Below are 57,671 nucleotides of genomic sequence, written 5' to 3'. Positions count from 1 at the left end.
ATTCCGGGTTGGGGCGGTATTCGTATCGAAGATGACGTAGTCTTAACTGAAAACGGCCTTGAAATAATCACCCAAGCACCAAAAGCCTTACAAGAACTTTAGCTTCACATTTTGAAAGAGACTCACATGAAAATCATTAATAACGAACAAGTACAAAGTAGCTTAACATTTACTGAATTAATCCCCTTACTCAAACAGAGTTTTAGTAAACCGTTTCACATGCCACAGCGACAAGTACATTTACTTGCCCCTGAAGATCACAGTAAGCATGATGCTTTTGCGTTACTACCTTCATGGAATGACGAAGTTATTGGCAATAAAATGTTTACCTATTTTCCTGACAACAGTTCTAAACACGACTTGCCCGGTTTATTCTCTAAAATCATGTTGTTTCGCCGTGAAACAGGCGAGCCTTTGGCCCTAGTTGATGGAACCAGTGTTACCTACTGGCGCACCGCTGCTATTTCTGCATTAGCGAGTCAGTTGTTGTCACGAGAAGACTCTCAACATTTAATGCTGTTTGGAACGGGTAATTTAGCCGCCTATTTATTACATGCGCATATTAGTGTTCGTCCACTAAAAAAAGTCACTATCTGGGGCAGAAGTGCAGAAAAAGTGCAAAAGCTAATTAATGAATTTAGCCCTTTATATCCACAAATAAGCTTTTACACTAGCCTAGACGTAGCACAAGCAATTCCACATGTTGATATTATCTGTTGTGCCACCGGCTCAAAAACACCATTATTTGATGGTGAATTAGTGAGTAACGGCTGCCATATCGATTGTTTAGGAAATCATATGGCTGATGCTAGAGAATGTGACAGTGCTATTATCACCAAAGCGCGTGTGTATGTTGATAGCCTAGCCAACACCTTAAATGAAGCAGGTGAGCTATTGATTCCAATTTCCGAAGGAATTTTTAATGCTGAAGCTATTGTTGGCGAATTGGCTGATATGTGTAAACAGCCTGAAATTTTAAGACAATCTGCGGATGAAATAACCTTGTTTAAATCAGTAGGTACTGCGGTGAGTGACTTGGTGGCTGCTTATTTGGTGTATCAGAAAATATGTACTAGAAAGTAACTTGACTTGGTCAAAAATGCTGTTATTACTTGTTACCTACAAGTAGGCACTTGTATAATTTGAAGCCTGAACAATTATTATATAGGTGTCACGAGTGAGGGGTTTACTTTTATTACTAGTATTTATTTTATCTAGTTATTCATTTTATGTTATTGCAGACAAGCCAAAAGCACGAGATATAAGTCATTTAATCCCTAAAAAAGAGTTTATGATTTACAAAGATGTTGCTGACTTTATTGATAAATCCCCCAAAGTTACTATTACTGTGTCACCTTCCAAGGATGACGTTAATGAATACGGGCAACAAGTAGTAAAAACATTGACGGGCTCTGACTGTGATAGAGATGGTGAAATGGATGACAACACGACCTGTAATGCAGTTTTTTATAAACTTTGGTTAAAATATTCACTATAAATTAAAGGACGGAAACGGGAAGACTCCCTTTCCGTTTCCGTCCTTTAATTTATAGTCGTTTTACATTGCTGTTTTACTTGCTTTAAACATTACAAAGCTACGTGATAAGAAAACACCACTAAAGGCACCGTAAAGGATATTTATTGTTGCCATAAACATAAATTCATTAACGATAGCTAACTCTCTAGCAACAGCATAACCAACAATATATTTAGTAAAGAAAATTGCCATCATAAAAATAAGTGGCGCCCAACTACCGGGAATAGTTAATCTTTTATTTTGCGCTGAAAAGCTCACTAATTTTGGATAGGCTAATTTAATCCCCCAAATTAATGCAACAATTAAACCTGTTATCCAAAAGCCCATTGCTGATATTGTAATACCAAAAACTGACAACACTCCAAATAAAGAAAAAACGACCATTGATATAGGTAAAATAAAAACGCTATTAACTTTAACAATACGCTCTTTGCTTTGAATAAAACCTAAAACTAACAAAGTGAAAAAAATTGCAAAAACCCATGTGGGTGTATGACTTATTAACTCTGACACTGGTCGGATCCTTTTGGAAAAACACCGTATTAAACGGCAAATAATACTTGTTAAACCGAGTTTTGGTTAAGTATTCGGTTGTTATATTCTGGGTCAAATGCAGTAATTTTCAATGAACGTTGCAGTATACTGGCTATGCCTTCAATATCGTTATTGTCAATAATTACAATAGTTGCGTCCACTAGCATAACCTGCAACCTTCGATTGCTATTTTCTTTAAGCCAATCCATGAATATTAAAACAAGGTTATCAATCAAACTTTCATTATTATCACTACTAATAATTTTAATAGTTTCATCCATGGCAACCACAAACTTACGGGTAACAGGCACCTTGGTAAATTCTATATTTTGCTTTTCTAACCTTGAAATAAGCGTATTTTCTGGATCAAAAAGGGTTAATTCAAATAACGTATTTTCATTCATTGATGTAGCTCAACAACAAAATAACTCCGCACCAATATAACTTAAAACATATCACCTTACCTAGCAGAAAAACAAAATGAAATAAAATTAATATTTTTGCTTCACAATCTCTTCTTTATTAATCAACGCATTAGCATGCCAGTATTGCCAATGCATATGGCGAGGGGTTTCTATTAGCGATGTTGGCTGCAAATAATCTTTATAAGTATAACGATAGAACTGTCTTGGTTTATACGGATCTTTTTCTTCACTTACATCGACAAAGTTGGCATTGTGCTCGCTTAACCAAGCTGTAAATTCATCTTGGTATTGCTGACCACTTTTATCCAATAACTTTTTATAGCCATCAAAGAAATCTGTTTTCAAAAAGTGTGCTAATTGTCGGTATTCATCGATGTGCTTTTCATACATAAAACGTACCGCTAAATACCCCCATTGATATACCTGCTCTGTACCATCACGGTATTTAGTATCAAACACTTGCTGCAGGGTTAACCATTTATCTTGCTCGGTTTCATTCACTAATTTAAATGCTTTGGGATTTTCATCGCCTTGCGAGATATATTCAGCTAATCCTTCCGACCACCATACTAAGTTACTTGGAAAATGATTAAACGTATCGTATTTAAGAAAACGCCCATCAAGATAATGCACATATTCATGGTTTAAATTCCACACTTGAAATTTAGGGCGTACCCAGAAATGTTCATAAGAATAAAACGTAGCAAGGTTATCTGGATCCTGCGTTTTGCCCTCAATGTACATTCCACCATTATTCGTATGAATATCAAACGTTAATTGACCATACTTGTTATATTCGGCAGCATTATTGAACACCACCACTCGTAACTTATCATTAAAATCATTAGCAACAGGCACACGTTTCGTCGCTAGTTTTTCATGAAAAACGTCCTCTTGTGAAATCAAATTTTTACAAGTATCTTCTAATTGCGCTGTCGTCATTTTTTGTGTGCGAATAAATAAACTATCAGAGCAAACATGCTTTATTGGAGTTGCCTCTTCAATTGTCGGTTCAATGCAACGACCTTTTAAACTTCCCTCTTTACATTCTGATTTTCCACGATAAGTACTCACCACATAAGGGACGCTAAAAAGAGTTTTGAGTGCTTTATTTTGTAGGTCAGAATCTTCAGTCTTTTCAGCCCCCTTATTAGGCATTGAGTCCGCGAGAGCTTGCCAAGTGGCGTTATCAAGATCTATCATTTGTTTTTGCACAGGCAAGGTGATTTCTTCATCATCTAATTGTTTTTGCTCAGCTTCACTCTTTTCATAATACGCATTAAAATATTGCTTATTATAAACATTGTAATACTGTGCTAACGCCCACATAGCATGCTGTTTTGGCCAATTATCCCCTTTTATTTCGGCATTTTTACTACCAATAAAAGCTAATAACGCTTGAGACAATGATGTATTCTCTGCAAAAATATCAAGGTGTTCAGGTTTGTTTTTTCGTGATGCTTCATAAGGTAAAATCGCACTTGCTCGAAGAACTTCCCATAGCGCATAGTGAATCGCGTTATCATCATTACCACCACTTTCTTGTACTAATTCGCTCGTAGCATATAAATTAATTAGTTTTGTTAACGGCTCAAAATGATCAGCGGTTGAGAGCTGTAATGGTTCGAGAAAGTATAGCCGATATAAAGCAACCGCATAGTTTTCATGTAAGCGCGCGGTGATAGGGGTTATTTGATAAAAACCTGGCATATTTTGCAAGGCTAATAATGCCTTATTTAGTGTTGGTGCGGTTTGAGCTGACCAGTTTTTATCGGGACCGAAACTTGAGAATATGCGTAAATAAAAGCTGAGTTTGTCTAATTCTTCATTTGCTAAACTGTTACTAGTTAGGCTGTTTTTTTTAGCGAGTACCGAAATGGCCTGACTCACCTTTAGCAACAAATCATTTTGATGATGATCAAAACCTTGACTCCACATGATATTGAGATCTGTCGTCAGAATAGATTGGATAGCCGCAGACTGTAACACTGATGGATTAGCCACAGCAGAATGTTCTGCTGATACATCATTGCTAACAGTGAACGAATGACTACAAGCACTCAACATAAAACTAGTGCTTAACGCCAATAAAAAGGTATTTTTGTTTTTCATACGATGAATAAAATAATTGAATTTCATCAATCGTATACAATATACTTTTTATTTTCAAGCAAATTACTTAATCAAATTACTTGAGTTCATTGATCTCAAATCAAGTAAAAAATCTACTGTATTCTCTACATCTAATTTACACTTGATTTAGGCATGCTTCATCACCGGCTAAAAACGCTGAATCTGCTAAGGGAGGGGTATGGCAACGCATCACATTATCTAACTTGGCAAGCTGCTGAAAATTTTCAGTTAAATAAACAATCACACTACAATGTAATCCTTGGGATTCGTGTCGATAAATAGCAAGTAAATTTTCTGTTTTATTGTTCATGTCATACACATTTGATAAATGTATTTGAATGGTCGAAAGCGCTATGCTAGCAAGCATTGCATCACCTAGATTAAGTTTGAACCAATGTTCCATAAATCCCCTACTAACGCCATAACTGATTTATTGAAAGATACCTTACCTGCACTGATTTGCATCAGAAAACATAAGACTTATACATTGCTTTGAATCATAGCCTTTATCGTACTTGCTTTCACAAAATGATCTAATTTATGTGTTTGGATCCACCAAGTAGCCATTTCCATCAATAAGGCCGGGTTATCGTTTTTATTCTTGAAAAAGGCATAAAAAGAAACACCGACATTGTCGCCTTTACTCTCAATTTTTTTATCGCAAATTTCAATAATTTTCGCTCTAAATACACTATTCATCATTAATTTCCCTATTCATTAATTGATTAACCGCGGCTATTTTTAATAGGAATTCGTACTTGGCTAACATACGAATATATGTTAACTGCTTTTTATGTCGCCGTCTTGATGCTTTGTGTTGTTGATAGAGATATAGCCGCAAATAAAAAACAAAGCAAACGCTATCAATATTCCCCATGACATTTGTTTTTGCGTGAGAAAATCAAAGTAAAACAAACTATTTTCTATCAAGCCAACACACAAACCAAAAGCGTATAAGGTCAAATTGCCTGCTTTACCATTTGCTTTAAATACTTTAGCTAACCAATATCCAATCACAGGAATAAATGACCAAATAAGTACAACAATTGTCGAAAAAATGATGGCTGAAAATGGAATACTTGATTCTAATAATTTAGTCATTAATGCATAGAGTTGAACCGATAAATAACCTAGATATAAATACAAAATCAGACCCTTTTAATTATCTTGAGAGTTCAATGCTATCTTTTGTTTACAGCGAATAACTATCGCTATTTTTTCATCTTCAGTTTTGTTTATCCAATCAGAAATTTCCTGAGATGATCTATAGCACCCCATACAATTATCATTATCATCTAAGTCACATTGACCTATACACGGGGTGATAATATTTCTATTATTGCCAATAAACATACTTTCTATACCTTACCGTTTATTTTAAACGAGAGTTTACACCAATTTTCTAAATAAACGGGGATATCAGTAGTGCTAACTTAATAGGTTATTGCGTTAAGTCTACCGCTAACTGTTTATACTAAGTTGTTCTTTACCATATTACGATGAACTTTCTGAGCAATACGAGCTAAATCATTCAACTCACCCAAGGTGGGTATTTCACCATTATCAAGTTGGCATTGATAATGATCTAGTTCACTTCCCATGTATTCCAACATTTTTTTTGCACACCCAACACATTTACCTGCACATATTTCATGTTCAGGTTTTTCAAAAGGTAAAGCGGTTCGAATTTGCTCAATAAGCATTTTCATTGCCGTTGATGTATTGGGTTTTCTCATTTGTAAACGTTACAGTGGTAAAATTCAAGGGATATAAGTTACTGGTTAGCTTCTAATTCTATCGGATTTTCATCTCTATCATAAATCACATAACGACCTACGTTATTACCTGTTTGTACATCGTTTGCCATTTTATTCAAGAAAGGTTCTGCATCATCTGCGCTAGGCGTCATACCATTTTCACCACTTAAACTGGCGATAAAAACAAAATTCCAATTTTTTTCTATTGAATCAGCTTCGGCTTTTAATGCGGCAAATGTTGATAATTCTTCTGGCAGTTTATCAACACACATAACCGGCTCAATTGTACCTTGTTGATGTTTTTTGCTTTTTTTGGGGTTTTTAGATTCAGCATTTGCGAATAAAAACATCAAACGCTGCGGTTGCTCTTGTTCGTGTGTTAGGGCAAGTAATTCTTTAAAGGTTTTCATAATAAATGTGTGTCAAATTGCGTAAACAGTAAAATTATTTTATCACAAAATAAAAAAAGCACATTGATCTGAGTTAATAAATCAATGCACTTATTTTTATTAATCTTAACGAGTAAGGCTATTGAGCTTTAGCGTTCACTTCTGCTTTGTCATTATCAAGGGCTAATTTATAACCAAAAGACACATGATGATAACGAGCACTCGTGTAATCATCGTGAATGGCAAAACCAAAGTTATAAATTTTACCCGCTTCAATGCTAACATCGCCTGCATTATCAGACTTCAGCTTACGTTGAACAACAACAGACCAGATACCATTTTTCAAAACGGCTTCTACCGTTGCACCCATGCCTTTATGCATATCACGTGACGCTAAAATTTGACCGTCTTCAACTTCACCAGAACCTGATTTATAGCGTACTAAATCCATAAATTGGTTAGCCGCCTGCGCTGTTTGAATGTCGGCTTCACCTTTAAGCTTATCCCGACCTCCTAATGCTTTTCCGCGACGACCTTTAAGCTCCGGCTCGGTACGAGATTCAGTTAAGTATTTAGTAACGCCTAAGCCCGAGTTTAAGTTTAAACGTTCTGCCAAATCAGAGCCTTTTAATATTGCTTGTTCGGGTGCAAAAGGCATAGAGTTAGCGTCAGCATGACATGTACCCCAAAGAACCTGCTCTGTCTGCATATTCAACATCATCCGTGGCAATCATAAAGGCTAATTTCATTGGGTTTTCAGGATCCATTTTACCCCCCTCAACAAAAGGTACTGGCGCATGATCTCCATTCGCCCAAGAAAACCTTAAATAAAGGTTTTCTTCATCATGAGTTGCATCAATAGTGACGGCAATATGGCCCCGTTTTCCAGGAATAACATTTGGCTCAAGCTCTTTCTCACTTTCGCCACTAACAATGTTATTACCTATATCCGCAATTTCTTTTCCATGACAATCAATACAACGATCACCCTTAGTAAAAGCACGTTTACCACCGTGATTACGTCCTAAAATCCATTCCAATGAGGCTGTTCCTGGGTAAAATACACCAATATCAGTTGAATTAGCTTTACTCCAATCAACCTTTATATTGCTTATCGATTCACCAGTTGAAATATCATCAGTTGACGCTACTTTCTTAGCACCACTAACATTAGCGACAGCAGCGGCTACAGCAGCAGCAACTTGCTCTTCAACCTTTACTTTTTCAGCAATAATTTTCGCTTTTTCTAATGCTGCAGCTTCTTCCTCTCTCGCTTCAACCCGAGCCAAACCATCTTTATATTCTTGAGGGATCTCACGAATATAATCGGGGTTCGGCGCTTCAAGTTCTTCTAACGCCTCATCAGACAGCTTGTCTCTTACGTTGTGATGTGCAATACCTTTATGGCAATCAATACACGTTTGTCCTGTTTCAAAAGCATTTAAATGTTGTTTACGAGCACGGGGTTTTTGAAACTCTGGATTCATTGATTCAAAGTTATGACAGTTACGACATTCTCTTGAGTCAGTGCTTTTCATAGCTTTCCAGACACTTTGTGCTAGTTCAAAACGGTGCTCATTAAATTTCTCTTTTGTATCAATTTTACCTGTTAACCAAAAATACACTTCTCTTGATGCTTTAATTTTACGAACAACTTTATGTATCCAAGGTCTTGGTACGTGACAATCAGGACAGCCTGCACGAACCCCAGTACGGTTAGTGAAGTGAATAGTCGGTTTATACTCTTGATATACATTATCCTCCATTTCATGACAGCCAATACAAAATTCAGTGGTGTTGGTTGCTTCCATTGCCGTGTTAAAGCCCCCCCAAAAGATAATACCCACGATAAAGAAGATAGCTGCGCTAGAGATAGTAGTGCCAAGTATTAGTTTTCGTGACCAAAAACTCGGTTTTTTATTTATGTTATTTGTCATGCTGATTCCTACGAACGAATGACTCGTGATGGTTTAATCAAATATCCTGTTATTTCCATAACAGTGTCTGGGTCTATATAACCAAGCAATTTTGCCTTTGCTTCAAAAACGTTTACGTAAAGTAACTTGCCTATATATCCTTAATCGTTAAAAAATAGGACATGACATTCGTCATGCCCTTTATTAATAATTAAGTAACTGTTTGCTTTAAGCTGTATGGTTCAATTTAAAGGAAAAGCACGGAGTTGACGTTAGTCATTACTCCGTACATCCCTGTACTCCACCCTACGGGCCAATATCCTGTTGTTCAAATTCTTTCCCGAAGAATTTGTGAGTACTTTTGACACCTAAATTGGGCTATACAGCGACAAGATGAATAGTTACCTTAAGTTTTGTGGTGAGAACGGTTATAAACATTAAACTTACCTGTTGGTGTAGTTAAGCCTTTAATACGTGCTTTCTCTTTCAGGGTTTTGGCATCATAAACTACGATTTCACCTGTTGGGTTTTTCGCATCTTTACGGTTCCATACAGACACCCAAACTTCACTACCATCATCGTTAAATTCCATGTGAAGTGCCGCTTTACCTGGTTCGGTTGTTACACGGATAGTTTTCACAATTTCATGAGTTTTCTTATCAAAAACTTGTACTGACTGTTGTACTTCTGGTTCTGGGTGTTTCAATTGATCAGCCCAAACGTACGGTGAAGTTTCATGGGTACGAATGAATACACCTGCGCCATCTGTTTCTACTTCATAACATAGCTTCCATGCATCATCGGGATGTCCCATGGGATCATTTCCCCAAACAGACACTAAACCGATGCCTAAATGCGTTGTCCCCGCAACCGGACCACATTTTTCATCTATCCAGTTAGCTCCAGGGCCAGGATGAGGCAATGAATCAACATCAATCATTGCTTCTAATTTACGTTCTTTGGTATCGACAACAACCATTTTATTTGATGCATTGGCTGCGATTTGGAAGTAACGACCAGTTGGATCAAAGAAACCATCGTGTAAAAATTCTGCTGAAGCAATACTGGTGATAGTTAAATTGTCTAAATCTTTATAATCCACTTGTAGCATTTGACCTGTTTCTTTAACAGCAACAATAAATGATGAAGTATTTGGCGAAGTATAAATAGCCGCTACACGAGCTTCATTAATGAATTCACCTTTGGTGTTATAACCACGTGTTGAAACAACTTTAAGCGGGTTTAAAGTTTCGGCATCCATAATTACAAAATGCGCCGGCCAGTAACCACCGGAATAACATATTTCCCGTCACCTGATACAGCAATATCACGGGCGTCATATGCCATTTTAGTTTCAGCAACTAGCATTTTTTCAGGTTTTTGCCATAAATCAATTTTGTTTACTTTGCCATCACGACCAATGGTGTACCAAAAGCGACCAACATCTTTTGCATGTTCAACTTTATGGTGTTCGGTGCCTTTAATTACATGAACCGCGTAACCTGTATCAATATGCGTTACAATTTTTTTAGTGTCACCATCAACAATTGCTGCGGTACCTGCATCACGCTCGATAACAACAAAAAAGTTTTCCCAGTTCAAACCATGCATTGGCTTGGTTGGGTAATCTTTTGGGGCTACGTATTCTTTAGTATAAGAACGCATTTGCTCTAAAGACATTTCTGGTGGTACTGGTGGTTCCATTTGAATGAAGGTTGCCATGTTGGCAATTTCTTTTTTAGTGAACAGATCATCAAAGTTATTCATGCCGCCTTCAGTACCTAGCGCAATAATTTTTTCTAAACGTTGTTGACCTTTTTTTAACGTGTTTTCAGGTTCAAGGTTTTTGCCTGTTGCACCTTTACGTAATGTGCCATGACATCCGGCAAGACAACGCTGAAAGTATTGTAGTTTTGCTTGCTCATAATCAGCTTCAGACAACGTAGGCTCTGCTGCCGATAGTGATAAGCTCATTCCACCGACCGCCATACCAATAGCTAAACCAAGTGCTGAAAGGCTATGTTTAATATGTTTCATCAGTTACTCTCCCGAATTTATTTTGTTTACGTGTTGTAATTGTGTATTCATAGATGTGCTATCGATAAACCAAGCACTAAATGTTTCTAAATGTAACTATCTGCTTATTTTCGATCTAATTATGTGATTTAGATCAAATTTTAAAATTAATATGGATTATTAGTTAGACATGTTGATCAAGGTCAATAAAATATTAGTACTAAATTTTATCAATACAAAAAAGCCAACTGATCATGTTTATCAATTGGCTTTTAGCTGTGTTTATTTATTAATGTAGAAAGGCGCTATACCTGTTTCATTAATTAAATGATCTATTTTATACGTAGAAAAAATTAAGGTGAGTAATCATCATTAAAGCTCAGATAGTAATCTATTTGACTTACAAAAAAGCGAACAATTCAATTGTTGACAATATATTTATTTGCATATGAATGGCTATACAATAAAAAATATTACCTGTTTTGTAACGAACATAACCAAGTAGAAAGGCAAACAAGGACAATATAATTAAAACGGTAAAGTCATATTGAGTATGAATAACGGTAAAAACTAAACTGGTGATAATTATTGCTCCGGTAACACCCGCCCTGCTTTTTACCAATCGAGCATACGCAAGTCCACGAAAAATCACTTCTTCAACGATAGGAGCTACAATACAAACACCAAGTACTAACATCAGCATATCGAAAACCGAAAGGGTTTGCGATTTTACATCTAGCATAAATTGTGGAGTGTCAATCGATAATATGTAACTTGCAAGCGACTCAAAGATATAATAACCAAAGCCTACCATTAGAACTTTCGCAAGTGTTGCTCTATTAACGCTTTGGAACGCTAAAAATTCATATGGAAATGACTTACCTGGCTGATGAGAGGCTTTTTTTATCAATGGATAAGACAACACCGCAGCTATTACCCCAAGGATTGCTATAGCGTCAGGCCGCATAAAGGCAAGCTCAATCTCCTTACTTGTCCCTTTTAAAACTTCCATACTAATAGCAGTAATAAAAACAAGTATTCCTTGAATGCCAAGTGTTAGAAATAACATCCAAACAATAGTGCCAAAAACTGAGAATTCAGGAAACTTTTCATGATTGCTTACTAATATATTCATATAACCTCTTTTTGGGGGCAATTCCCAAAGCGCTAAAAAAATGCTTAACAACAAAACTTAAATTTTTCTAAAACAGCAGTGAATGATTAAATTTATATTCATCTACTATTACTTTCACTTTTTTTTAAATGAGTAAAATCTATATGGAAAAGTAAAAAAACAAAAAACGCCAATAAAGTTGCAATCACATCATAAAAGTCAAACACTCCTGAGAACCAATATTGTTCTATTTCATAGGATAAGGCACCTAACATTAATAATAATGAACCTTTTAGATCAGATTTAGGTTTTGATTGCTCTGTTATTATTGTGCACAGCGAACTTAGCCCCAATAAATATAAAAAACTTGGCGAGGAGCCTAACAATATATCTATTGATAAATCAATACCATACAGTTTTTCTCTATTAACCTTAACCAAGATAGAAAATATTGAACACGTTATAAAACAACAAATATAAAATTTTTTTGATTTCATTCCAGACTCATAAATCGCGTGTGATAATATGGCTAAGATCAAGCTAAGCCATATTATTCACAGAGAGTATTTTTTAAAACAAATCGTTGTAAAACAAGCGATAAACCAATCAGCTTGAACAGACCCGTTTAAGCCTGACATTGAACTCCACAACTGAGTGAACTTCATTTGAGGTTGCTCTTCTTTTACTTCAAATTTACTGGTAGGAGTCAACTCTAAACAAATACCTGTAAAGTCTTGGCCAAACTCCTCCATAGATAAGACGCGTTTTCCAACGGCAGGATCGTTAATAGAAAACTTAATCGCCTTTCCTTTGCCCGCAACTTTTGTTAATACAACAAAGTGATTTAAATCCCAGTGTAAAATGCAAGGAGTAGCGAGTTTATGACTGTAAAAACTGGCGCTCATTGCCATAGAAGTTAAGCCACATTCAGCCATTTCAGATTGTAGAATAACAGGTGGTGATTTAATCAATTTAAACTCAATTTGTTGTTCGGGCAATTTTAGATTCATTGTTAGGTGCTCATAGTGAAATAATATCCAGAACCAATGCTTGGTAATTTAATAGAATTGATAGTAAATAGAGAGAAAATATCAAACATTTCATAGATTTTTGATATCTGTGATATAAACGAAAACTAATAGAACTCAAAAAATTTTCATGCAGTGCAATGTTAATATTTACCAGTTGGTAAGAGGAATAAAATAAAAAAGAAATAATAAAGAAAAATAAAGCCAAATAATACTGCAATACATTAACTTCCATCAATTTAAACTGTAAAGTTGTAGATAGAATTAATGTAATAACCAAAAGTGAAGCTCTAACTTTGACTCCGCTGTTAAAGGAAAGGTTGATCAACTTTACTAAAAGAAATAGATTAGATTTTTTAATTTTAGGACCTACAAATTTGGTTTTAATCTTATAAGAAATCATGAAAACAGAAATTAATATTGAATAGCATGTTAGAACATACGCTATAGAGCTTAGAGAAATAGAAACTCTAAAGTAGGCGGAGAACACGAAGATAAAATAGAATATACAATAAGGCATAAAACTCATAATATGCTTAGGGAGCATATTATATTTCCCATGTATATAATCTAGATAAAGTAATTCTTTTCTAGACCAAAGATTCCAATACACAAAAGACTCTATAAAAGCCAAGAAAATAAAAAATGAAGTAGCAAACAGCTTTCCGCTTAAGTGTTCACCGTCACCTAACAAGTACCCCGGCAAAGGGGTAAAAATTAGTAAAACGGGTGCTAAAAAGAATGCTATTATCGATAATAAACGGTATAAAGATGCATTATTTTTTTGAATAATTGCTTTTTTCTTCTTATTGCTAAAGAAATCATTTTTATTCGCAAATCACAATGAAACTAAATGGTTAAATGGTAATACATTTTGGTGTTCAACAATAATTTTATCTCTCTTATCATTTAGGATGACTTCCTTCAATACCTCTATAGAGTGATTATCTACCCCATTAAATGGCTCATCTAACATAAGCAGGTTAGAGTTTTTAATTAATGCACATACAACTGAAAATTTTTTTTTCGTTCCCGTAGAAACATTACCAATTTTACAATCCAAAAATCGATCTAAATTTGTTTCAAAAACCAGACTTTCAAACAATTTATCATTTGTTTCATTAAAAGCTTTTTGCAACTTAAATAATTCATTTAGTGTAAAAACATCTGGTGGAACAATAGAGTCAGTTGAAATGGAGCTATTGATTTTATTTCTCTTTTCTTGGGCTGAAAAAATTATTGCTCCAGAATCCGGCGACTCTATACCTGCAATAAGTAACAATAATGTTGACTTTCCGGAGCCATTAGCACCGCTAACAAGAGTGCTTCCTACAGGGAAGTCTACTGAAAGATTACTTATCACTTCATTTTTGCCAAAAGATTTGGAAATATTTTTACATTTAATCATGATACATCTCGTAAAAAGGGCTTTTAAAAAAGTCCTTAAAGAAGAAAAGTTATTACTAATATGGAGCCATTAAGGTAAAAAGTTGCAACACTAACGACAAGCCAATCAGCTTAACAAGTCCTGCTTTTAAGCCTGACACTGAACTCCACAATAAATGTGTCTTATGCGGCTTGACCAGAACAAAAAGTGGTTAATTGACCGACTTTAGTTTATCTCGCTAAAGTTTGACTAAAGTCAGTCGCTCTATTTTCTAAAAAAGGTATTAATAAATACTATTACCTTCTATGAAAAGTCTTGTTTTCAGCAGAAAATACCACTGAAATTATGTTTACCTTGTTGTCGGAATAAATTCCAACCTACCTAGTTAACTTACTCTACCTTTTAAGCTGTAAATAGGTTCGAGTAGCCATTCAATTAATGTGCGCTGTTCTAACAGAATATCTGCCTCAAACAGCATACCGCTTTTCAAATCAACACCTTCACTATTGCTTTGCTGCACTAATAGTGTTGCTAATGACTGTCCTTTTATGACTTTGTCACCTTCTTTAACCCAAAGTTTTTCAATGGTGTCGCCTTGGTTAGCAAAGCTTTTGATAACACCTTTATTTGGCATTAAAAAACCACGAACGGTTTCTTTTCGTGAGTATTCAGCATTAAAAAGAAAAGCGATAATAGCAACGGCAACTGATACTAAAAGTAATACCGTTACTTTGATAGATAATGGTTGAGCTAAGGTTATAGCGCCGGTTAAACGCTCACTTTGATGGGAAACAGCTTCCTTTCTAAATAATGACATATCAAATCCTTTGATTACGAATTGGCAAGAAATATATTTTAAAAGATTATACTGGTCAACCTGTATTATTAAAAAAATTCTTACATTAAAAACCTACCCAACCAAAAACAATACATTTCAATAAATTAAATAAAAACAAATAAAATAGAACAACTCAATATAAATTATACCTAAATGAAATTTATAATTATTACGTTGTTTTAGACATATCGGATAGGGTGAGGCTTTTCCGTCATCCCTCTCACGGAATCGTAAGTACGAACCTCGTATACGGCTCTTGCATTCCCCTATTTTATTAGCGTGCTTTCCTAAACGCGGAGAAAGCAAGCCATCCTGTATTAACTCCTTCTATTGAATATAAACCAAGCACTTCAAACCATTGATTAGGCATCGCGCTACTAGTTCACCTTGATGAACTTAAACGATGGCTTCTTTCAGTCTATCGGGTTTGCCGGCTTCGATGGGCAAACAAAAAAGCCAACTGTTCATGTTTATCAATTGGCTTTTAACTGTGTTTATTTATTAATGTATAAAGGCGCTATACCTGTTTCATTTATCAAGTGATCTATTTCATACGTAGAAAAAATTGCCAAATACAAGGCATTTATTTCAATAACGAGTTGTTCTAATGATTAAATAAATAACGAGATAGTTGGTGATTTAGCAAGTAGAAATGATCACATAGTTACTGAGATTGCTATTACCAAGCATATTTTATTTGTATAGAACCGTTAATCCCTGGTGCTGCCATTGTTGCGAGTAAAGGATCACTTGCTGCGAATCCATTAACATCAGACCAATGCCAATATTGCTTATCAGTTAAATTGTTAATAGCGCCGGCCAGTGTTAACTGATTATTTATATGGTAGTTAGCTATAATATCGAAAGTTGCATAGCCTGCTGTACTTGCTAATTTCTGCTCTGGATCATCGGCATTTTCATCATCAATATCTGACTTTCCCGCCACTAAGTTTGCATGAAACGCAACCGATAGAGACTCGTCATTATTTAACCATTCAACACCTAATAACGCGTGATTAGGCTCTATTTCGTTAATAGGCTGATTGGTATCACGATTTTCGCCTTTACTCCAAAAAGCGGAAATATAAGCGCTGTAACTATCATTACTGCTGAGCAAGCCTTGGTTATTGTATTTATAATTAACTTCAGCGCCATAAATTTTAGCGTTAGCGATATTTTGAGATTGAAAAATAATACGTCCAATAACGGGATCAAAACCTAAATTCACTTTGGTTTGTATAAAATCATCATAATCATTATAAAAACCAACCATGTCCACTTTATGGTGTTCACTATCAAAATTATACCCTACCTCATAACCATCGGATGTTTCCGATTTTAAGTCCGGATTTGGAATAGCGCGCATTTTAAATAAGGGGATGTCTAAACCGATATTAGCATCTTCAAATGGTGGCGCCCTAAAACCTTTAACATATTGAACATAGAACTTAGCACTATCATCAAGCTGATAAACCATACCCACTTGGGCGATATACTATCTTCGCTAATAGAAACTACAGTTTGATCGGGATTGTCTGCCAAATAAATGCTATCAACCTTTGGAGATAGATCATATTTGTCATAACGAATAGCAGGAATAATAGTTAAATTGGTACCCGAAATTGTTATTTCATCATTCAGATAAATACCTAATTCTTTCACTTCTGTATTAGGAAAATCTCGAACAGGAAAGACTTCGCTTAAAATAATATTGGTTGCAACACCGCTATCAAGATTAGTTTGCACACCATCTCTTAACTCTTTTGTCTTTGTATTGCTGTATTCCAAACCATAGCCAATATGATGCATTGACGAGGATGAACTTGCATTGGTATATAAATTTAACCGTACACCTTGAATATCTTGCTGATAAAAGAAATCACGATCATAACTAAAATCATTGGTTATACCTGTTCTTGTACTAGTTTCTGTTCTTTTTTCATCTGTAAGTTGTTCTGTATCTGTGCTTTGGTCATAAAAGCGAATAACGCCACCTTCAAGCCAATCTGCATCAAGTACAAAATCGTAGTTAACCACAAAATTTTCACGGCTAGTTTCATCATCACCAAACAAAGCGGTGGTAGAGCTAAAACGTCCCAAGCCTACTATTGATTGAACATCAGTTTGTGATTCACGTTGAAAGTAATCATAGGTAAAACTTAGCTCTTGATTATCAGAAATAGCATAAAAATATTTAGCTAATATCGACTTAGCCTCATTGTTTTGCATATCGCTTGCGATGACTGAATCTGAATTACTATCTAATTCATGTCCTTTACGGTATGAAGCAGAAATAAGTGCACTTGAAGTGTCATTCCCAAAAGCCGTATTTAGCGAAATAAGCTTACTATTATCAATTGAGTAATAACCTGTTTTTAAACCAACATACACATCGTTAGTGGTTTGACTCAATAAGTCATTAGGTTTTTTAGTAACAAAACTGATGACACCGCCAATAGCATCACTACCGTAAGTGCTTGACGCTGACCACGTAAGATTTCAACTTGTTTAATTAACTCTGGGTCGACGTAATTACGCCCTGAATTTGAATAACTGCCCACATTAAACTGCTCTGCAACCGGTACACCATCAATTTCTGTTGCGATTCTGTTACCCGATATGCCGCGAATAGCAATACTCGAACTCCCAAAGCGACTACCAGAGCTAAGCATACTGATACCGACTTCATAGCGAAGTAAATCAGCAACATCATGCACTAACTTTTGGTCAATATCTTGGCTGTTTATTACGGACACAGCTCCAACAACATCTTGTACTTTACGTGGTGTTTTACCAATAACGACCAAAGTTTCTATGTTTTCATCAATACCTTGGTGAACAACATCATCTTCAGCGATACTGTATGTACTCGGCAATAATGCACTGGCGAGTGCGATACCTAATAACGATTTATTGAACATTTTGTGACCCCGTTCGTCTAAAGTTTTTATAAATAATTGCTGCTATTTATAAAGCAATAGAAAAACAAGTTTGTGATCTAAGTCAAAAGAGCCACTTACTTTGCTTGATAGATGGTCTTATGTTTACAAAAATAGATCTACATCATAATTTTCAGTTAAATCAAAAAAGAATTTTTGGTAATAAGAGAGAAAATACCCCTATGTTCAAAGTCATTGCATTCAATATTGTAAAAAATATTGGACTGAGCTTTATATTTGCAAACCAAATCCGTTAAGTATTCAGCGCTTCAGGATCTGCATGTGAACTATCGTTTCCATAAAATGTTTATTAAGGCGCCAAACAGAATTAAACCACCACCAATAATAGTTGTTATGATAGGTGCTTCATTAAAATACGCCCAACCAATAATCACTGAAAATACGACTTGCACATATGCATAAGCGGTAGCTTTGTTTGCATCAGCACAATGCAATGCTTTTGTTAACCCTACTTGCCCTACTTGGGTAAAAATACCCACAAAGATTAATAAAACAAACGCAGCTAAACTTGGTACCACAAAATCACTGCCTAACATGAGCATTGAAAGTGGAAAAGCAACAATAGGGAAATAAAAAATAATAACCGCACTGTCATCGGTTTTCGTTAATTTTTTGATAATTACATAGGCAACTGCGCTACCCAAAGCACCTAAAACGCCAAGACCAATGCTTAACCATGGATATTGAATAGCACTGTCTAAATATAAATTTGGTTTTTCTAAATTGAGCAAAGCTAAATTGGGTTGAATCATCACTAACAAGCCACATAAGCTAATAACGATACACGCAATGGTTGATCGCTGTATGGTTTCTTTTAAAAAGAATATTGCCAAAACAGCCGTAAAAACAGGGTGTAAATATTGCAATAAAGTGGCTTCTGCCAATGGTAGCGTAGTTACCGCATAGTAAACAAACATCAACGCAAATGAACCAACCGTACCGCGAGCAATTAGCAACTTTTTATTATGCCCCCACACAGGAATTTTTTTACGTTTAATATCAGCATAACTCATGATGGCAGAAACAATAGCTCTGGCGGCAACAATTTCTAATACAGGAATACCTAATCCACTGACCTCTTTTACACAAGCGGCCATTAAAGAAAAGCCTAAAGCTGAGATCAACATATACCAAACACTGACAGGTACTGCGTTTTTTATCGTTAGAAGCATTTACTGTAACTCTCGTTCAGTAGAATAATCATTAGATTGCATGATCATTTAAAATTAAGTGGGTTATTCAGAATCTGACTTTTAAAAGCCAAGCTGTGATAATTTATCTCTAATTGCTTGATATCGTTGCTGCTCACAGGACGCAAAACCAGAGAGCTGTCTAACTTTATTGCGACCAAACAATGGCATGGTCAAGCCGAAAAAAATCGACAATAAGCTTCGAGCGTTAATCGTTTATTTATTTTGCCTTCTAAATGACGAGTTAATGCTGCGGCATTTGCAATGAGCATGTCATCACTTGGCCAAGGTATTTGTTGTGAGTATTCGAGTTGTGCAATAGCACCTCGACAAACGCTACAATGACCACACTGTATTGGCGCTTGTTTATCATCAAAATAGCGGCTTAAGTTGTAACTTAAACATGAATCAAGTTGAAAAAAGCGTACTAGTGCGGCAATACGTTTAATTTCTTTCTCTTCTTTATCAAGAAAATAATTCGCTAAATTTTTAGTTAATCCAGGATCGTTCAGTTCATGATTATTCACCTTGAACACTTCCGTCATACCTGAAGTTTCGAAAGACAATCATTTGTTGCTCATGTAAGTACTCTAAAGCAGAAATGACACGACTCCTTTCAATTGACTTATCTTGCAATAAGGTATCAAAGTGCAAACTTCCCCAGACTTTTTTAAATGCCGTTGCTTTGAAGATAGTCGATAAAAATGCCTTTCTTTGATCATTAAAGCCAGAAAGTATTTGTTCTATAGGGTGTAAGAGTTTTATTTTAAAATCAGCAAAATAAGCATATTGAGGTTCAATAACACCAGATAATTCTAGCTGTACTAATAAGGTTTTAAGCGGTAATTGTTTAATATTGCTAGTGTTAGAAAGCTGTATTAACTGCAATTCCCATTTGCTTTCAGCTCGGGTTATTTGAGTTTCAGCTTTAATATTATCAATAACATACTCTATTGAGCTAAATTCCGGTGTATCACCATAGACAAAGTTCTCAACTGTATTGAGACCATCTAAATTCGCTAATGTTATACAATGAGAATGTTTGCCATCTCGCCCTGCTCTACCTATTTCTTGGGAGTAATTTTCAATAGATTTAGGTAAATCGTAATGGAACACGAAGCGAATATCACTTTTATCAATACCCATACCAAACGCAATCGTCGCAACAATAACCTGTATATTACCTGTCATAAAATCGCTTTGAATTTGACTGCGTGTATCACTGTCAAAACCCGCATGATATGCACAAGCATTAATACCCGCTTGTTGCAAATATATTGCTACTTGCTCGGCACTGTGTTGTAACGTGACATAAACAATGCCACAACCTGGTAGTTGTTTTATTTGCTCAACTAAACAAACATTTTTATTGGCGCTACTCACTGGCAATACGGTTAAATCTAGGTTTTGTCGATAGAAACCCGTTTGCACAATATGATGATCAGAGATGGCAAATTTTTCTGCCATGTCTAATTTTACTTTCTTCGTCGCAGTTGCTGTTAATAATAAAATTAACGGAATATTCAACTCATTACGGTAACTCGGGAGTTTCAAATAATCTGGCCTAAAATTATGACCCCATTCTGAAATACAATGCGCCTCATCAACCACTAACATGGAAACAGGCACAGATTGAATAAATTGTCTGAAACGTTCATTTTTAAAACGCTCAACCGACACCATCAATATGCTAATTTCCCCCTGTCGAACAGCAGTCATCACTTCTTGTGCTTGACTCCCTTTTAAGGTGGAATCAATACTTGCTGCACCGATACCTTTACTTGCCAGAAAAGCTAATTGATCTTTAATCAAGGCGAGTAACGGTGAGACAACCAGAGTTAAGTGCGGTAAATGTAAAGCCGTTAATTGATAACATAGCGACTTACCTGAGCCCGTTGGGAATATTGATAAAGTTGAATGTCCACCAGTAATTGCTCAACTGTTTGTTGCTGCCCATTCCTAAACGCGTCAAAACCAAACGTTGTTTTAAGCGATTGCTGTACTACATTAGAGACGGGCTTATGGATTTGCAACTCAACTGTCCTTTATTCAACCACCAAATCTACCTTATTGAGTAGAACATAAGGTGTTGAAAGGTTTGTAAATCTTAAATTTCAGCCGCTACTACAGAAATTTCGACCAATAAGGCTTCTCGTGCCATTTTAGCGGCAACACACGCTCTTGCCGGTGCATAACCTTCTGGCACCCAAGCATCCCAAACAGCATTCATGTCTGCAAAGTAACTCATGTCTTTTATATATATAGTCGCCGATAAAATATTTTTTCTGTCGCTGCCTGCCTGCGATAATAACTCATCTACTTTAGCCAACATTGTTTCCGTTTGTTCAGTGATATCTTTTGTGGCATCTGCAGCCACTTGTCCACACAAGTAAATTGTGCCGTTATGTTTAACGATACGACTCATGCGCTGTTTAGTTTCTAACCTTTCAATTGACACAGATTATTTCTCCAGTAAATCAATAAATTTTTGTGATTGTTCAATCGCTGCATTCATGTCTTTTATCAACACACCAACATCCTTTTTGATAGACAACATTTCACCTTGCATAGCACCAACCGCTTTAGCATTTAAATTGTGTTTTAAAAAAAGGCTATTATCTTTTAACGCGGATAAAACAGGCGCCATTTTGCTTTCAGCTTTGTGCATCGACTTAATCAATGACTGGTAACGACGTTGCGTTTCTTTCAATTTACTTGCACTTTGTCTTTTAAGGTTAGCACTAGTAATCTGCTCAATTTCCTCTTGCCATTCTTCAAATAAAGCTTCTGAAACATCTTCTATCTTTTCAATACGTGAGCTAACAAGATCTGCCGCTTTTTTAGAATCTTCATATTGTTCTTGAATAACATTGTATTGTTCTTCAAGTTCGCCACCATCAAAATTGATTAAGGCAGTCATTTCTTCTAATGCAGACTTAAACTGTTCTTGCGCTTCTTGTTGCGATTCTTTGGCTTCAACAACACGGTCAACCATAATATCTCGTTTGTGAATGCCAACTTTTTCCATTGCGGAATAATAAGCAGTCGAGCAAGACGCCAAGATCAGAATACTTATAGCAATACAAACTTTTTGACTAAATTTAATCATACATTTCCCTCAGGTGATATTGTCAATTTTTGTGGAACAAGTTAATCATAGTGTTCATGGTATATTGATTAAGCGAACCGAGCAAAATTATTATCTCACTTATACAAGCCAATAAAATCCCCAATGCTTTGCAACATTGGGGTCAATAAGTAAAATAACGCTTATTTTATTCCCATTCAATTGTGGCCGGTGGCTTCCCTGATATATCGTATACCACACGTGAAATACCATCAATTTCATTGATAATTCTATTAGATACAAGTCCTAAGAAATCATAAGGCAAATGTGACCAACGTGCAGTCATAAAGTCTATTGTTTCAACGCAGCGTAAGCTAACGACCCAATCATACTTACGCGCATCCCCCATAACCCCTACAGAACGTACAGGTAAGAATACGGTAAACGCTTGACTTACTTTAGTATATAAATCATGTTTGTGTAGTTCTTCAATAAAAATAGCATCAGCGCGACGTAATAAATCCGCATATTCTTTTTTCACTTCACCTAAAATACGTACGCCTAGCCCAGGACCAGGAAACGGATGACGGTAAAGCATGTCATACGGCAAACCTAACTCTAAACCTATTTTACGCACTTCATCTTTAAATAATTCGCGTAGTGGCTCAACTAAGCCTAATTTCATATAATCAGGTAAGCCGCCCACATTATGATGTGACTTAATTACATGTGCCTTACCTGTTGCTGAAGCGGCAGATTCGATGACATCAGGATAAATGGTGCCTTGTGCTAACCATTTAGCATTCTCAAGCTTGTTTGATTCCTCTTCAAAAACATCAATAAAAACATTACCAATTATTTTACGTTTTTTCTCAGGATCATCTTCTCCGGCTAAGCGATCTAAAAATCTATCTTCTGCATCAATCTTAATAATATTTAAGCCAAAGTGATCGCCAAACATGTCCATGACTTGTTGACCTTCGTTTAACCTAAGTAATCCGTTATCTACAAAAACACAGGTGAGTTGCTTACCAATAGCTCGATGTAAAAGCATGGCAACAACGGATGAATCAACTCCGCCTGAAAGACCTAAAATAACTTCGTCATCACCCACTTGTTCTTTCATCTTGGCAATGGCATCTTCAATAATTGAAGCTGATGTCCACAATTTTTCACACTGACAAATATCAACAACAAAGTGCTCTAATATACGCAGACCTTGTTTGGTATGAGTGACTTCAGGATGAAATTGTACACCATAGAATTGCTTATCTTCATTTGCCATGGCAGCAAATGCACAACTTTCTGTTTTCGCAATGGTTACGAAACCTTCTGGAATAGCTGATACTTTATCACCATGGCTCATCCAAACATCTAACAATGCATTACCATTAGTACTGACACTGTCTTCAATCGCATTAAATAAAGGTGATTTAGATATGACTTCAACTGCAGCATAACCAAACTCTTTATGTTCACTACTTTGTACGCCGCCGCCGAGTTGTTCTGCCATCGTCTGCATACCATAACAAATACCTAAAACAGGTACATTTGCCGTAAAGACATATTCAGGTGCACGAGGTGAATTTTCTTCGGTTACTGACTCTGGGCCACCGGCTAGAATTATTCCTGTTGGATTAAACGCTTTAATTTGTGCTTCTGTCACATCCCATGACCAAAGTTCACAGTAAACGCCAATTTCACGTACACGACGAGCAATAAGGGGTGTATTGTGAGCCAAAATCTAAAATCAGTATGCGGTGATCATGAATGTCTGTACTCATGTTTTTGTTCCTGCTTTTTACCATTAAAGGTATTGTTTATAAATAACAACACCCTGAACTTTTCTCTAACAAGAGTGCAGTTCAGGGTGTTTGAATTCTGTCTATTTTCACAATGTAATGCGTTGTAAAAATTGAATGTTTATAGCTACATTAGGTTGAGAGTATTTTAGTTCTCGTTCAAGGCGCTAGCGTGAAGTTGACGATAGTCAATGAGCACTTGCAACGCCGAAATTGAGCTAAAATAACTCAACCGATCTATCCCATACGATAATTAGGGGCTTCTTTTGTGATGGTGACATCATGTACGTGCGACTCGCCCATGCCCGCAGACGTTATTTTCATAAACTCTGGTTTAGTACGCATCACTTCAATCGTAGCACTACCAGTTAATCCCATAGATGAGCGTAACCCCCCCATTTGCTGATGAATAATGGCAGCAACAGGTCCTTTATAAGCTACACGTCCTTCTATGCCTTCAGGTACTAATTTATCAGCCTCACCGTCTGACTTTTGGAAGTAACGATCACTTGACCCTTCTTTTTGATCCATCGCTCCTAAAGAGCCCATGCCACGATACGATTTGTAATAACGGCCTTGATACAATTCCACTTCACCTGGTGCTTCTTCTGTGCCCGCCAAGATACTACCAACCATGACACAATGCGCGCCGGCAACAAGCGCTTTTGCAATATCCCCTGAAAAACGAATACCACCATCAGCAATAACAGGAATATCAGTACCTTTTAACGCTTCTACAGCATTTGAAATAGCCGTTAATTGTGGTACACCAACACCTGTAACAATACGTGTTGTACAAATTGAACCAGGACCGATACCGACTTTAACAGCGTCAACACCTGCATCGGCTAATGCTTTGGCTCCGGCCCCAGTGGCAACATTACCGGCAACTATTTGTAAATCAGGGTATTTTTCTCGCGTTTCTTTAACGCGATCTAACACCCCTTGAGAATGACCATGCGAGGTATCAATTAGTAATACATCAACGCCGGCCGCCACTAAGGCATCAATACGCTCATCAGTACCGGCTCCCACACCTACTGCAGCACCAACACGTAAACGACCAAGTTCATCTTTACAAGCATTAGGCTTACTTTCCGCTTTTTGATAATCTTTTGCAGTGATTAAACCAACCAGTTTAAAAGCATCATCTACTACCAGTATTTTTTCAATACGGTTTTCATGCATTAAACCGAGAATTTCTGCTCGAGCAGCACCTGATTTTACCGTAATGAGATTTTCTTTTGTTGTCATCAAAATAGAAGCGGGTTTTGTTAAGTCAGTTTCAAAGCGTAAATCTCGGCCTGTAATAATACCAACTAAGTTATTATTATCATCAACAACTGGAAAACCTGAAAAGCCAAGCTTATCTGCTTTGCGCATAATAGTTTCAATTGTGTCAGATGCTTTTACAGTTTTAGGATTCGATACAATACCGCTTTCATACTTTTTAACTTGCTTAACGTTGAAAGCTTGCTCAGAGATAGTCATATTTTTATGAATAAACCCTAGACCACCTTCTTGCGCTAACGTAATGGCTAAACGTGCCTCGGTTACTGTATCCATCGATGCAGAAACAATGGGTACATTTAAATTAATCTTTCGGGTTAAACGGGTTTGTAAATTAGCAGTGTGAGGTAGTACTTTAGAGTGAGCCGGTACTAATAGAACATCATCAAAAGTTAATGCTTCTTGGGCAATTCGTAACATCGCAATATCACCAGAGTTAAGGAGGAAAGTGGATACCAAACATTTAAAAGTTGGTATCGAATATTGCGGCAGAATTTTAACTGTTTTCTTTAGTTAGGTAAACATAAATTTTCTTTTCAACCACTATTATTTCAAGTTTGGTTTGGAAAATAAATCATGAAATAAATGTCCTAATTTTTTTTCATCGCGATATACTGTTGTTTACTTATCTTTTTTCTCATCAATAAATACCGTTATTATGCCCGCACAACATATATTACAAGTTAGTGAACTCACTAGAAAGGTTCGTTTTATTATAGAAAGCGAGCTAAATACTGTGTGGTTAACAGGTGAAATATCAAATTTTGTTCCGGCAAGTTCTGGTCATTGGTATTTATCCTTAAAAGACAGTAAATCACAAATACGTTGTGCGATGTTCAAAGGTAACAATCAAAAAACCAATATTACTCCGCGAAATGGTCAGCAAGTTTTAGTCAGGGCCAAAGTCTCATTATATGAACCCCGTGGTGATTTTCAGCTTATTATTGAGCAGATGGATGACGCGGGAGAAGGTTTATTACGTCAACAATACGAGCAATTGAAAAATAAACTTAACGCGCTCGGTATCTTTTCCTCAGTCCATAAAAAATCCATTCCAACACATATACAAAGATTAGGCATTATCACTTCCCCCACAGGGGCTGCAGTAAAAGATATCTTAACGGTTTTAAATCGCCGAAATCCAAATATTAACGTAATAATTTACCCTGCGTTAGTACAAGGTAAATATGCAAGTAACGATATATGTCATGCCATTGCCCAAGCGAACGACCGAAACGAATGTGATGTACTCATTGTGGGTCGTGGCGGCGGCTCTTTAGAAGATCTCTGGTCGTTTAATGAAGAAAGTGTTGTGCACGCTATTTACGATTCGATTATCCCTATCATCAGTGCTGTTGGTCATGAGATTGACACAACATTAAGCGATTATGTTGCCGATTTGCGCGCAGCAACGCCCTCTGCTGCAGCTGAATTAGTATCGAGTGATAGTGATGAATTATTGAAAAAGATCACATTATTTACACAACGTTTAACCGATGCAATAGGCAGAAAATACGCAATACTTAACCAACAGCTTGGTTATTATCAGCACAGATTAGCGCAAGTACATCCTGAACAGCAGTTACGTATTCACCAACAAAAATCAGATGAACTTAATGTTAGATTAAAGCAAGTAATAAGCCGCATTATTAGCCAGGCACATTACCACCCCGAAAGAACTTGAACAACGACTCAGCAGAGTTTCGCCCAATAAGCAAATTACAACACAACAAGCAAATGTTACTCAATTAGCACAACGATTAGTTAACGCACAACAAAATAATTTGCTGCATAAAAGTGAATTATTTGTGCATTTAATTGAGCAATTACAGTTAGTAAGTCCGTTAGCTACTATTGCAAGAGGTTATGGTATTATTCGTGGTTCAAACACAAAGGTGGTAAATTCCGTTACACAAGTATCTATTAATGATGAGATAAACATTCAAGTGACTGATGGTACAATTAAAGCCGCTGTTATTGAGTGATGCCGATAAACAAACTATCCTTTTGCTGTAATAGTGCTTAATAGTAGTTGACTGACTTGCTCATTACTTTCTGAATCAAACATCACACCAAAAGACAGCCCATCATTTTGCTGTTTCAAATTGCAGACCGCGCCTGTTAATTTAAAATTACTAGCACCTTGTTCATCTTCCACAACAATTTCAAGAGATTTTTTTTCTGATAATACTAATTTTTCACCATTAACAATGTTTAACTGACAGCCATTAATTGAGAGATTAGTGATAGTGGTTTGCCAATAATTGTCATCCACTTTTACTTTAGCATCGATATCCGTTTCAATACGAATTGAGGAACGCAAATTTTGTAGGCCAACGGTGCGAGGAAAATCCAAAACCATAATACGCGAAGGCATTTGTAATGTTTGCTTGATCGTACTAACAAAAGCCACTACAGCACCTTCATGGCCCTCAATTAATCCCCGCACAGTGATAGTGGCCCCTTGCACTAAATCTTTGGGAAAATTTACCTAACTTACCTGAATCAGGAAATTGAATTAATACGTATTTCTTCGGAAGATAACCAATGAATGTTGTTCTAAATTTACCACGTTGACCTCTTGGTGTCGCGATATCGATAGTGACTAATGACCCCGCATGAAGTAATGCTAAGTTCCGGTCTAAGCGTGTTGCTGTGTCAATATCCGTGGGTTTTACAGACATAAGTTTACATCCCTTTATGTATATTAAATAACACTAGCCAAATGAGGGGGTAAAAGCAATAATTTTCAATGATGAATCAAATGAATCAAGAACGAATAGTAAGAAAAATACTGAGTCGCAAAAAAACGCCTAAAACTTATCTGCAACTCTTCTCTAACTAACAACTCGTACTGTGATTACTTATTATCTTTATTATAACCTTGTGTAGCTCTGGCCATTTTCTTTTGTTCTGTGAAAGTAAGCTTTTTCTTGCCTGCAAAGGGATTAGATGTTTCTCTGAATTCAATACGAATTGGTGTTCCCATAATTTTTAACGACTTTCGGTAGTAGTTCATTAAATATCGTTTATATGAGCTAGGTAACTTCTTAGCTAAATTTCCATGAATCACAATAATAGGAGGATTATACCCGCCTGCATGTGCATATTTAAGCTTAACACGACGTCCTTGATGCATAGGTGGTTGATGGTCAAATACCGCCATATCTAAAATTTTCGTAACCATCGCAGTAGAAATCCGTTTAGTTGCACTAACAAAAGCTTCCTCAACAGATTCATACAAATGCCCAACACCCGTACCATGTAACGCTGAAATAAAATGAATTTTAGCAAAATCAATAAAACCTAAGCGTCTGTCTAATTCCGTTTTAATTCGATCTTTAACATGGTCATCCAACCCGTCCCATTTGTTCACTGCTAGCACTAATGAGCGACCAGACTCGAGGATAAAGCCTAATAGGCTTAAATCTTGATCTGTAATTCCTTCACGGGCATCAATAATCAGTAAACAAACGTTTGAATCTTCAATCGCTCGTAGCGTTTTAATGACTGAAAATTTTTCCACAATATCAGTAACATTCTTACGACGACGAATACCCGCTGTATCAATTAAAGTGTAAGAACGCCCATTATGTTCCATTGGAATATAAACACTATCACGTGTTGTACCTGGCATATCAAATACAACAACACGTTCTTCACCTAATATACGGTTAGTAAGTGTTGACTTACCAACATTAGGTTTACCAATGATAGCAAGCTTTATTGTATCATTTTCACTTGGAGCTTCTTCGACTTGTTTCGCCAACTCAGCTTCAGTTAGCTCATAATCAAGTTCATCATCAGTAAAATTATCAAACTCTTCATTAAGTGTGTCTGGGTTATCACCTGCTACTTTAGGTTGCCTTAATGCCTCAATGTGTGGCGTTAAGGCAAGCGTTAATAATTGAGTTACCCCACGACCATGAGCCGCAGCAATTTGGTGAACTTCTTCACCCAAACTTAATGCGTAGAATTCTGCCACAGCAGAGTCGGCATCTATACCATCAACTTTATTTGCGACTAAGAATATTTTTTTGTCTTGCTTTCGCAAGTAATCAGCAATACCAAAATCAGCTGAGGTCAGTCCATCTCGAGCATCCACTAGGAAAAGTACCGCATCGGCTTCTTCTACGGCCATCAATGACTGCTCGGCCATCAACGCATCAATGCCTTCTTCATCACCATGGATCCCCCCCGTATCAATGACAATAAAGGGATGTTCTTCAACTTCCGCTTTGCCATATTGACGATCTCGAGTTAAGCCAGGGTAATCAGCAACTAAAGCATTTCTTGAGCGTGTTAAGCGGTTAAATAATGTTGATTTACCAACATTTGGGCGGCCAACAAGGGCAACAACAGGAAGCATGAAAACCTCAAAATTCAATAAAACTCTTGAATTATTTAAATAAAAAACAAAAGTACAAAAACAAGTAACGGCTCCACATGCTATTGCATTGGAGCCGTATATAATTCTAGTATAAAAACTAGCTAGCCGGGAGCTTATTGCCCACTTTTATCATTTTAGGTGTTGCAATTGCTTGCAAATCACCATCACGTGACTGACTATATAAAATATTATCAAGCACCGTTGGAGTGGTATGAATGCCACTACTGTCCACTTCATGACGGGCTACAATTTCGCCCGTTTCTTGGTCTAACCAATGCAAATAACCTTCAAAATCGCCAACCACTACATAATTATCTATAACGGCAGGGCCGGTAACGCCTCGATTAGTCAAAGCTAAATTACTCCATCGCTCGATACCATTCAGACGATCTATAGCATAAACATGACCACGAACATTCGTCAGGAAAATAGTATTACGGTAAATGGAGATCTGACGATAAGAAGAATATTGTCGCTTCCAAAGAATTCGACCGCTTTTAAGTTCAATAGCAACTAGGTTACCTCGAGACGAAACAGCATAGACTTTATCACCAAAGACAACCGGTGCTGAATCAACATCAATCACGCGTTCAAGTTCAGTTGAGCCTGTTGGCTCACCTACTTCAGCTGACCAACCTTGTTGTCCACTCTCTAACAAATAAACATTAACGCCACCTTTACCTGTACCGACCAGTACTCCGCCTGAAGCTAACACAGGTGCACTAATTCCACGTAATGTTAATGCAGGTACGTCTTGTTCTATTTTCCATAATTCTTCGCCGTCGTTAGCATTCATCGCCTTCATAACACCAGAGGCAGAGTTAACAATAACAATACCGGCATCTATCGCCGGCGTGTTAATCACTTCACCTTTAATATTGGTTTGCCATGAAAGTTGGCCATTTTCGGCATCTAACGCAAAAACTTTTCCGTTTTCACTACCAATAAACACTTTATTTAACCCTACAGCAGGCCCACCCGAAAGTAAGGTGGTATACGATTATCCCAAAAGCTACGTTCATTATTAATATCGCTTAAATCGGCTTTCCAAAGTGATTTACCCGTTTTTACATCAAAAGCAATAACGTCACCATCACGGTTAGCGCTATACACTTTATTATAGGCAACAATCGGTTTTAAGCGTGAAAAATAATCATCAATGCCATCGCCAACGCTTTGTTCCCATAAAACTTTTGGAGTAAACTTTTGCTCAAGCTCAGTTAACTCTGCTTTGGCTCTTCACTTTTGTCTTCATCATCAGTTGATGAACAGGCAAATAATGTGCTTGAAAGTAAAAGAATAGAAAAGACTTTCGCGTATTTACCAAGCAAACCTTTACTTGTTTGTTTTTTAAAAAAAACCATTAAACAACCTTATGTTACTTAGCAACAGGAATAGCAGTCGTTATATTAACGGCTGTGGCCAAATCATCTAGCTTCATTTGTAAATTTGGGCTAGTGGCTAAACCATCCGCGTCAATAGCCGCTTGATAAGCATTACGTGCTAATTCTTTTTTGTTTTGTAACAGGTAAGTGTCACCTTTTATTTCTTCGATTGACGCCTTAAAAGATTCAGGTAAAGGTTGAGCCAATGTTGATAAGGCTTGTTCGTATTGCTCTTGCTGAACCTGTACTCGCGCTAGACGTAAACTAGCAATACCTTTAATACCGTCACTTGGTGCGCTTTTAATTGCCAACTTCAATTGAGTTTGCACTTTTTCCCAATCTTTAGTGCTTGCATACTCTTTTGCTAAAGCTAAGGCAGTTAACGATTCATAACTAGTGCCTGAATTTTCACTAATAAATTTTTCAGCATTTTGAGTAAATGTTGTTTCATCATCATTAACACTTGCTTCAATTAATGTTTGATAGCTATCTGAAACCGCAATTTCATCTTCAAGCTTATTGTCTTTATAGACATTAAAACCAATGAAACCGGCAAAACCTAACGCAATACCCGCAATAATCATATTGCCATTTTCTGCCCAATAGCCTTTAATCGCTTCTACTTGCTGCTCTTCTGTTTGATAAATTTCCACTACATCACCTTGACTAAAAACTTTTAAATTAATTCACTTAACAAACTTGGAACTTTCTCAAATGCCAAGCTTTGTTGTTCTTGTTGTTCGCGTAAATATTTAACCATAACACTTTGTTGGGCAATTTCATCATCACCTAAGATTAACGCGATTTTGGCGCCTGATTTATCAGCACGCTTTAATTGTTTTTTCATGTTGCCACCACCACAATGGCATTGTAAACGAATATTCGGTACTTGATCACGCCATTGCTCAGCTAATTCATTCGCTTTAACTTGGGCTTCATCACCTAAGATCACTACATAGGCATCAACTTGAGGACGAACATCAGCAACAGCTTCACTGTTAGTTAACATCAGTACTAATCGCTCAATCCCTAAAGCAAATCCAAAACCTGGCGTGGCTTTACCGCCAAGTTGTTCGACTAAACCGTCATAACGACCGCCTGCACAAATAGTACCTTGCGCACCAAGGCTACTGGTAACCCATTCGAATACGGTGCGATTATAATAATCTAACCCGCGAACTAAGCGATCATTCAATACATATTTAACACCTGCGGCATCTAAACGTGCACACAAACTATCAAAATGTTGCTGTGTTTCCTCACCAAAATAATCTGACAATTTAGGTGCACCCGCTAATGCGTCTTGTACTTGTGGATTTTTGCTATCCAATACTCTTAACGGGTTAGTATGCATACGGCGTTTTGAATCTTCATCCAATAAGGCTTCACGTTCAGTTAAATAACTGACGAGTGCTTCTCTGTAATTAGCTCGCTCGTCATTGCTACCTAAAGAATTCAACTCTAGTGTGACAAATTCATTGATACCAAGTTCCCGCCATAAACGAGAAGTTAACAAAATAATTTCGGCATCAATATCCGGTGTCGCAATACCAAAGGCTTCTAGACCAAATTGATGAAATTGACGATAACGACCTTTTTGTGGCCTTTCATGACGGAACATTGGCCCCATATACCAGAAACGTTGTTCTTGATTATATAAAAGTCCATGTTGAATACCTGCACGTACACAGCTTGCCGTACCTTCAGGACGTAATGTCAAACTATCGCCATTTAAATCATCAAAGGTATACATTTCTTTTTCAACAATATCGGTTACTTCACCAATAGAACGCTTAAACAACGCTGTTGACTCAACAATTGGCATACGAATTTCTGCAAAACCGTAGTTGCTAGCCACTCGAGACAATACGGACTCTACCATTTGCCAGATATTCGTTTCGCTTGGCAAGCAATCATTCATACCACGAATTGCTTGTAGCGCTTTATTTTTAGCCACTTTTTGTATCTCTCTTTTATTTATCAATGCTATCAAAATTTATTCAATTTATGCAGCGCGCATTATACCCAATATAGAGTAATTCTCAAATGAGATAATTAGTCTAGCGCTTTGAAATTAATTTGATTATTTTGTGCTGAACGCGTTTCTATTGCGTGCGCTTTTGCACGAATTCGTTGTTCTAATTGATCAACTAGATCGCTATTATCAAAGCGTTCTTTTTGACGAATACCATCTAAATAATAACCACTTTTTTTGTTGCTACCCGTTAGGCCTAGATCAGATACCATGGCTTCTCCAGGTCCATTCACGATGCAACCAATAATAGATACATCCATAGGTGTCATAATATCTTCGATGCGTTGTTCTAAGGCATTAACAGTTGCAACTACATCAAACTCTTGACGAGAACAACTTGGACAAGCAATTAAATTAATGCCACGACTACGTAATTTAAGTGATTTTAAAATATCAAAACCGACTTTGATTTCTTCTATAGGATCTGCTGCCAGTGATATACGTAACGTATCTCCAATCCCTTGAGCCAAGAGTAAACCTAATCCTACAGAAGACTTTACCGACCCTGAACGTAATCCACCTGCTTCGGTTATGCCAAGGTGTAATGGGTTATCAATTTGTTTCGCTAATAATTTATAAGATTCTACCGCAAGAAAAACATCCGAAGCTTTAACGCTAACTTTAAATTGATTAAAATTAAGCCTATCAAGAATATCAACATGGCGCATAGCAGATTCAAGTAATGCTTCAGGAGTAGGCTCTGTATATTTCTCTTGAATATCTTTTTCTAATGAGCCGCCATTCACGCCAATACGTATTGGAATATTATTATCACGTGCACATTCAACAACACTACGGACGCGGTCTTCACGCCCAATGTTCCCAGGATTTATGCGTAAACAATCTACACCATATTCCGCAACTTTTAACGCGATACGATAGTCAAAATGAATATCTGCTACAAGCGGTACATTCACTTGCTTTTTGATTTCTCGAAATGCCTCGGCTGCATCCATCGTTGGTACACTAACACGCACGATATCGGCACCAACCGCTTCTAGTGACTTAATTTGCGCTACTGTTGCAACAACGTCAGTGGTAAGTGTATTAGTCATAGATTGCACAGTAATGGGTGCATCACCTCCGACAGGAACATTACCCACCATAATTTGGCGAGACTTTCTACGAATAATAGGAGATTCTTTAAACATAATTTTTATTACAGCGTTCTTTTACGAATAATTTATAAATTTAGTGGCAAGGTAAACTTTGCTATATTACCTTTACTAAAAGTGGACATATCAATAGGTTGTTCATCAAACATTATGGTGGCTAGTTCGGGCCTTCCTAGTGTGACTTTTAATGGCGCCTGACCATTAACAGTCATAACATAACCTGATTTTTTTACTCCCCAAGCAATACGCTCACCGGTGGCATCAAAGATATTAACCCAACAATCACCTGAAAAAGTGAACACTGCAGTACTGATAACGACATCAGGCTGTTTATCGTCTTTTGAGATCGTATTAATGCTTTGATCTTCAGTTAAATCATCAAGTGCTTCATTGGTAGTGTTAGGAATATTTTCTTGGTCACTATCGGCTGAATCTATGACTAATTCAACAGGATCTACTTCATCATTTGGTGTTTGGGTACTTGATGTTTGTTTACTCGGCACAAGTACTTCAGCTTCTGTATTCAGAACAGCAGCAGGTGTTGAGGAAGCCTGTAAATCAGCGGAAATTTTTTCATCAACCGAGAGCTTAGGCTCTTGTTGCCACCACAGTATCATCAAGCCACATAATATGGCGACTATAAAATAACTAAACCACATTAATCGACTATGTTCTGCTTGTTTTTCAGTTAAATTAGAGAAGCTTTGCATTTCGCTGCGTTGAACTTCAGCCACACCAAGCATGTCATAAGCACTTAATACATCAATAACATCAACATTGACCAATTTTGCGTAACTACGCAGGTAGCCACGGTTATAGGTTCTTGGTAATTTTTGGTCGAAAAGATCTTGTTCTATGTTTTCAACTAAACGTGTTTTAAAGTTTAATTTTTTGGCAACATCTTCAGTAGTAAGAGATAAGCTCTGCCGCGCTTCGCTCAGCATTTGCCCTGGGCCAACAACCTCTATGTGCTCGCTCAGCTCATTAGTTTCCGTATCATCGTTAGACAATGTCATTGTTTTCTTACTCATTTACTGATTTACCAATTTAGGATTTTCTAAAAAAATTATATCTTTTATATGAAGCTTTTTATTCTTATCAATTTTATTCCATCGGCGTAATGCATTAATTTTGACATTATATTTTACCGAAATACTATACAAAGTATCTCCGGCCTCACCACATGAAAGTCTGGGAAATTTTTAGGTTCTACTAGTTCTACTAAGGGTTCATCTGCTTGCTCTTGTACAAATTGTTCTTCATTCTTTTCTTTAGCAACGTTCACACTTTCATCGAGTATTGTTTCCTCTTGTTCAGGTTGAACGGTAGTAGAATCCTCAACAGAATTGTCTGCGTCTTGAACTGTATTTGCTAATTTTACTATTGTCGGTTTACTATCAACGTGATTCGTATCAGTAACCTCTTTTATTTGTGTGGAATCCACAAGAGTCTCAGCCTCTTTAGGTAGATTATCCAAACCTTTGTCATTCATATCATTCACTACGCTGACGTTTTCATCCGCGCCGGTGTATGATGTTATTGGTGACTGAATTGAGGATGTTGAATCTTGAGCATCCTTTACTAGCTTTACGATTGTTTGTTTTTCTTGCGTTATAACTGTTTGAGCTGTTTCTACTTGAGAAGTTTCATCTGATATTTGATTGGTTTCATTTTCAGTGACATTCACTTGTACTGATGATGTTTCCTCAAGCGTTTTTTTAGTCTGTTTTTTCGGAGATAATTTGACGATACGTTTTTTAGGCTGTGACTGTGTGGTTGTCTCTTGTGAATTTTGGTATCTTTTAGCTAAGTTATCCGCTTCTATTAACTCAAGCTCATTAAGTAAATATTGCTGACTCTCCCACGATTGTGGATACATTTTGACTAACATTGTTCCGTAGTTCTTAGCAACACCACGTTGTCCAAGCTTCTTATGCACTTTATAAGACAAAGCGAGAGATTTAGGAGTAAAACGGCGTGTCACTTTTGCAAAGCGTTGCTCAAATAGTTTGGCCTGTTTGTAATTCCCAATAGCATATTGTAATTGCACCATTTGAAATAAAGTAGAGGCACTACTAGGGCTGTGCATAATCGCTTTATTTAAATAGGTTTCTGCTTTGCTGAAGTTATCTACTTGTAAAAAACATGAGGCTAGGTTTTCATAGCTTTTTGAAACTAAGCTATAAGTTGGTACCGCAATCGCTTTTAAAAATTGCTTTTCTGCCTCCTCTATTTTATCTTTTCGACATAAATACACCCCATAATTGTTTAGGGTATCTGGATCCTCACTTTTTATTGAGAGTGCTTTCTCGTAAGACTCAACTGTCAGTTCATCTTCACCTACCGTTTCATAATAATGAGCGAAGGCGGTATACACTTGCACCATATCAGGGGCAAAATTTTTCGCTTTTTCTAAATTTTGTTTAGCTTGGGACATATTACCCATTTTTAAATAGCCTAAACCTAACGAAACACGTGTTGCAGCCATATCATTTCTATTCGACTGGTTTTGAACAACAGGCGTATTATCATTTTCATAATTTTGCGTAACACAACCAGATAAAAATAGTGGCGAAATGGCAAAAGCGGTAATAATAGCTCGTTTTGTAATAAAGTATTTATCCATAATTGGCTGAACTTGCTTCATTAATTTTATATTTATAAATAAGATTGATTGATAATAGCGCGATCAGAGTATCTTTACCGATATTTCGTCAGCTTTCACCTGTTTTTTTTGTGTTAAAGCATTTTGTTGTAGTTGAGTACGTTTAGTGCGATCCAAAACATCACCCGCTAACTGCCCACATGCCGCATCAATATCTTCACCACGTGTTCTCCGTGTTATCACTGTTAAGCCATAGCTTTGCAATACTTTATCAAATCGATCAATTCGAGAGTTACTCGGACGTTTATAAGGAGAGCCGGGGTAATAATTAAAAGGAATCAGGTTAATTTTACTCGGTAAATCTTTTAGTACATGCGCCAAAGCATGCGCTTGTTCCGTAGAATCATTCACATGATCAAGCATAACATATTCAATTGTTGCTTGTTTGTTTGCCTTTGAACCATCGATATAGCGTGCTGCAGCGGTTATAAACTCTTCTAATGGATATTTTTTATTAATTGGCACTAATACGTCACGCAAAGCATTGTCTGGCGCATGAATTGAAATAGCCAAAGCACAATCAATTTTTTCTTTTAGCATGTCTAATGCGGGTACAACCCCAGAAGTACTTACGGTAACACGTCGTTTTGAAAGTCCATACCCTAAATCATTCAGCATGGTATCAAGTGCAGGAATAAGGTTTTTCATATTGAGCAATGGCTCACCCATGCCCATCATAACGATATTCGTAATCGGTCGTTTACCTGTAATACGAGTTGCGCCAATATCATTAGCTACACGCCATACTTGACCAATAATTTCAGCCATAGATAAGTTACGATTAAAGCCCTGCTGAGCGGTAGAGCAGAAGGTACACTCAAGAGCACAACCAACTTGAGAGGAAACACACAATGTTGCGCGATCATTTTCAGGAATCCATACGGTTTCTACTTCTTGCCCACCCTCTAAAACAAGTGCATATTTAATTGTGCCATCAGTAGAGACTTGTTTTTTCGAAATTTCAGGCGATTTAATTTCACAATTTCGTTGTAACTTTTCCCTCAATTTTTTATTTAAATTTGTCATTTGTTCAAAATCAGAATATCCAAAGTGGTATATCCATTTCATGATTTGGTCTGCTCTAAAGGGTTTTTCACCTATAGAAGCAAAATAGTCACGTAACCCTTGATGGTCAAGATTCAATAAATTTACTTTAGCGCTTTCTTTGACACTTTCTCTATCGATAGGGTCGCTCATACAACAAACTCTCACAATTTATACTAAAAAAACAAGGTAAATACGGATACGAATTGTACGCTTTTCATGCGAAATTCGCAATTTTACTATTAAGCTCAAAATGCAAAAAGGATTCTACTGATTGCTCAGCAAAATCCTTTCTTACGCAATAATCAACTAAGCAGTTAAACTAAACAACTTTTATTTAGTTTAAAGGTTTATTAACGAGTACGTGGACAAATTTCATCATCTGAGAAGAAATAAGCAATCTCACGTGCTGCAGATTCTAAAGCATCAGAGCCGTGACAGGCATTTTCATCGATTGAATCAGCATAATCAGCACGTAGAGTACCGGCTAATGCATCACTTGGATTAGTAGCACCCATGATTTCACGATTTTTAAGTACTGCATTCTCGCCTTCTAACACTTGCACCATGACAGGACCAGAGGTCATAAATTCAACTAGTGCACCAAAGAAAGGACGTTCGCTGTGTTCAGCATAAAAGCCTTCTGCTTTTTCTTTGCTTAGGTGTAACATTTTAGAAGCAACAATTTTAAGACCCGCAGTTTCAAAACGATTGTAGATTTGTCCAATAACATTTTTTGCTACAGCATCAGGTTTTACGATAGAAAAAGTACGTTCGATAGCCATGATAAGCCCTCAATAATATATAAGATAAGTGGTTTTTAAAATTAGATATTCATGCCTTAATCAATTTAAACTCATTATTAAGGCATGAATTTTGGGCGCGATTATAGACCAATCAAAAGCAAAAGACTAATACTATCCATTGCTTTGATTCTCACAACAACGGATTTTTTATAATCCATTGAAATTATTGAGCTTCTTTTTTTAATTTGATAATCAAGTCAATGTGAGGGATCAAGGCTTCTATTTCTCCAAGTTGACCTCGTAATGATTGCCACTGAGCAAGCTCTAGCTTACCTGAATTTAAAATGGCCTGCTTTAACTCCTCAATTAACGAGCTTTTATCATCAGTTTCAATAAATTCATTAATACGAAATAAATTATCTATTTCGGCTTGGCTAATAATTTCTTCATTTCTATTGGCTTTAGCCATCATGCTACTCACTGTCTGTTAATATGCTTTCAAGTTATATAATTACAAACTAATGCGTTTATATTGTCGATATTCAGGTTGCCAGAAATTTCGCTCTATTTTAGCCAATAATTCATCGTCAGGTAATTCAAGTGCTAAGCCTTGTTCATAGGCGACTTTGGCAACGGCAAAAGCCATATCTTTACTCAGCTGTTCTATTTCGGTGAAAGGCGGCAATAACGAGCCTTCACCGGTATTTGCTAGTGGCGAGGCTGCGGCTAATGTTTCGCTAGCCACTTGTAGCATTCTGTCAGTTATTCGTTTGATATTCGCTGAAATAACACCTAAACCAATACCTGGGAAAATATAGCTGTTATTACATTGTGCGATGGTGAATGTTTCACCTTGATATTCAACTGGATCAAATGGGCTACCCGTCGCAATAATCACGTTTCCATTTGTCCAGTTAATAACTTGCTCTGGGGTCGCCTCAACTTGCCTAGAAGGATTACTCAACGGAAATATAATTGGCTTATCACAATGTTGTTTCATTGCCTTGATAACTTCTTCACTAAATAAGCCGGCTTGCCCTGAAACACCAATCAAAATATCAGGTTTTGCTCCATGCATAACTTCTAAAAGCGATGCATATTCTCCACTGATACCCCATGAGGATAATGCAAGATGAGTTTGTACTAACTTTTGTTGAAAATCTCTTAAATTATCCATTCCTTGAGTTAACAAACCGAATCGATCAACCATAAAAATTTGGCTGCGAGCAACAATGGGTGAAATACCTTCACTGACCATCTGCGTTATGATTTGCTCTGCAATACCACAACCGGCAGAGCCAAGACCAACAAAGGCGACTTTCAGTTGCGATAATTTCACACCTTTGCTTCGACAAGCAGCGAGTAATGTTCCAACCGTTACAGAAGCGGTACCTTGTATATCATCATTAAAACAACATATTTGGTCACGATAACGGTTTAAAAGTGGCATTGCATTCGGTTGGGCAAAATCTTCAAATTGCAACATCACATGCGGCCACCGGCGCTTAACCGCGGTAATAAATAATTCTAAAAATTCATCATACTCGGTCTGACCAATACGCTTATGTCGAGCGCCCATGTACATAGGATCGTCTAATAGTTTTTGGTTGTTTGTACCTACATCTAACATTACAGGAAGCGTATAAGCTGGACTAATACCACCACAAGCTGTATAAAGAGATAACTTACCAATGGGGATGCCCATCCCACCAATGCCTTGATCACCTAAACCTAATATGCGTTCACCATCAGTAACCACAATAACTTTCACTTTATTTTTAGTGGCGTTTCTTAAAATATCATCAATTTGATATCTATCTTCATAGGAAATAAACAAACCACGTGAACTACGATAAATATCTGAAAACTGTTCACAAGCATCGCCAACCGTTGGAGTATAAATAATGGGCAACATTTCAACTAAGTGACGTTGTACTAATTTAAAAAACAATGTTTCGTTGTTATCGTGAATAGCACGCAAATAAATATGTTTATTAATATCATTATGAAAAGAACAATATTGCATATAAGCTCTGTCAACTTGTTCATCTATGGTTTCAAATCTAGGCGGTAATAATCCCGCTAAATTAAAATTGATACGTTCTTGGTGATCGAAAGCGCTACCTTTGTTTAATAATGGGGTTTCTAATAATGTTGGGCCGAAAAGGGATATATAATGGACGGTTACTTTTAGTCATTAGTGTTGGTTACTTCTATTCTATTTATTGTTTCGGTGAATATCAGGAATACATTGAATCAATGTTAGGTGGAAGTATAAAGGATTTTTACAATGGTGAATAGCCTAGCCTAATCAACTTCATCAATCCAAGCCAACTGTATTGCTTCTAATACGCGTTCACCACAATGTTCAGGATCATCATCAAAGCGCTCAAGATCAAGAACCCATTGTCGAAGATCGGTGAAATGTAATTTTAATGGATCAACCGTTGGATATTGTTCAATGAGATCAAGTGCTATTTCTAGTGAATCAACCCACTTTAATCCTGATGAAATACGCATAATAATATTACCCTATACAGAAAGCGTGAAAACTATTTTATAAAATAGTTTTTGGAATGATTACAACAATAGATGAAACCAAAAATAGTCTGCTATTAGCATTAGTACAAACCACAACAATAGCAATCTTGCTCGTTTACAAAACGGGCAATCGGTATGCCACCACTGTTTAACCTGGACAAGTAATGTTGCTTTTATCATTTAACTAAATAACCTTTTTAGCATGGAATTATTTTCCTTTGAGGCCGCTAAAACTGAAGTATTATCATCACAATGTAATGGATTAAAACCATTTATGCCAATATAAACTTCGGGTTTGTCATTAGGATAGATTTTTCTTTCAAAATCGCCTATTGCAGGGTTAAAACGATACTCCCGAGACCATTGTGTAATATGGGCTGTTAATGTATTAATAGCTTCAACAAAAAAATTAATTTCTGCATTAGTAGTTGTTGGATGAAAAGAAGCGCGAATCCAAACCTGGTTTTTCACAATAATCGCCATCATCAATTTGTTGTGTTATTTGCTGTGATTTATCATGGTCAACATTCAGTAATATGTGTCCATATGTACCCGCACAGGAACAACCACCGCGAGTTTGAATACCAAACTTGTCATTTAGTAATCGCACAACTAAATTATAATGCACGTTTGTGATATAAAAGGACACTATGGCCAAACGGTCTGTGATTGCGGGTTCAAGCATATTCACGTGTTCATTTTTTTTAAGCTCTGCCATTACGAAATCAATTAATTCTTGTTCACGCGCTGCAATATTGGCAGTGCCCATTGCCTCTTTAACCTTAATAGCCAATGCCGTACGAATACATTGTAAAAAACCAGGGGTTCCGCCATCTTCACGTATTTCTATATTATGAAAAAAACTATGTGCTCCCCAGGGGTTTGTCCATGTAACTGTGCCTCCTCCAGGATGATCTGGTACTTTGTTTTTGTATAACATTTTGTTAAAAATAAGAACGCCAGAACTGCCAGGTCCACCAAGAAACTTATGCGGTGAAAAGAAAATGGCATCTAAAGCTTGCGATTTATTTACTGGATGCATATCTATATCCACATAAGGTGCTGAACAAGCAAAATCGACAAAACACAAGCCACCATGTTCGTGCATTATTTCAGCTAATTGATGATAAGGCGTTTTTATTCCTGTAACATTTGAACAGGCAGTAAAAGTACCAATTTTTACTTTCCTATTTTTATATTGTTCTAACAATGTCACCAAATTTTCTAGTGAAGGTAATCCATTATTATCACTGGCAACTATTTCTAAGGTCACATCACATTCGTACCAAGTTGTTTGATTTGAGTGATGTTCCATATGTGTAATAAATACAACGGGTTTATCTTCTTCACTAAATATAACCTGATCAGCCATGCGTTCAGGAATGCGCAAACCTAAAATCCGTTGGAATTTATTCACTACATCCGTCATCCCCGCTCCAGAGGTGATTAAAATATCATTATCACAAGCATTTACATGTCTTTTAATTACTTTTTGAGCATCATGATACGCCGATGTCATCGTACTACCGGTTAAATTAGTTTCTGTATGAGTATTAGCAACGTAGGGGCCGAGGATACGAGTGATATAAGTCTCTATTGGCTGATATAACCGACCACTTGCCGTCCAATCAGCATAGAATATCTTTTGCGGTTTTCCGTTAATTTCATGTACTAGGTCTTGACCTATTATATGTTGGCGGAATTGCTGAAAGTGTTGCTCTAATGACATAATAACATCCTCGTAAAACCACATAAAACTCTTATATGTAGTTAATTATAAATGAGAAAGAGTATGTTCAACTTTGTTATTTAAACCTATTTTCAGGGATAACTAATGGCAACTCAGTAGAACGTTTAATCTCTTCCATAGCAAAACTAGAGGTTACATCTGTCAAGCTTGTCGCTTGAATAAAACGTTGGTAAAAAGCATCATAACTAGCAATATCTTTGACCACTACTCGTAGCAAATAATCATACTCTCCACTCATACGATAAAAATCTACTACTTCAGGAAATGCAGAAACTGTTTTAGAAAACTGCGCTAACCAATCACTGTCATGCTTACTCGTTTTCACTTGTACAAATACCGAAACACTTAGATCTAATAATGTCGCATCAAGTAAAGCCACTTTTCGTTTGATAATACCGCTTTTTTCTAGTTTTTGTAGACGACGCCAAGAGGGTGTTTTTGTTAAGCCAACCCGCTTAGCTAACTCATCTATAGCAATACTAACATCTCTTTGCAATATAGCAATAAGCCGCAAATCTATCTCATTTAAGTGCATTTTGTTCCTAAAATTACCAAATAATTAAAACAAAATACTTTAAGCGTTATGCTTTTTCAAGATTATTGAAAAGTTATTTTATAAAATAGGTAGGTCTGAGAATTATATTTTAGATAAAAGCCCAAAAAAATTCATAAATATGTGATTAAATAGATAAAGTGAACGTTACCGGCCCGTCGTTCAATAACTGGACCTTCATATCTGCGGCAAACTCTCCAGTAGGTACACCAAAACCCCTTTCACGTAATTGTTGGCAAAAGTAGAGATACAAATCATTGCTAAACTCGGGTTTAGCCGCTGAAGTAAAACTAGGACGCATCCCACTGTTGGTATCTGCGGCTAAAGTAAACTGTGATACAACCAAAATTTCACCATTTATTTGGCTAACATTAAGGTTCATTTTTCCATTTTCATCATTGAATACACGATAGCCCGCAACGCGTTCTGAAAGACGCTTTGCTTTTGCGTGTGTATCATCAGGTTGAACCGCGAGAAATACCAGTAAGCCTTGATCTATCTCGCCAATAACTTTCTGGTTCACTGTAACACTTGCCCAACTAACTCTTTGGATTAAGGCAATCATTCAAGGCTACCTTCTGATTCGCTTTCTAGCGAATATTCTTGTAAGGACACAGTAATAACAGCCCCTCCTAAAACAATTAACCAAGATAGGTATACCCATAAAAACAAAATAGGTACTATTGAGAGTGCTCCATAAATTGCTTGGTATGAGGGAAACGCAGTAAGGTATTCTGCAAATATTTTTTTTGCTAACTCAAATAAAACGGCCGCAATTAATGCCCCGAAAAAAGCAAATTTAAAAGGTACTGGTTTATTTGGCACCAAAGATATAAAGTAAGATAAAAGCCGCCATAGAAGACATTAATGGTAATAAACGGAAAAGCGTATTAGTAATGCCAAAACTATCTTCCACCCCTGTTGTTACCAAAGATACTATATAAGAGGTTATGGCGATACTTGCCCCAACTAAAATGGGTCCTAAAGTCAAAATCATCCAGTACATAGAAAAAGACGTAATCACACGACGCTTTTGAGTTACTTGCCAAATATTATTAAATGTTTTATCGATTGACGATATAAGCAATAAAGCGGCAAAAAACAAGAATGAAATAGCAACAGCGGACATTTTTGAAGCATTATCAACAAAAGAAGATAAATACTTCTGCACTACATCACTTGCCGTCGGCATGAAGTTATCGTAGACAAATTGTTCTACACTATGATGAATATCTGAAAAAATTGGAAATGCTGTAGCAACAGATAAAGCAACAACCATCAAAGGCACAAGTGACATTAAACTAACATAAGACAGATACCCCGCAACTACTTGTAATTGCGCTTTCTTTACACGTACTAATAAGTAGTGCAAAAAAGAGACATAACGCCGCAAAGGAAAAGAATTTATTAACTGTTTATAATGTGTATACAGTGAACTCATATTTACTAACAATTTGCTTATTTTTAAATGCTTAAGATTATATTATGATAACAGTAATAAGTTTACTAGCAAGGTGTGATATGTCAGATCAAGGTTCAGCAGGTAATGTTATTGCCGCAATTTGTAACGTGTTTTTCCCAGGATTAGGTCAATTAGTGCAAGGACGGCTATTGCCTGCCCTTATTTTTGCTATCGTTTGTGTGGGGGGTTACGCTTTATGGTGGTTAATTATTCCTGCCATTATTGCCGGAGTATTTCATTTATACGCAATTATTGACGCAGCTACCTATAAAAATAACAGTTAGTTAAAATAATTTTTAGCTAATATCAATTTCACTAACTATGTGATCATTTCTACTTGCTAAAATTACAAACTACATCGTTATTTATTTAATAATTAGACCAACTTGTTATTGAAATAAATGCCTTGTATTTAGCAATTTTCTACGTATAGAATAGATCACTTAATTAATGAAACTGGTATTACTTAACGTGACATTATGAACAAAAAAACCGCCTGATGATATCAGGCGGCTTTTTAATTTTTACAATTCATTCGTAAGATCACTTCAAAACATTATTTCGAAGAACGACCATCTCGTTTTCGGTCGTTCTCTTTCAGTAATTTTTTACGTATGCGAATACTTTCTGGTGTTACTTCAACTAATTCATCATTATCGATAAATTCTAACGCTTGCTCTAACGACATAATGATAGGCGGCGTCAGCGTTTGTGCTTCATCAGTACCTGATGAACGAACGTTAGTTAATTGCTTACCTTTAAGCGCGTTAACGGTTAAATCGTTATCTCGGCTATGAATACCAATTACTTGACCTTCATAAATATCAATACCATGACCAATTAACATACGACCACGAGATTGTAAGTTAAATATAGCGTTAGTTAATGCTTTACCAGTTGCATTAGCAATCATTACACCATTTTTACGTTGGCCAATTTCGCCACCTTTGTGAGGTCCGTATTCAAAGAATGTGTGGTAGATCAAACCAGAGCCAGACGTTAATGTCATGAATTCAGTTTGGAAACCAATTAAACCACGGCTTGGCATGATAAAATCCATACGGATACGACCCGTACCGTCTGGTGCCATATCAGTTAATTCAGCTTTACGAACACCCATTCTTTCCATGATAGGCCCTTGATGTTGTTCTTCAACATCAATCGTTACGGTTTCGTATGGTTCTTCTAATACACCATTAACTTCACGAATAATAACTTCAGGACGAGATACTGCTAGCTCGAAACCTTCACGACGCATGTTTTCAATTAAGATACCTAAATGAAGCTCACCACGGCCTGATACTTTAAATTTATCAGCATCTTCTAATTGTTCAACACGTAAAGCAACGTTATGAATTAACTCTTTATCTAAACGGTCTTTAATGTTACGTGAAGTTACAAATTTACCTTCTTTACCGCAAAATGGAGATGTGTTTACTTGGAACGTCATGTTGATTGTTGGTTCATCTACAGATAATGCAGGTAACCCTTCAACGTCTGTTGGACAACAAATCGTATCAGAAATTTTTAATTCGCCTAAACCCGTAATCGCAATAATATCGCCGAAACCTTCAGCAATATCTAAACGCTCTAGACCTAAGTAACCGAATACTTTACCTACTTTAGCGTTATGTAATCCGCCATTTGCGAGTTGAATAGTTACTTGTTGGTTTGGTTTAACACTACCACGAGTAATACGACCAACACCAATTACGCCCAAGTACGAACTGTAATCAAGTTGAGAAATTTGCATTTGAAAAGCGCCATCGGGATCCGCAGTTGGACATGGTACTTCGTTAAGAATAGTATCAAATAACGGTGTCATGTCGGTGCCAGTTTCGCCTTCTTCAAGCGTAGCCCAACCATTAATTGCCGAAGCGTAAACAACTTTAAAGTCTAGTTGTTCATCTGTAGCACCAAGGTTATCGAACAATTCAAAAACTTGATCCATCACCCAATCAGGACGAGAACCAGGCTTATCAACTTTGTTGATTACAACGATTGGTTTTAAACCTTGTGCAAACGCTTTTTTCGTTACGAAACGCGTTTGTGGCATAGGACCTTCTTGTGCATCAACAATAAGTAAAACAGAATCTACCATTGACATTACACGCTCAACTTCACCACCAAAATCAGCATGGCCAGGAGTATCTACGATGTTTACACGGTAGCCGTTCCAGTTAATAGCCGTGTTTTTAGCTAAGATTGTGATACCACGTTCTTTTTCGATATCATTCGAGTCCATTGTACGTTCTTCTAGGCCACCACGGGCGTCTAGCGTACCTGACTGTTCTAGTAATTTATCTACTAGTGTGGTTTTTCCGTGGTCAACGTGAGCAATAATTGCCACATTTCTTAATTTATCTAACACAGGCGTTACTCGCTGTTACTATTATTTATATCGCAACTAACAAGAAGCTGAGCATAAATAACTAAGGCTATAATTGGGCGCGCATTATACAGGAGATTCGTTTTAAAAGATATTAAATATCCCTTGCTAATTTTTTAACTGACAAAACAACATAATCGGTTTGCACAACAATAAAAATAATCCCTCTCGATACCAATAAATAAAAGACAACAAAAATGCTAAAATACTATATAGTTATTTGCAGATTATTTAAGGTTTAACTTAAGGCTTAAGTCGGTGCGCACCAAAAAGATCCATTGACGCACCAAAGCAGTGCCTTACGATTTTATATTATTAATTAAGTTGTTGTTTATAAACACTTTCATTGTTGGCACAATAATAGCTTAGATAAATACAAGAATTGGTTTATACCAAAAGAATAAAACTAACCTCACTGGAGAGACAAAAAATGTCACAAGCAGTATTTGATTTAATAAAAGAACACGATGTCAAGTTTATTGATCTTCGTTTTACCGACTCAAAAGGTAAAGAGCAACACGTATCTATTCCTCATCATCAAGTGAATGAAGATTTCTTTGAAGATGGTAAAATGTTTGATGGTTCATCTATCCAAGGTTGGAAAGGTATTAATGAATCTGACATGGTTATGATGCCGGTTGCAGATTCTGCTGTATTAGACCCTTTCTCTGAAGCGTCTACACTAATTATTCGTTGTGATATTTTAGAACCAAGTACAATGCAAGGTTATAGCCGTGATCCTCGTTCAGTAGCAAAACGCGCTGAAGAGTATATGCGCGGTACAGGTCTTGCCGATACAGTATTAATTGGTCCAGAACCAGAGTTTTTCTTGTTTGATGACGTACGTTTTAGCACAGAAATGAGCGGTTCGTTCTATAAAATTGATGATAAAGAAGCTGCTTGGAATTCAGGTACTGAATACGAAGAAGGCAATATGGGTCACCGTCCTGGCGTAAAAGGTGGTTATTTCCCTACCTCTCCGGTTGATTCCTCACAAGATATCCGCTCAGCCATGTGTTTAGTAATGGAAGACATGGGTCTAGTAGTTGAAGCACATCACCATGAAGTAGCAACAGCAGGTCAAAACGAAATAGCTTGTCGTTTTAACACTATGGTTTTAAAAGCTGATGAAGTACAAACATACAAATATGTAGTACATAACGTAGCCCATGCTTATGGCAAAACAGCAACGTTTATGCCTAAACCATTAGTAGGTGATAATGGCTCAGGTATGCATGTTCATCAATCACTTGCCAAAGATGGTGTTAACTTATTTGCCGGTGATAAGTACGGCGGTTTATCTGAAATGGCGCTGTACTATATTGGTGGTATTATCAAGCATGCTAAAGCATTAAATGCCTTCACAAACCCGACTAACTCTTATAAACGTTTAGTACCTCATTTTGAAGCACCGGTAATGCTTGCTTATTCGGCTCGTAACCGTTCAGCATCTATCCGTATTCCAATTGTGCCATCACCAAAAGCAATGCGTATTGAAGCTCGTTTCCCTGATCCGGCAGAGCAAACCCATATTTAGCCTTTTCGGCATTATTGATGGGCGGCCTTGACGGTATTCAAAATAAAATACACCCTGGCGATGCTATGGATAAAGATTTATATGATTTACCAAGAGAAGAAGCTGCAGCTATTCCACAAGTAGCTACTTCATTGGATGATGCCCTTGATAATTTAGAAGCTGATTATGAGTTCTTACTTCAAGGTGGAGTTATGGACAAAGACATGATTGATGCTTACATTGCAATCAAACGCGAAGAGTCACAACGCGTTAACATGACAACACACCCATTAGAGTTTGAATTATACTACAGCGTATAATTACACTAGTTCTTAAAAAAACTCACTTCGGTGAGTTTTTTTATGCCTATACATTAAAATAAAAGAAAATTACTTTTCTGTGGTAAATCGACACATTTTTGTATAGATTATAAATACCTATGTTCACATTGTAGAGTATTTGGATATATCTGAAGGAATTGGATATAAATAATTGATTATGATTAAATTTATTTTACTAATGCTATTAACCTTATCGTTCGCGATTCCCGTGAACGCAGGTACAGCTAAAATCTATGTGTGGCGTAATGAAAATGGAGAGTTAGTTTACTCTGACACCCCCAAACCGGGCGCAGAAGAAGTCATAACGAAGCCTGGTAATATAATCAAGTCATCAACAACATTAGAAACACAAGTACTCGATATTCACACAAAAGAAATTATTGAAGAATATCAAGTGGCGATTAATTACCCAGAACAAAATGCTACTATTCGTGATAACACAGGCGCAGTTTTTGTGAGTGGTATTATTACACCAATTTTTAAACGTGGATTAAAAATTCAACTAATATTAGATGGCAAACCCTATCAAAAACCCCAAAATGACGCGCGTTTTTCACTTCGAAATGTTGATCGTGGCGAACACCAAATAAAAATGAAAATATTTAACGAACAAGGCAAGGTTATTGCATTATCTACACCTGTAACGTTTTATATGCATCGATCTTCTGTAAATTAGTAAAAATTAGCACTAAAGTGCAGCATTGAACACTGCAAATAAAACCTTTCTAGAATATACTAAACTTAACGCACTATATTGGTGCGATATTAGTGTGAATATGAGGCTTTATGTTGCATACAAGAAAAGAAATTCAACAGCTTAAGTTTAATTATCAGCAAACCCTTGCTAATCAGCTAGTCACGGCTGTGCTGATACTTGATCATAAATTAACAATTTGTTATGTAAACCCTGCAGCAGAAGCATTACTGATTAAAAGTTTGAATAAATTATATGGCTGCTCTTACGATTTAATTTTTGCTAACACATCAATAACACGCCCTCGATTAGAACTATTACTTAACACTGGACAAGAACTGACTGATAGTGAAATTGAAATAGAGCCAAGGGTGAAAATCATCGATTTACCGCAGAGGTGACAGCCTCAGCAGTGGAGTTCAACCACGAGCCACATGTATTGATCGAATTTAAACAAATAGACCAACAAAAACAGATTAGCTTAGAAGTATTTCAGCAACAGCAATGGATTGCAGCCCGGGATTTAATTAAAGGTTTAGCTCACGAAATAAAAAATCCACTTGGCGGGCTTCGCGGTGCAGCACAACTCTTAAATAAAGAACTTGATGAAGAGCAACAAGAATACACAGAGATGATTATTGAACAAGCCGATAGACTGACAAATTTAGTTGACAGACTGTTAGGGCCAAACCAATTACCTCAAATTGAAAGCCACAATATACATTCAGTATTAGAAAAAGTTTGTCAGGTTGTTAATTTTTCGCATGAACAAACGATAGAATTGAAACGAGATTATGACCCCTCAATTCCTGCAATAAAATGCGATCAAGAAAAAATACAACAGGCGGTATTAAATATAGTTAACAATGCCATCCAAGCAATATCAGCTAATAACAAAATAACATTAAAAACACGCATTGCTAGCAATAAAACCATTAATGGAAAACAAGTTAAGCTCGCTGTAAAAATTAGTATTATTGACGACGGTCCCGGTATTCCTGTTGAAATTCAAGATACCTTATTTTATCCCATGGTCTCCGGACGAACAAATGGTACAGGTTTAGGTTTGTCTATCTCACAAACCTTAATAAACCAAAGATAATGGTAAATTAGCCTGTCATAGTCGCCCTGGACATACTGAATTTATAATACTTTTACCTTTAACATAGTTAAAGAAGTTGAAGTCTGGTTCCATGATAAACGAGCATAGAATATTAACCCGAGAGAAAATACAATGATCACTGAACAAGTATGGATAGTAGATGACGATAGTTCAATTCGATGGGTATTAGAAAAAGCCTTTACCAAAGCGAATATTAGCAGTGCCTCATTTGAAAGTGCCAGTAATTTACTCATTGCACTAGATCACGATCAACCTGAAGTGATTATATCTGATATTCGAATGCCTGATATTGACGGAATGAGTCTACTAAATGCGATAAGTAAAGAACATCCAAATATTCCCGTTATCATTATGACTGCGCACTCAGATTTAGACAGTGCAGTAAATGCATACCAAGGTGGTGCATTTGAATACTTACCAAAACCTTTTGATATGGATGAAGCCGTTACACTGACTAAACGTGCCTTAACCCACGCACGAGAACAGAATGTAAAAAATCAAAAAACCGAGAATGCACCACTTGCTTCAGGACTTATTGGTGAAGCGCCGGCAATGCAAGAAGTATTTCGCGCAATCGGCCGTTTATCACGTTCGAGTATTAGCGTTTTAATCAATGGTGAATCAGGCACAGGCAAAGAATTAGTAGCACATGCATTACACTCACATAGTCCGAGATCTAAATGTCCCTTTATCCCACTTAATATGGCAGCAATACCTAAAGATCTAATTGAATCTGAATTATTTGGTCACGAAAAAGGTGCGTTCACAGGCGCAAACTCAGTACGTCAAGGACGCTTTGAACAAGCACATGGCGGGACTTTATTTTTAGATGAAATAGGTGATATGCCGTTAGAAATACAAACAAGATTATTACGTGTTTTGTCAGACGGACAATTCTACCGCGTAGGGGGACATTCGCCGGTACAAGTCGATGTCCGCATCATCGCTGCAACGCACCAAAACTTAGAAGATAGAGTCAATAGTAATGAGTTTAGGGAAGATTTATTTCATCGTCTGAATGTAATTCGTATCCATTTGCCTAGTTTACGTGAAAGAAAAGAAGATATACCTCAACTTAGTCAACACTTCTTAAAACAAGCTGCAAATGAGTTAAGTGTTGAGTCTAAAACTATCAGTAAAAAAGCGGCTAATTTCTTACAACAATTTCAATGGCCTGGTAATGTTCGCCAACTTGAAAATATTTGCCGATTCTTAACTGTTATGGCAAGTGGTCAGGAAATATTATTAGAAGATTTACCTAGTGAACTGACGGAAACGAGCACAAAAACAAACACAGAAATATCATCATGGCAAACAGCGCTAAGCGACTGGATGGATCAAGAATTAGCTCAAGGCTCTGATGCTATTTTGGATACAGCAATGCCAGAATTTGAGAAAGTGATGTTAGAACGCGCATTACTGTTTACTCAGGGGCATAAACAAGATGCAGCAAAAAAACTAGGATGGGGGCGAAACACACTTACCCGGAAATTAAAAGAACTGAATTTATAACTAAGTTGATTAACAATCGATTAAGTAGAGTGATTATTGATGGTGCTTATTAAGCACTACAGCTTTCTTCATCACATGGTTTACAGCTATTACATAATTTAATATTGATAAAATGCGCCGCAATGATTAGGCTAGCGCCACCAATAATAAAATAGACTTCTACTGATTCTGAAAAGTCATGTTTTATCCAATAGAGTGCAACACCTAGGTAGAGTAAATAAAAGGGGTATAGACGTTTATGATAACGTTTAAAACCTGAAAAAAGCGCCATCGTTCCTAAGGCTGCCGTCATCAGTAAAAAAACATGTTCCCACGTGTGATCAGCTAGAAAGCTTAAACCCATCAAAGGTAAAATAGGGATAAGAACAGGCAATAGTATGCAGTGTAATGCACACAATGAAGTTGCTGTAATGCCTATTCTGTCTAACATAATATTCCAACACAAAATTGTTTTATAACTGCTATTTAAACTAACAAAATAATTTAAATAATCTCGGTGTGTAATAATATCACAATTGATACATTATAACATTAATAAACTGAAAAAAATCATAGCTTTTATGAACTTTCTACAGTAAAACTAATAACCTCCTGAATATGATGCTTTTTTAGTGCTAACATTACCAATCGATCAATGCCTAAGGCAACGCCTGCACATTGAGGTATACCAGAGGCTAATGCTGAAATAAAATTTTTATCAATGGGTTTTTCTTTCAAATGTGAAGCACACCTTTTCTCATTATCTATTTGAAAACGTTTTTCTTGTTCTTTACTATCTGTTAATTCATTGAAGCCGTTTGCCAATTCAATTCCTTGATAATAGCATTCAAATCGTTGCGCAACCCTCTCATCGGCTAAACACAACTTAGCAAGTGATGCTTGAGATTTTGGAAAGTTATATATAAAACAAGGTGCGTTATTGCCGATATTAGACTCTATTAACTCACTGAAAATAAACTGTAATAAAATATCATTATCATCTACAGCTAGGAGCCAGTCACTTAGCTTACCTCTTTGTTCTATCAGTGCTAATAATTCTTCTTTTGTCGCCGTTAACGGGTCTAAACTAACATGTGCAATAAAAACATCCTGATAAGTATGAGAAACCGGTGATTCACAATGCAAAACGTCCCTTAGTAAAGCACCTACTTCAGTCATTAACTCAAAATGATCAAAACCAATTCTATACCACTCCGGATCGTAAATTCTGGATTATGAAAACGCCCAACCTCTTCATGTCTAAATGCTTTGCAGATTTGAAAAATACTGCCATAACCCGACGCTAATAAGCGCTTCATATGAAATTCAGGTGACGTTTGTAAATATAAATTTGTTGCTTCGTTCTTGGTACTGGTACGTAAAAAGTCATAACGACATGATAATGCGTCTATATATACATCGGTAATAGTTCCAAGCGATAAAGCGGGTGTTTCAACTTCAACAACATCACGGTCGGCAAAAAAATGTCTTATTTTTTGTAGGATTTTCGCACGTTTTTGCGCATCTTTCCAAGTAAGTGTTGGTTGCCAAGACATAATTAGCCCTTCATAAATATATTGTGATTGACGCGACTAACTAGTCACGGTTAAGTCAAATTGAAACAAAAAAGGCCGCAGAAGCGACCTTTTCATTTAACGTATTTGAGTTTTATTTTGCTTGATAACCGATGGGATAACAAGGCATGGACACGGCGTTGACGCTAGTCAATGAGTATCCACAACGCAGTTAACGCAAGGGTAGCTGCAAATAAACCTTCAATTAAGCGATGATTGATGAAACAACACCGCCTACAGTACGACCACCTTCACGGATTGCGAAGCGTAAACCTTCATCCATCGCTACTGGGTTGATTAGCTCAACAACAAATTTCAAGTTGTCACCAGGCATTACCATTTCAACACCTTCTGGAAGCTCTACTGAACCAGTGATATCCGTTGTACGGAAATAAAACTGTGGACGGTAGCCTTTAAAGAATGGTGTATGACGGCCACCTTCATCTTTAGAAAGTACGTATACTTCTGATTCAAATTTTGTATGAGGTGAAATTGAACCAGGCTTACATAATACTTGACCACGTTCAACATCTTCACGCTTAAGACCACGTAAAAGTACACCACAGTTCTCGCCAAGACGACCTTCGTCAAGAAGCTTACGGAACATTTCTACACCTGTACAAGTTGATTTTTGTGTATCACGGATACCTACAACTTCTACTTCTTCACCAACTTTGATGATACCACGTTCAACACGTCCAGTTACTACGGTACCACGACCTGAAATTGAGAATACATCTTCGATTGGCATGATGAATGCTCCGTCGATTGCACGCTCTGGCTCTGGAATGTAGGTATCTAATTGGTCAGCAAGTTCTATTATTTTAGCTTCCCACTTCTCTTCGCCTTGAAGTGCACCCAAAGCTGAACCTTGAATTACTGGTAAATCATCACCTGGGAAGTCATATTCAGATAGAAGTTCACGAACTTCCATTTCTACTAATTCTAATAATTCTTCGTCATCTACCATGTCACATTTGTTCATGAAAACGATGATGTAAGGTACACCAACTTGACGTGATAATAAGATGTGCTCGCGTGTTTGTGGCATAGGACCATCTGTAGCAGCAACTACTAAGATAGCACCATCCATTTGTGCAGCACCAGTAATCATATTTTTGATATAATCAGCATGGCCTGGACAATCTACGTGTGCGTAGTGACGTGTTTCTGTATCGTATTCAATGTGAGATGTATTGATTGTAATACCACGTTCACGCTCTTCTGGTGCATTATCGATTTGTGCGAAATCTTTAACTTCACCACCGTGAACTTTTGTTAATACCGCAGAGATAGCGGCTGTTAAAGTTGTTTTACCGTGATCAACGTGTCCGATAGTACCAACGTTTACATGTGGTTTATTACGTTCAAATTTTGCTTTAGCCATTTTTCAATTACCTTAAAGTTTATTTTGCTATAAATAATAAAAGCGCAGTCAAAGCGACCTTGCTTGTTGTAAATCTTGCCTATGAATAAATCAATGGAGCTCTAACGAGTTTCCATAATTTTTTGTGCTACCAATTTTGGAGCTTCATTATATTGCTGAAACTCCATAGAGTAAGATGCACGACCTTGAGTAGCACTACGCAAGTCGGTAGCATAACCGAACATTTCGGCTAAGGGTACCAATGCATTTACAATTTTTAAACCTGCCGGACCTTCGTCCATACCGTCAATAATACCGCGTCGACGGTTTAAGTCTCCTACAACATCTCCCATATTGGTTTCAGGTGTAGACACTTCGACTTTCATCATTGGCTCTAATATTACAGGATTTGCTTGTAGCGCACCATTTTTAAAACCAATTGAAGCAGCGACTTTAAATGCCATCTCATTTGAGTCGACATCATGAAAGGAACCATCAAAAAGCGTGACTTTTATGTCTAATAATGGAAATCCGCCTAAAACACCGCTTTCCATTTGCTCTTTGCAACCTTTCTCTACTGCGGGTATATATTCTTTGGGAACTGAACCGCCAACAGTTTCGTTAACAAATTCAAACCCTGCGCCTTCTTCTAAAGGCTCCATTTTAAGCCAAACATGGCCGTATTGACCTTTACCACCAGATTGACGTACGAACTTACCTTCAACTTCAACGCTTTTACGAATTGTTTCACGGTAAGACACTTGTGGGTTACCAACATTACATTCCACGCCAAATTCACGTTTCATGCGTTCAACCAAAATATCTAAGTGTAACTCGCCCATTCCTGAGATAATTGTTTGTCCCGTCTCGTCATCCGTATGGACTCTAAACGATGGATCTTCTGCAGCTAGTTTTCCTAAAGCAATACCCATTTTTTCTTGGGCTGCTAACGTTCTTGGCTCTACAGCCACTGAAATTACTGGTTCAGGGAACTCCATTCGTTCAAGTGTAATAACATGATTACCATCACAAAGGGTATCGCCCGTGGTTACATCTTTTAAACCAATTGCAGCTGCAATATCTCCCGCACGAACTTCTTTAATCTCTTGTCTATCATTTGCATGCATTTGCACAATACGACCAAAACGTTCTTTTTTGCCTTTAACTGGGTTATATACACTATCACCCGTTTTAACCACCCCGGAATAAACACGGAAGAAAGTTAAGGTGCCAACAAAAGGGTCAGTTGCTATTTTAAACGCAAGCGCGGCAAAAGGTTCGTTATCATCTGCAGGGCGAGAACCAATAGTTTCATCTTTATCGTCATTGATACCAGTTATCGCAGCAACTTCAATTGGAGAAGGCAAATACTCAATCACTGCATCGAGTACAGCTTGTACACCTTTATTTTTGAAGGCACTGCCACAGCTACATAAAATAATTTCATTAGCTAAAGTACGTTTACGTAGCCCTAACTTTATTTCTTCTTCAGTTAATTCACCTTCTTCAAGGTACTTATCCATTAACTCTTCAGTGGCTTCTGCCGCTTCTGACTCTAGATGCTCACGCCATTCTTGGGCAAGATCAATCATATCAGCCGGAATATCTTCGTAAGTAAAGGTCATCCCTTGATCTGCTTCTGACCAATTTATCGCCTTCATTTTAACTAAGTCGACAACACCTTTAAATTCTTCTTCAGCACCAATTGCTAAATGAATCGGTACTGCATTTGCTCCTAATCGGGTTTGTAATTGTTCAACTACTGATAAAAAGTTCGCGCCTGAGCGATCCATTTTATTTACAAAAACAAGCCTTGGTACCGCGTATTTTTCCATTTGACGCCAAACAGTTTCTGTTTGCGGCTGAACCCCTGAGGACGCACATAACACCAATACAGCACCATCAAGGACTCTTAGTGAGCGTTCTACTTCAATGGTAAAATCAACATGACCTGGCGTATCAATGATATTGATACGATGATCGTCAAATTGCCCTTCCATACCTCTCCAGAAACATGTGGTGGCAGCCGAGGTTATCGTAATTCCTCGCTCTTGCTCTTGCTCCATCCAATCCATGGTTGCAGCACCATCATGTACTTCACCAATCTT

The 57,671-nt window shown here is 36.9% G+C and carries 58 protein-coding genes and 6 pseudogenes (2 of these 64 only partly in view); 11 read left to right on the top strand and 53 right to left on the bottom strand.

The window, feature by feature from the left end; translation table 11 throughout:
• From L3081_RS05460 to L3081_RS05450, 3 genes are all read left to right on the top strand, one after another.
• Nucleotides 1-102, top strand: partial view of a M24 family metallopeptidase gene (locus L3081_RS05460; protein WP_242284025.1) — the 3' end only. It extends 993 nt beyond the left edge of the window; the window shows 102 of its 1,095 coding nt (coding positions 994-1,095); its start codon lies off the left edge, out of view; it ends in the stop codon at nucleotides 100-102.
• A gap of 24 nt (nucleotides 103-126) precedes the next feature.
• A complete protein-coding gene (lhpI, locus tag L3081_RS05455) occupies nucleotides 127-1,083 on the top strand; it encodes a bifunctional Delta(1)-pyrroline-2-carboxylate/Delta(1)-piperideine-2-carboxylate reductase (protein ID WP_242284024.1) in 957 nt (318 codons plus the stop codon).
• Between the two features lie 94 nt (nucleotides 1,084-1,177).
• A complete protein-coding gene (locus tag L3081_RS05450) occupies nucleotides 1,178-1,498 on the top strand; it encodes a hypothetical protein (RefSeq protein ID WP_242284022.1) in 321 nt (106 codons plus the stop codon).
• A gap of 60 nt (nucleotides 1,499-1,558) precedes the next feature.
• Here the strand turns inward: L3081_RS05450 and L3081_RS05445 are convergent, their stop codons facing one another.
• The 26 genes and pseudogenes from L3081_RS05445 to guaB all read right to left on the bottom strand — a co-directional run bounded on the left by L3081_RS05445 (nucleotide 1,559) and on the right by guaB (nucleotide 25,803).
• A complete protein-coding gene (locus L3081_RS05445; protein WP_242284021.1) occupies nucleotides 1,559-2,050 on the bottom strand; it encodes a DUF6622 family protein in 492 nt (163 codons plus the stop codon).
• Nucleotides 2,051-2,100: 50 nt separating this feature from the next.
• Nucleotides 2,101-2,475 carry a hypothetical protein gene (locus L3081_RS05440; protein ID WP_242284019.1) on the bottom strand — a complete coding sequence of 125 codons (375 nt, stop codon included), beginning with the start codon at nucleotides 2,473-2,475 and terminating at the stop codon, nucleotides 2,101-2,103.
• A gap of 87 nt (nucleotides 2,476-2,562) precedes the next feature.
• The gene (locus L3081_RS05435; RefSeq protein ID WP_242284018.1) at nucleotides 2,563-4,635 is read right to left on the bottom strand and encodes a collagenase; all 2,073 of its coding nucleotides are present in this window, start codon (nucleotides 4,633-4,635) and stop codon (nucleotides 2,563-2,565) included.
• A gap of 109 nt (nucleotides 4,636-4,744) precedes the next feature.
• Nucleotides 4,745-5,032 carry a hypothetical protein gene (locus tag L3081_RS05430; RefSeq protein ID WP_242284017.1) on the bottom strand — a complete coding sequence of 96 codons (288 nt, stop codon included), beginning with the start codon at nucleotides 5,030-5,032 and terminating at the stop codon, nucleotides 4,745-4,747.
• A gap of 77 nt (nucleotides 5,033-5,109) precedes the next feature.
• A complete protein-coding gene (locus L3081_RS05425; protein ID WP_242285567.1) occupies nucleotides 5,110-5,328 on the bottom strand; it encodes a DUF6500 family protein in 219 nt (72 codons plus the stop codon).
• Nucleotides 5,329-5,409: 81 nt separating this feature from the next.
• A complete protein-coding gene (locus L3081_RS05420; protein WP_242284016.1) occupies nucleotides 5,410-5,775 on the bottom strand; it encodes a hypothetical protein in 366 nt (121 codons plus the stop codon).
• 12 nt (nucleotides 5,776-5,787) lie between these two features.
• Nucleotides 5,788-5,982 carry a DUF1289 domain-containing protein gene (locus L3081_RS28925; protein ID WP_420839697.1) on the bottom strand — a complete coding sequence of 65 codons (195 nt, stop codon included), beginning with the start codon at nucleotides 5,980-5,982 and terminating at the stop codon, nucleotides 5,788-5,790.
• 116 nt (nucleotides 5,983-6,098) lie between these two features.
• Complete coding sequence (locus tag L3081_RS05415) at nucleotides 6,099-6,365, bottom strand: hypothetical protein (protein ID WP_242284014.1); 267 nt, start codon at nucleotides 6,363-6,365, stop codon at nucleotides 6,099-6,101.
• 38 nt (nucleotides 6,366-6,403) lie between these two features.
• On the bottom strand, nucleotides 6,404-6,796 hold the full coding sequence (locus L3081_RS05410; protein ID WP_242284013.1) for a ribonucleotide reductase subunit alpha: 393 nt from the start codon (nucleotides 6,794-6,796) through the stop codon (nucleotides 6,404-6,406).
• A 118-nt stretch (nucleotides 6,797-6,914) separates the two neighbouring features.
• A complete protein-coding gene (locus L3081_RS05405; protein ID WP_242284011.1) occupies nucleotides 6,915-7,484 on the bottom strand; it encodes an ethylbenzene dehydrogenase-related protein in 570 nt (189 codons plus the stop codon).
• Between the two features lie 676 nt (nucleotides 7,485-8,160).
• Nucleotides 8,161-8,712: pseudogene (locus L3081_RS05400) on the bottom strand (NapC/NirT family cytochrome c); the annotation flags it as partial.
• A 385-nt stretch (nucleotides 8,713-9,097) separates the two neighbouring features.
• A pseudogene (locus L3081_RS05395) lies at nucleotides 9,098-10,665 on the bottom strand (cytochrome D1 domain-containing protein).
• 442 nt (nucleotides 10,666-11,107) lie between these two features.
• Nucleotides 11,108-11,842, bottom strand: coding sequence for a CPBP family intramembrane glutamic endopeptidase (locus L3081_RS05390; RefSeq protein WP_242284009.1), 735 nt, complete (start codon nucleotides 11,840-11,842; stop codon nucleotides 11,108-11,110).
• 98 nt (nucleotides 11,843-11,940) lie between these two features.
• Nucleotides 11,941-12,318, bottom strand: a complete 378-nt coding sequence (locus L3081_RS05385) for a hypothetical protein (RefSeq protein WP_242284007.1) — start codon at nucleotides 12,316-12,318, stop codon at nucleotides 11,941-11,943.
• Between the two features lie 57 nt (nucleotides 12,319-12,375).
• On the bottom strand, nucleotides 12,376-12,831 hold the full coding sequence (locus L3081_RS05380; protein WP_242284005.1) for a cysteine peptidase family C39 domain-containing protein: 456 nt from the start codon (nucleotides 12,829-12,831) through the stop codon (nucleotides 12,376-12,378).
• Between the two features lie 856 nt (nucleotides 12,832-13,687).
• Nucleotides 13,688-14,257, bottom strand: a complete 570-nt coding sequence (locus L3081_RS05375) for an ATP-binding cassette domain-containing protein (RefSeq protein WP_242284004.1) — start codon at nucleotides 14,255-14,257, stop codon at nucleotides 13,688-13,690.
• A 364-nt stretch (nucleotides 14,258-14,621) separates the two neighbouring features.
• Nucleotides 14,622-15,053, bottom strand: a complete 432-nt coding sequence (locus L3081_RS05370) for a hypothetical protein (protein WP_242284002.1) — start codon at nucleotides 15,051-15,053, stop codon at nucleotides 14,622-14,624.
• 700 nt (nucleotides 15,054-15,753) lie between these two features.
• Nucleotides 15,754-16,551 (bottom strand): TonB-dependent receptor domain-containing protein, encoded by a 798-nt coding sequence (locus tag L3081_RS05365; RefSeq protein ID WP_242284000.1) that lies wholly within the window; start codon nucleotides 16,549-16,551, stop codon nucleotides 15,754-15,756.
• Nucleotides 16,458-17,486 (bottom strand): TonB-dependent receptor, encoded by a 1,029-nt coding sequence (locus L3081_RS05360; RefSeq protein ID WP_242283999.1) that lies wholly within the window; start codon nucleotides 17,484-17,486, stop codon nucleotides 16,458-16,460. The genes L3081_RS05365 and L3081_RS05360 overlap by 94 nt, the downstream gene beginning before the upstream one ends.
• Nucleotides 17,483-17,995: a TonB-dependent receptor plug domain-containing protein gene (locus L3081_RS05355; RefSeq protein ID WP_242283998.1), complete on the bottom strand. Its 513-nt coding sequence runs from the start codon at nucleotides 17,993-17,995 to the stop codon at nucleotides 17,483-17,485. The genes L3081_RS05360 and L3081_RS05355 overlap by 4 nt, the downstream gene beginning before the upstream one ends.
• A 305-nt stretch (nucleotides 17,996-18,300) precedes the next feature.
• Nucleotides 18,301-19,206, bottom strand: a complete 906-nt coding sequence (locus L3081_RS05350) for a DMT family transporter (RefSeq protein ID WP_242283996.1) — start codon at nucleotides 19,204-19,206, stop codon at nucleotides 18,301-18,303.
• A gap of 81 nt (nucleotides 19,207-19,287) precedes the next feature.
• Nucleotides 19,288-21,251: pseudogene (locus L3081_RS05345) on the bottom strand (RecQ family ATP-dependent DNA helicase).
• An 80-nt stretch (nucleotides 21,252-21,331) separates the two neighbouring features.
• Entirely contained in the window at nucleotides 21,332-21,682 is a 351-nt protein-coding gene (locus L3081_RS05340; RefSeq protein WP_338027124.1) for a RidA family protein, read from the bottom strand.
• Nucleotides 21,683-21,685: 3 nt separating this feature from the next.
• Nucleotides 21,686-22,333, bottom strand: coding sequence for a DUF2959 domain-containing protein (locus L3081_RS05335; RefSeq protein ID WP_242283994.1), 648 nt, complete (start codon nucleotides 22,331-22,333; stop codon nucleotides 21,686-21,688).
• A 166-nt stretch (nucleotides 22,334-22,499) separates the two neighbouring features.
• Nucleotides 22,500-24,075: pseudogene (gene guaA / locus L3081_RS05330) on the bottom strand (glutamine-hydrolyzing GMP synthase).
• A 255-nt stretch (nucleotides 24,076-24,330) separates the two neighbouring features.
• On the bottom strand, nucleotides 24,331-25,803 hold the full coding sequence (guaB, locus tag L3081_RS05325; protein ID WP_242283993.1) for an IMP dehydrogenase: 1,473 nt from the start codon (nucleotides 25,801-25,803) through the stop codon (nucleotides 24,331-24,333).
• Nucleotides 25,804-26,041: 238 nt separating this feature from the next.
• Here guaB and xseA point away from each other — a divergent pair, with 238 nt between their 5' ends.
• Both xseA and L3081_RS28015 read left to right on the top strand, forming a co-directional pair.
• Complete coding sequence (xseA, locus tag L3081_RS05320) at nucleotides 26,042-27,067, top strand: exodeoxyribonuclease VII large subunit (protein WP_338027123.1); 1,026 nt, start codon at nucleotides 26,042-26,044, stop codon at nucleotides 27,065-27,067.
• Complete coding sequence (locus tag L3081_RS28015) at nucleotides 27,045-27,368, top strand: exodeoxyribonuclease VII large subunit (RefSeq protein ID WP_338027262.1); 324 nt, start codon at nucleotides 27,045-27,047, stop codon at nucleotides 27,366-27,368. The genes xseA and L3081_RS28015 overlap by 23 nt, the downstream gene beginning before the upstream one ends.
• A gap of 14 nt (nucleotides 27,369-27,382) precedes the next feature.
• On the opposite strand, the gene L3081_RS05315 is transcribed toward L3081_RS28015, so the two are convergent.
• The 22 genes from L3081_RS05315 to L3081_RS26435 all read right to left on the bottom strand — a co-directional run bounded on the left by L3081_RS05315 (nucleotide 27,383) and on the right by L3081_RS26435 (nucleotide 44,979).
• Nucleotides 27,383-27,832, bottom strand: coding sequence for a PilZ domain-containing protein (locus L3081_RS05315; protein WP_242283992.1), 450 nt, complete (start codon nucleotides 27,830-27,832; stop codon nucleotides 27,383-27,385).
• Nucleotides 27,816-28,067: a hypothetical protein gene (locus L3081_RS05310; protein WP_242283991.1), complete on the bottom strand. Its 252-nt coding sequence runs from the start codon at nucleotides 28,065-28,067 to the stop codon at nucleotides 27,816-27,818. The genes L3081_RS05315 and L3081_RS05310 overlap by 17 nt, the downstream gene beginning before the upstream one ends.
• Before the next feature lie 176 nt (nucleotides 28,068-28,243).
• On the bottom strand, nucleotides 28,244-29,752 hold the full coding sequence (gene der / locus L3081_RS05305; RefSeq protein WP_242285561.1) for a ribosome biogenesis GTPase Der: 1,509 nt from the start codon (nucleotides 29,750-29,752) through the stop codon (nucleotides 28,244-28,246).
• A 118-nt stretch (nucleotides 29,753-29,870) separates the two neighbouring features.
• On the bottom strand, nucleotides 29,871-30,725 hold the full coding sequence (bamB, locus tag L3081_RS05300) for an outer membrane protein assembly factor BamB (RefSeq protein WP_242283990.1): 855 nt from the start codon (nucleotides 30,723-30,725) through the stop codon (nucleotides 29,871-29,873).
• An 11-nt stretch (nucleotides 30,726-30,736) separates the two neighbouring features.
• Nucleotides 30,737-30,886: a hypothetical protein gene (locus L3081_RS28010; protein ID WP_242283989.1), complete on the bottom strand. Its 150-nt coding sequence runs from the start codon at nucleotides 30,884-30,886 to the stop codon at nucleotides 30,737-30,739.
• A gap of 107 nt (nucleotides 30,887-30,993) precedes the next feature.
• A complete protein-coding gene (locus tag L3081_RS05290) occupies nucleotides 30,994-31,137 on the bottom strand; it encodes a hypothetical protein (RefSeq protein WP_242283988.1) in 144 nt (47 codons plus the stop codon).
• 14 nt (nucleotides 31,138-31,151) lie between these two features.
• Entirely contained in the window at nucleotides 31,152-31,811 is a 660-nt protein-coding gene (locus tag L3081_RS05285) for a YfgM family protein (RefSeq protein ID WP_242283987.1), read from the bottom strand.
• A 23-nt stretch (nucleotides 31,812-31,834) separates the two neighbouring features.
• Nucleotides 31,835-33,115, bottom strand: coding sequence for a histidine--tRNA ligase (gene hisS, locus L3081_RS05280; RefSeq protein ID WP_242283986.1), 1,281 nt, complete (start codon nucleotides 33,113-33,115; stop codon nucleotides 31,835-31,837).
• Nucleotides 33,116-33,213: 98 nt separating this feature from the next.
• Nucleotides 33,214-34,344, bottom strand: a complete 1,131-nt coding sequence (gene ispG, locus L3081_RS05275; RefSeq protein ID WP_242283985.1) for a flavodoxin-dependent (E)-4-hydroxy-3-methylbut-2-enyl-diphosphate synthase — start codon at nucleotides 34,342-34,344, stop codon at nucleotides 33,214-33,216.
• Between the two features lie 32 nt (nucleotides 34,345-34,376).
• Nucleotides 34,377-35,339: a RodZ domain-containing protein gene (locus L3081_RS05270; protein WP_242283984.1), complete on the bottom strand. Its 963-nt coding sequence runs from the start codon at nucleotides 35,337-35,339 to the stop codon at nucleotides 34,377-34,379.
• A 113-nt stretch (nucleotides 35,340-35,452) separates the two neighbouring features.
• Complete coding sequence (gene pilW, locus L3081_RS05260) at nucleotides 35,453-36,955, bottom strand: type IV pilus biogenesis/stability protein PilW (RefSeq protein WP_242283982.1); 1,503 nt, start codon at nucleotides 36,953-36,955, stop codon at nucleotides 35,453-35,455.
• Nucleotides 36,956-36,997: 42 nt separating this feature from the next.
• Nucleotides 36,998-38,170 carry a dual-specificity RNA methyltransferase RlmN gene (gene rlmN, locus L3081_RS05255; RefSeq protein WP_242283981.1) on the bottom strand — a complete coding sequence of 391 codons (1,173 nt, stop codon included), beginning with the start codon at nucleotides 38,168-38,170 and terminating at the stop codon, nucleotides 36,998-37,000.
• Nucleotides 38,171-38,370: 200 nt separating this feature from the next.
• Nucleotides 38,371-38,802, bottom strand: a complete 432-nt coding sequence (gene ndk / locus L3081_RS05250; protein ID WP_242283980.1) for a nucleoside-diphosphate kinase — start codon at nucleotides 38,800-38,802, stop codon at nucleotides 38,371-38,373.
• A 184-nt stretch (nucleotides 38,803-38,986) separates the two neighbouring features.
• The gene (locus L3081_RS05245; protein WP_242283979.1) at nucleotides 38,987-39,235 is read right to left on the bottom strand and encodes a hypothetical protein; all 249 of its coding nucleotides are present in this window, start codon (nucleotides 39,233-39,235) and stop codon (nucleotides 38,987-38,989) included.
• A 39-nt stretch (nucleotides 39,236-39,274) separates the two neighbouring features.
• Nucleotides 39,275-40,936 carry an NAD-dependent malic enzyme gene (locus L3081_RS05240; RefSeq protein WP_338027260.1) on the bottom strand — a complete coding sequence of 554 codons (1,662 nt, stop codon included), beginning with the start codon at nucleotides 40,934-40,936 and terminating at the stop codon, nucleotides 39,275-39,277.
• Nucleotides 40,937-41,070: 134 nt separating this feature from the next.
• Nucleotides 41,071-41,283 (bottom strand): Fe-S cluster assembly protein IscX, encoded by a 213-nt coding sequence (gene iscX, locus L3081_RS05235; RefSeq protein WP_242283978.1) that lies wholly within the window; start codon nucleotides 41,281-41,283, stop codon nucleotides 41,071-41,073.
• A gap of 201 nt (nucleotides 41,284-41,484) precedes the next feature.
• A complete protein-coding gene (locus tag L3081_RS05230; RefSeq protein WP_242283977.1) occupies nucleotides 41,485-41,775 on the bottom strand; it encodes a hypothetical protein in 291 nt (96 codons plus the stop codon).
• Complete coding sequence (locus L3081_RS05225; protein WP_242283975.1) at nucleotides 41,726-43,033, bottom strand: aminotransferase class V-fold PLP-dependent enzyme; 1,308 nt, start codon at nucleotides 43,031-43,033, stop codon at nucleotides 41,726-41,728. The genes L3081_RS05230 and L3081_RS05225 overlap by 50 nt, the downstream gene beginning before the upstream one ends.
• A 76-nt stretch (nucleotides 43,034-43,109) precedes the next feature.
• Nucleotides 43,110-43,589: an Lrp/AsnC family transcriptional regulator gene (locus tag L3081_RS05220; RefSeq protein ID WP_242283974.1), complete on the bottom strand. Its 480-nt coding sequence runs from the start codon at nucleotides 43,587-43,589 to the stop codon at nucleotides 43,110-43,112.
• A gap of 145 nt (nucleotides 43,590-43,734) precedes the next feature.
• Complete coding sequence (gene dtd / locus L3081_RS05215; protein ID WP_242283972.1) at nucleotides 43,735-44,172, bottom strand: D-aminoacyl-tRNA deacylase; 438 nt, start codon at nucleotides 44,170-44,172, stop codon at nucleotides 43,735-43,737.
• Complete coding sequence (locus L3081_RS26440) at nucleotides 44,169-44,432, bottom strand: YihY family inner membrane protein (protein WP_338027259.1); 264 nt, start codon at nucleotides 44,430-44,432, stop codon at nucleotides 44,169-44,171. The genes dtd and L3081_RS26440 overlap by 4 nt, the downstream gene beginning before the upstream one ends.
• Nucleotides 44,422-44,979, bottom strand: coding sequence for a YihY family inner membrane protein (locus L3081_RS26435; protein ID WP_274620335.1), 558 nt, complete (start codon nucleotides 44,977-44,979; stop codon nucleotides 44,422-44,424). Before L3081_RS26435 ends, L3081_RS26440 begins: the two co-directional genes overlap by 11 nt.
• A 149-nt stretch (nucleotides 44,980-45,128) precedes the next feature.
• Here L3081_RS26435 and L3081_RS05205 point away from each other — a divergent pair, with 149 nt between their 5' ends.
• A complete protein-coding gene (locus L3081_RS05205) occupies nucleotides 45,129-45,353 on the top strand; it encodes a hypothetical protein (protein ID WP_242283970.1) in 225 nt (74 codons plus the stop codon).
• A gap of 272 nt (nucleotides 45,354-45,625) precedes the next feature.
• On the opposite strand, the gene typA is transcribed toward L3081_RS05205, so the two are convergent.
• A complete protein-coding gene (gene typA / locus L3081_RS05200; protein ID WP_242283968.1) occupies nucleotides 45,626-47,440 on the bottom strand; it encodes a translational GTPase TypA in 1,815 nt (604 codons plus the stop codon).
• 448 nt (nucleotides 47,441-47,888) lie between these two features.
• On the opposite strand from typA, the pseudogene glnA reads away from it, so the two are divergent.
• The 5 genes and pseudogenes from glnA (at nucleotide 47,889) to glnG (ending at nucleotide 52,644) form a co-directional block, all read left to right on the top strand.
• Nucleotides 47,889-49,294, top strand: a pseudogene (gene glnA, locus L3081_RS05195) (glutamate--ammonia ligase).
• A 178-nt stretch (nucleotides 49,295-49,472) separates the two neighbouring features.
• Nucleotides 49,473-49,991, top strand: coding sequence for a DUF4124 domain-containing protein (locus tag L3081_RS05190; protein WP_242283966.1), 519 nt, complete (start codon nucleotides 49,473-49,475; stop codon nucleotides 49,989-49,991).
• Between the two features lie 110 nt (nucleotides 49,992-50,101).
• A complete protein-coding gene (locus tag L3081_RS28005; RefSeq protein WP_338027121.1) occupies nucleotides 50,102-50,410 on the top strand; it encodes a hypothetical protein in 309 nt (102 codons plus the stop codon).
• 38 nt (nucleotides 50,411-50,448) lie between these two features.
• Nucleotides 50,449-51,111 (top strand): nitrogen regulation protein NR(II), encoded by a 663-nt coding sequence (gene glnL / locus L3081_RS28000; protein WP_338027120.1) that lies wholly within the window; start codon nucleotides 50,449-50,451, stop codon nucleotides 51,109-51,111.
• 132 nt (nucleotides 51,112-51,243) lie between these two features.
• Nucleotides 51,244-52,644 (top strand): nitrogen regulation protein NR(I), encoded by a 1,401-nt coding sequence (glnG, locus tag L3081_RS05180; RefSeq protein ID WP_242283965.1) that lies wholly within the window; start codon nucleotides 51,244-51,246, stop codon nucleotides 52,642-52,644.
• Nucleotides 52,645-52,693: 49 nt separating this feature from the next.
• Here the strand turns inward: glnG and L3081_RS05175 are convergent, their stop codons facing one another.
• The 4 genes and pseudogenes from L3081_RS05175 to fusA all read right to left on the bottom strand — a co-directional run.
• Nucleotides 52,694-53,074: a MerC domain-containing protein gene (locus L3081_RS05175; RefSeq protein WP_242283963.1), complete on the bottom strand. Its 381-nt coding sequence runs from the start codon at nucleotides 53,072-53,074 to the stop codon at nucleotides 52,694-52,696.
• A gap of 128 nt (nucleotides 53,075-53,202) precedes the next feature.
• Nucleotides 53,203-54,179, bottom strand: a pseudogene (gene epmA / locus L3081_RS05170) (elongation factor P--(R)-beta-lysine ligase).
• 223 nt (nucleotides 54,180-54,402) lie between these two features.
• Nucleotides 54,403-55,584, bottom strand: a complete 1,182-nt coding sequence (tuf, locus tag L3081_RS05165) for an elongation factor Tu (RefSeq protein WP_242283961.1) — start codon at nucleotides 55,582-55,584, stop codon at nucleotides 54,403-54,405.
• Nucleotides 55,585-55,685: 101 nt separating this feature from the next.
• A protein-coding gene (gene fusA / locus L3081_RS05160; RefSeq protein WP_242283959.1) for an elongation factor G crosses the window boundary here: on the bottom strand, nucleotides 55,686-57,671 show its 3' portion. 114 nt of this gene lie beyond the right edge of the window; only the last 1,986 of its 2,100 coding nucleotides appear in the window; the start codon falls outside the window, past its right edge; it ends in the stop codon at nucleotides 55,686-55,688.

This window comes from Colwellia maritima (assembly GCF_022669015.1).
In the GTDB taxonomy this organism is placed as follows: Bacteria; Pseudomonadota; Gammaproteobacteria; order Enterobacterales; family Alteromonadaceae; genus Colwellia; species Colwellia maritima.
The sequence above is the reverse complement of the archived record's forward strand: the minus strand, read 5'-3'. Positions and strand labels throughout refer to the sequence as shown.

Coding starts and splice junctions, on each gene's coding strand:
- lhpI (WP_242284024.1), top strand. CDS start 127: ATGAAAATCATTAATAACGAACAAGTACAAAGTAGCTTAACATTTACT.
- L3081_RS05440 (WP_242284019.1), bottom strand. CDS start 2,475: ATGAATGAAAATACGTTATTTGAATTAACCCTTTTTGATCCAGAAAAT.
- L3081_RS05435 (WP_242284018.1), bottom strand. CDS start 4,635: ATGAAATTCAATTATTTTATTCATCGTATGAAAAACAAAAATACCTTT.
- L3081_RS05430 (WP_242284017.1), bottom strand. CDS start 5,032: ATGGAACATTGGTTCAAACTTAATCTAGGTGATGCAATGCTTGCTAGC.
- L3081_RS05425 (WP_242285567.1), bottom strand. CDS start 5,328: ATGAATAGTGTATTTAGAGCGAAAATTATTGAAATTTGCGATAAAAAA.
- L3081_RS28925 (WP_420839697.1), bottom strand. CDS start 5,982: ATGTTTATTGGCAATAATAGAAATATTATCACCCCGTGTATAGGTCAA.
- L3081_RS05415 (WP_242284014.1), bottom strand. CDS start 6,365: ATGAGAAAACCCAATACATCAACGGCAATGAAAATGCTTATTGAGCAA.
- L3081_RS05410 (WP_242284013.1), bottom strand. CDS start 6,796: ATGAAAACCTTTAAAGAATTACTTGCCCTAACACACGAACAAGAGCAA.
- L3081_RS05405 (WP_242284011.1), bottom strand. CDS start 7,484: ATGCAGACAGAGCAGGTTCTTTGGGGTACATGTCATGCTGACGCTAAC.
- L3081_RS05390 (WP_242284009.1), bottom strand. CDS start 11,842: ATGAATATATTAGTAAGCAATCATGAAAAGTTTCCTGAATTCTCAGTT.
- L3081_RS05385 (WP_242284007.1), bottom strand. CDS start 12,318: ATGAAATCAAAAAAATTTTATATTTGTTGTTTTATAACGTGTTCAATA.
- L3081_RS05380 (WP_242284005.1), bottom strand. CDS start 12,831: ATGAATCTAAAATTGCCCGAACAACAAATTGAGTTTAAATTGATTAAA.
- L3081_RS05375 (WP_242284004.1), bottom strand. CDS start 14,257: ATGATTAAATGTAAAAATATTTCCAAATCTTTTGGCAAAAATGAAGTG.
- L3081_RS05370 (WP_242284002.1), bottom strand. CDS start 15,053: ATGTCATTATTTAGAAAGGAAGCTGTTTCCCATCAAAGTGAGCGTTTA.
- L3081_RS05365 (WP_242284000.1), bottom strand. CDS start 16,551: ATGGTTTATCAGCTTGATGATAGTGCTAAGTTCTATGTTCAATATGTT.
- L3081_RS05355 (WP_242283998.1), bottom strand. CDS start 17,995: ATGTTCAATAAATCGTTATTAGGTATCGCACTCGCCAGTGCATTATTG.
- L3081_RS05350 (WP_242283996.1), bottom strand. CDS start 19,206: ATGCTTCTAACGATAAAAAACGCAGTACCTGTCAGTGTTTGGTATATG.
- L3081_RS05335 (WP_242283994.1), bottom strand. CDS start 22,333: ATGATTAAATTTAGTCAAAAAGTTTGTATTGCTATAAGTATTCTGATC.
- guaB (WP_242283993.1), bottom strand. CDS start 25,803: ATGTTACGAATTGCCCAAGAAGCATTAACTTTTGATGATGTTCTATTA.
- xseA (WP_338027123.1), top strand. CDS start 26,042: ATGCCCGCACAACATATATTACAAGTTAGTGAACTCACTAGAAAGGTT.
- L3081_RS05310 (WP_242283991.1), bottom strand. CDS start 28,067: ATGTCTGTAAAACCCACGGATATTGACACAGCAACACGCTTAGACCGG.
- der (WP_242285561.1), bottom strand. CDS start 29,752: ATGCTTCCTGTTGTTGCCCTTGTTGGCCGCCCAAATGTTGGTAAATCA.
- L3081_RS05290 (WP_242283988.1), bottom strand. CDS start 31,137: ATGGTTTTTTTTAAAAAACAAACAAGTAAAGGTTTGCTTGGTAAATAC.
- ispG (WP_242283985.1), bottom strand. CDS start 34,344: ATGTTTAAAGAATCTCCTATTATTCGTAGAAAGTCTCGCCAAATTATG.
- L3081_RS05270 (WP_242283984.1), bottom strand. CDS start 35,339: ATGAGTAAGAAAACAATGACATTGTCTAACGATGATACGGAAACTAAT.
- pilW (WP_242283982.1), bottom strand. CDS start 36,955: ATGAAGCAAGTTCAGCCAATTATGGATAAATACTTTATTACAAAACGA.
- rlmN (WP_242283981.1), bottom strand. CDS start 38,170: ATGAGCGACCCTATCGATAGAGAAAGTGTCAAAGAAAGCGCTAAAGTA.
- ndk (WP_242283980.1), bottom strand. CDS start 38,802: ATGGCTATCGAACGTACTTTTTCTATCGTAAAACCTGATGCTGTAGCA.
- L3081_RS05245 (WP_242283979.1), bottom strand. CDS start 39,235: ATGATGGCTAAAGCCAATAGAAATGAAGAAATTATTAGCCAAGCCGAA.
- iscX (WP_242283978.1), bottom strand. CDS start 41,283: ATGCGTATTTCATCAGGATTAAAGTGGGTTGATTCACTAGAAATAGCA.
- L3081_RS05225 (WP_242283975.1), bottom strand. CDS start 43,033: ATGTCATTAGAGCAACACTTTCAGCAATTCCGCCAACATATAATAGGT.
- L3081_RS05220 (WP_242283974.1), bottom strand. CDS start 43,589: ATGCACTTAAATGAGATAGATTTGCGGCTTATTGCTATATTGCAAAGA.
- dtd (WP_242283972.1), bottom strand. CDS start 44,172: ATGATTGCCTTAATCCAAAGAGTTAGTTGGGCAAGTGTTACAGTGAAC.
- L3081_RS05205 (WP_242283970.1), top strand. CDS start 45,129: ATGTCAGATCAAGGTTCAGCAGGTAATGTTATTGCCGCAATTTGTAAC.
- L3081_RS05190 (WP_242283966.1), top strand. CDS start 49,473: ATGATTAAATTTATTTTACTAATGCTATTAACCTTATCGTTCGCGATT.
- L3081_RS28005 (WP_338027121.1), top strand. CDS start 50,102: ATGTTGCATACAAGAAAAGAAATTCAACAGCTTAAGTTTAATTATCAG.
- glnG (WP_242283965.1), top strand. CDS start 51,244: ATGATCACTGAACAAGTATGGATAGTAGATGACGATAGTTCAATTCGA.
- L3081_RS05175 (WP_242283963.1), bottom strand. CDS start 53,074: ATGTTAGACAGAATAGGCATTACAGCAACTTCATTGTGTGCATTACAC.
- tuf (WP_242283961.1), bottom strand. CDS start 55,584: ATGGCTAAAGCAAAATTTGAACGTAATAAACCACATGTAAACGTTGGT.